Source organism: Micromonospora sp. HM5-17, assembly GCF_003762835.1.
GTDB lineage: Bacteria > Actinomycetota > Actinomycetes > Mycobacteriales > Micromonosporaceae > Plantactinospora.
This window is the reverse complement of the sequence record NZ_RJWA01000013.1, coordinates 57,672-104,180: the sequence shown is the minus strand read 5'-3', so window position 1 is coordinate 104,180 and position 46,509 is coordinate 57,672. Positions and strand designations below refer to the sequence as shown.

The following is a 46,509-nucleotide window of genomic DNA, read 5'->3' as shown; positions in this document are numbered from 1 at the left end:
GCGGTGCTGGACGCGGGCGGTCCGGTCCAGTTCACCGGTTACACCGAGGTCTCCCGGGAGTCGGCGGTCCGGGCGCTGCTCGGCGCCGCCGGTCCGGTTGAGGTGGCCGGCGAGGGGGAGACCGTCGAGCTGGTGCTCGACGCGACCCCGTTCTACGCCGAGGGCGGTGGTCAGCAGCCCGACCTCGGGGTCATCACGGTCGGCGGTGGCCAGCTCGAGGTGCTCGACGTGCAGCAGCCGATCCCCGGGCTGATCGTGCACCGGGCCCGGGTGGTCCGGGGTGAGGTCCGCCGGGGCGAGGCCGGGCTGGCCGAGATCGACGTGACCCGGCGGCGGGCGATCTCCCGGTCGCACACCGCCACCCACCTGGTGCACCAGACGATGCGGAACTTCCTCGGTGAGTCGGCCACCCAGGCGGGCTCGCTGAACGCCCCGGGCCGGCTGCGGTTCGACTTCCACACCCCGACCGGCGTGGCGCCCAGCGTGCTGGCCGACGTCGAGCAGCAGATCAACGAGGTGCTCCTCGCCGACCTGGAGGTCCGGGCCTTCATCACCTCGCAGGAGGAGGCGCGCCGGCTCGGCGCGATGGCGCTGTTCGGCGAGAAGTACGGCGACGAGGTGCGGGTCGTCGAGGTCGGCGACTACGCCCGGGAGCTCTGCGGCGGTACCCACGTCGCCCGTTCGGCGCAGCTCGGTCTGGTGAAGATCCTCTCCGAGTCGTCGGTCGGGTCCGGGGTCCGCCGGGTCGAGGCGCTGGTCGGGCTCGACGCCTTCCGGTTCCTGGCCAAGGAGCACCTGCTGGTCTCCCGGCTGGCCGAGCTCTACCGGGTCCCCGGCGACCAGGTGGCGGACCGGGTGGAGCAGACCGTCGCCCAGCTGCGGGAGGCGGAGCGGGAGCTGGAGAAGCTTCGCGCCCAGTTGGTCCTCAGCGGGGCGGCGACGCTGGCCCAGCAGGCCCGGGACGTCCGGGGAATCGCCTACGTCGGCACGGAGGCGCCGGAGGGTGCGACCGGCAACGACGTCCGCACCCTCGCCCAGGAGATCCGGGGCAAGATCGACCCGGCGCGTCCGGCGGTGGTGGCGGTGGCAGCCCGGTCCGGCGGCAAGGCCTCCCTCGTGATCGCGGTGAACGGCGCCGCCAAGCAACGGGGTGCCTCGGCGGCCACCCTGGTCAAGGAGGCGCTCTCCGGTCGGGGCGGTGGCAACGCCGACCTGGCCCAGGGCGGTGGCCTGCCCGCCAGTGAGGCGCCCGCGCTCCTCGCCGCCGTCGAGAAGGCGCTGGCCGAACTCTGATGTGCGACGCCGAGGGCGAGGACTGGCCGTCGGGGCGCCGGCGCGCCCCGGCCGCGGATGCCCGGGGCCGGGCCGTTGTGGTTGAATCTCCCGCCACGACGGCCCGCCCGCGGCGCGGAGCCGGACTGCTGGCGGACGGGCCATGCGGAGGATCCAGATGACCGAGCGTCGCCGTGGGGTGCGGCTCGGCGTGGACGTCGGCCAGGCACGGGTGGGGATCGCGGTCTCGGACCCGGACGGCATCCTGGCCACCCCGCTGGTCACCCTGGCCCGGGACCTCACGACCGACCCCGAGAAGACACCGGCCGACATCGCGGAGATTGCCCGGCTCGTCGAACGTCATGAGGTGGCCACGGTGGTGGTCGGTCTGCCGGTGACCCTGGCCGGCGGGTACGGTCCCGCCGCGGCGCACGCGCAGGCGTACGCGCGGCGGCTGGCCGACGCGGTCGCCCCGGTTCCGGTCGAACTGGTGGATGAGAGGATGTCCACGGTTGTGGCTTCTCGTAGGCTGACCGAGCGGGGCGTCCGCGGACGACGCAAACGGGCGGTGGTCGATCAGGCGGCCGCGGTGGAGATTCTGCAGAGCTGGCTAGACAGGCAGCGGAGGCGGACAGAATGATCGACGATTTCGCGTTCGACGAGACCATGGAGAAGGGACGGCACCGGCGCAGCGCCCAGCGCAAGCGGAACAGGAAGCGCAAGGGGGGCCGGTCGCGGACGGTGGCCGCGCTCCTGATGACGTTCGTCCTGCTCGGCGTGCTCGGCGGCGTTGGTTGGTACGGCTTCGACCGGGTCCAGGGCTACTTCATCACCCCCGACTACGACGGTAACGGCACGGGCGAGGTGCAGGTCCAGGTCGAGGCCGGGCAGACCCTCGCCGACATCGCGAACACCCTGGTCGAGGCCGGTGTCATCAAGAGCACGAAGGCGTTCATCGAGGCGGCCGAGGAGAACTCCCGCAGTCAGAACATCCAGCCGGGCCTCTACAAGGTCCGCAAGCAGATGAGCGCCGCGGCGGCGCTGGCCCTCCTGCTCGATCCCAAGAGCAAGGTGACGAACCTGTTCACCATCCCGGAGGGGACCACCGCGAAGCGGATCTTCAGGCTTCTCTCCGAACGTACCAAGATCCCGGTCAAGGAGTTCGAGAAGGCGGCGAAGGACCCGGAGGAGCTCGGGGTACCGGACTGGTGGTTCAACCGTAAGGACAATCAGAAGGTCACCAAGTCGATCGAGGGATTCCTCTTCCCTTTCCCTGACAGCTACGAACTGCTGCCGAACGCCACGGCTGAGGAGATCCTCAAGCAGATGGTGCAGCGCTTCCTGGAGGTCACCGAGGAAATCGACTTCGTCAAGACGGTCGAGACCAAGCGCGGCGGCATCAGCCCGTACGAGGCGCTGATCGTGGCCTCGCTGGCCCAGGCGGAGGCGGGCAACAAGGACGACCTCGGCAAGATCGCCCGGGTGGCGTACAACCGGGCGTACGGCAACATGCTGTACTGCGAGAACGGCAACGGGCTGATGAACTGCCTGGAGTTCGACGTTGGGGTCAACTACTACTGGGAGCTGACCGGCAAGAAGACCAAGGCGTCGAAGGACATGACCCACGCCGACCTCTTCGACAAGAACAACCCGTACCGGATGCACGGCAAGGCCGGGCTCACCCCGACCCCGATCAACAACCCGGGCAAGGACGCGCTGAAGGGCGCGATGGACCCGCCGCCGGGGAAGTGGCTCTTCTTTGTGGCGGTCGACAAGGAGGGCCACTCGGAGTTCGCTGAGACGAACGAGGAGCACGAGCGGAACATCCAGAAGGCCCGAGAGAACGGCGTGCTCTGAGGTGGTGCGGGAACGTCGGGCGGCGGTGCTGGGAAAGCCGATCGCGCACTCGCTCTCCCCGGTGATCCACAACGCGGGCTACGCCGCCGCCGGGCTCACGGGATGGTCGTACACGGCGATCGAGTGCGCCGAGGCCGAGCTGGCGGACCGGGTGGCCGGTCTCGGCCCGGAGTGGGCCGGGCTGTCGTTGACCATGCCGTTGAAGGAGGCGGCGCTCGCGGTGGCCGGCGAGGTCTCGCCGGTCGCCGCCGCCGTCGGCGCGGCCAACACGCTGGTCCGGCGTCCCGACGGTTCCTGGGCCGCCGACAATACCGACGTGCCGGGGATGGTGGACGTGCTGACCGGCGCCGGCGTGCCGGAGGGGGCCGAGTTCGTGCTGCTCGGTGCGGGCGGCACCGCCCGGGCCGCGATCGCCGCCGCCGTCCGGCTGCGGGCCGGCCGGGTCACCTGTCGGGTACGCCGACGTGCCGCCGGGGAGGAGCTGGCCCGGTTGGCCGCCACGCTCGGGCTGCGGTGCGAGGTCGAGGACTGGAACGATCCGGCCGACCCCGGTCGGGCGGACGTGTTGATCTCGACGGTGCCGAAGGGCGCGGCCGACGTCTTCGGTCCGGCTGCCCGGTCCTGGCGACCCGAGATGGTGGTCTTCGACGTCGTCTACGACCCGTGGCCGACCCCGCTCGCGGCGGGCGCGGCCGCCGCGGGCTGCCGGGTCGTCTCCGGCCTCGACCTGCTGCTGGCCCAGGCGGTCGGCCAGTTCGAGCAGTTCACCGGCGTCACCGCCCCGGTGTCCGCGATGCGGTCGGCACTGGCTGCGGCACGGGCGGGCCGGTAGGGTCAACGGCCCGCGCCGCGCCACGGGTGAGGGTGAGCACCGCGACCGCCGACAGCGCGGTGGCGCCGAGCATGACGACCGCCATCGGCAGCGCGCTGTGGTCCGGTCCGATCGCGGCCAGCGGGGCGATCGCGGAGGCGATGGCCTGCTGCAGGGCGCCGAGCAGTGCGGCGGCGGTGCCGGCGCGCCGGGGGTGACGGTCCAGGGCCAGGGCGAGCCCGTTGGGCAGCGTCATGCCGATGCTGGAGACGAAGACGAAGAGGGCGATCGTGACGGCGGGCAGGCTGCCGGCGGCCGAGCCGGCGAGCAGGCCGGTGGCGGCGAGCAGGCCGACGAACAGGCCGACGGTGAGCAGCCGGCGGGTGGTGAACCGGTCGAGCAGCCGGGCGTTGAGCTGACCGAGCGCGGTCATCCCGGCCGCGTTGAGGCCGAAGATCAGGCTGAACCAGCCGGCGGAGACGGCGAAGACGTCCTGCAGGACGAAGGACGACCCGGAGATGTACGCGAACAGGGCGGTGAAGGCGAGGCCCTGGGTGACGACGTACCCGAGGTAGATCCGGTCGGTGAGGAGCCCTGCCATCGCCCGGACGGCGGCGCCCGGTCCGTCGGCGACGCGGCGTCCTGCGGGCAGGGTTTCGGGGAGCCCCCACGCCACCGCCGCGAGGAGGAGCACGCCGATGGCGGTCAGGGTGACGAAGACGATCCGCCAGGAGCCGAAGCGCAGCACGAGCGTGCCGAGGGCCGGCGCGGCGATCGGGGCGACCCCGAAGATCAGGATCAACCGGGAGAAGTAGCGGGCCGCGGCTGCTCCCGAATAGAGATCCCGGACGATGGCGCGGGCGACGACGACGCCCATCCCGCTGGCGACACCCTGGGCCAGCCGCAGCGCCGCGAGCGCGCCGGCCGAGGGCGCGAGGGCGCAGAGCAGGCTGCCCGCGGTGTACGCGGCGACGCCGACCAGCACCGGGCGGCGGCGGCCCCACCGATCGCTGAGCGGTCCGGTGACCAGTTGGCCGAGGGCGAGGCCGAACAGGAACGTGGTGAGGGAGAGCTGCACCTCGGCCGGGGTCGCGTCGAGCGCGCCGGTCATCGCGGGGAACGCCGGCAGGTACATGTCCAGGGACAGGGGGCCGACCGCGGTGAGCGTGCCGAGCAGGACCAGGAGTCCGGCGCGAGCGGCGCGCGTGGCCGGCGCCGCGGGGTGTGGGGCGTTCACAACCTCCCCCTAAGCTGAATCGACGACGACTATTGGCTCTGTTTGCAGAGATGTTGCGGTGTGAAGTAGACGATGTTGGGACGAGGAACGCAAGCCGACCGCGTCGCCGGACGGCGGGACGGGCTCGCGGGCACGGCGCCGCCCGCCGGACCCGGTGACGTGGCGTGGCCGGACGGCAAACGGGCACCCGGCGAACGGCCGGGGCGGACCGGCGGAGGAACGGAGATGACCGAGGACGCCACCCTCGCGGCGGTGGCGGCGCTCGGCACCGCCCTCGCCGACCTGTACCGGGTGCTGCGCCGGTCGACGACCCGGCGACTGGGCCGCCCCCCGCTGCCGGACGCCCAGGTGGAGGTGCTGCGCCTGGTCGAGCGCTGCCCCGGTATCAGCGTCAAGGAGGCGGCCGAGCGGCTGGGCAGCGCGGCCAACACGGTCAGCACCCTGGTCGGCGACCTGGCCGACGCCGGCCTGCTCGAGCGGAGCCGGGATCCGCGCAACCGGCGGATGGTCCGACTCCGGCTCACCCCGGCGGCGTACGACCGGATCGCCAAGGTCACCGCGGACCGGCGTGACCTGCTGCTCGCGGCGCTCGACCGGCTCGACGAACCCGCCCGGCAGGACCTCCTGCGGGCCGGTCCGCACCTGCGACGGCTGGTCGATCTCGTCGTCGAGCGCGAACGCGGTGAGGTGGCGCGGTCCGCAGAGCGGGACGGTACCGGCGGTGCCGAGGACCAACTCCCGGTCGTGCCAGACTTGACCGGCGGCCGGCCGGTCCGGCCCCGACGAGGAGAGGGTTAGGTTGGTGTTGCGCTGGTTGACCGCAGGAGAGTCCCATGGTCCAGCCCTCGTCGCGATCCTGGAGGGCGTACCCGCCGGGATCGAGTTGACCAGCGACGAGATCGCCCGGCAGCTGGCCCGGCGCCGGCTCGGCTACGGGCGCGGGGCCCGGATGTCCTTCGAACAGGACGAGGTGGAGGTCATCGGCGGCCTCCGCCACGGGGTCACCCTGGGCAGCCCGGTGGCGATCCGCGTCGGCAACTCCGAGTGGCCCAAGTGGCGGACGGTGATGGCCGCCGACCCGGTCGACCCGGAGGTGCTGGTTGGGCAGGCCCGCAACGCCCCACTGACCCGCCCCCGGCCCGGCCACGCCGACCTCGCCGGCATGCAGAAGTACGGCTACACCGACGCCCGGCCGATCCTGGAGCGGGCCAGCGCGCGGGAGACCGCCGCCCGGGTCGCGGTCGGGACCGTCGCCCGGGCGCTGCTCCGGCAGGCGTTCGGCATCGAGATCGTCTCGCACGTCGTCGAACTCGGCTCGGTGGCCGCCAAGCCCGGCCTGCGACCGCGCCCGGAGGACGCGGAGCGGATCGACGCCGACCCGCTGCGCTGCCTCGACCCGGAGGCGAGCGCCCGGATGGTCGCCGAGGTGGACGCGGCCAAGTCCGACGCCGACACGCTCGGTGGCATCGTCGAGGTCCTGGCGTACGGGGTGCCGCCGGGCCTGGGCAGCCACGTCCAGTGGGACCGCAAGCTCGACGCCCGGCTCGCCGCCGCGCTGATGTCGATCCAGGCGATCAAGGGTGTGGAGATCGGTGACGCCTGGCAGCAGGCCCGGTCCCGGGGCTCGGCCGCGCACGACGAGATCGTCCCGACCGCGACCGGAGTACGCCGGGTGACCGACCGGGCCGGCGGCCTGGAGGGCGGGATCACTACCGGCGAGCCGCTCCGGGTCCGGGCGGCGATGAAGCCGATCTCCTCGCTGAACCGCGCGCTCTCCACGGTGGACGTGGCGACCGGCGAGCCGGCGACCGCGATCAACCAGCGCTCCGACGTCTGCGCGGTACCGGCCGCCGCCGTGGTCGCGGAGACGATGGTGGGGTTGGTGCTGGCCGAGGCGGCGCTGGAGAAGTTCGGCGGCGACTCGGTCGCCGAGATCCGCCGCAACGTCGCCGGCTACCTCGACAACCTGGTGATCCGCTGATGGCCCCGGTCTGCGTTCTGGTGGGTCCCCCCGGAGCGGGCAAGACCAGCACCGGGTTGGCGGTCGCCAAGGAGCTCGGCGTCGACTTCCGGGACACAGACAGCGACATCGAGGCGACGGTCGGGAAGAGTATCCCCGAGATCTTCGTCGACGACGGTGAGGAGCACTTCCGGGCTCTCGAGCGCGCGGCGGTGGCGACGGCGCTGGGATCGTTCGACGGGGTGCTCGCGCTCGGCGGCGGTGCGATCCTGGCCGAGGAGACCCGTGCCGCGTTGGCCGGGCACCGCGTGATCTACCTGTCGGTGGAGCTTCCCGACGCGGTCCGCCGGGTCGGCCTCGGCACCGGCCGGCCGCTGCTGGCGCTCAATCCCCGGGCCACCCTGAAGCACCTGCTCGACCAGCGCCGCCCGCTCTACGCCGAGGTGGCCACCTGGACGGTGGTCACCGACGGCCGGACCCCGGAGCAGGTCGCCGAGGAGATCGTGGCCCGGTTGCGCGGCTCCGGCGCCTCCGCCGAGTGACGGCGAGTTCCGGAGAGTACGGCGACCGAGCAGGCCCCGGTCTCGTTCGTCGACACCGTTCCGGGTGGACAGCGGTGCACGCGGCGAGCCCGGCGTGCCCCGTGCCGGGCCGCCGAATTCGCCTCCGGGCCGGGAGGCCCGGCTCCGCGCACCTGTCTCGGAGCCGGGCCGGTGGGGCTCAGTCCTTGAGCGCCGCGGCGACGGCCTCGGCCAGCGGCGTGGTGGCGCGGCCAAGCAGACGCGGCAGGTCGTCGCTGTCGGTGTAGAGGTCTCCGCGGGACGCCCCGATGCTGGCGTCGGCGTAATACTCGGCCGCCGCCCTCGGCACACCGACGCCGGCGAGGAAGTCGACGTACTCCGCCTGCGACAGGTTGCGGAAGGCGATCGGGCGACCGGACTGGCGACTGGCTTCGGCGGCCAGTTCGGCCAGGGTGATGGCGGGCGCGCCGCCCAGTTCGTACACCCGGTTCTCGTGCCCCTCGGTGGTCAGCACGACGGCGGCCGCGGCGGCGAGGTCGGCGCGGGTGGCGGCGGAGATCCGGCCGTCGCCGGTGGCCTCGACGAGCGCGCCGTGTTCCACGGCCTGAGGCAGCGCCGCGGTGTAGACCTCCAGGTAGAAGGTGTTGCGGAGCAGGACGTACGGCACGCCCGAGTCGCGGATCATCGCCTCGGTCGCCCTGTGCTCGTCGGCCAGCCGGATGCCGGTGGTGTCGGCGTTGAGGATGCTGGTGTAGGCGATCAGCCGTACCCCCGCCGCCGTCGCGGCCTCGACGACGTTGCGGTGCTGGGGCACCCGCTGTCCGACCTCGCTGCCGGAGACGAAGAGCAGTTTCTCGGCTCCGGACAGGGCACTGGCGAGGCTCTCCGGGTCGGTGTAGTCGGCCCGGCGCACCTGGACGCCGCGGGCGGCCAGCGCGGTCGCCTTCTGCGGGTCGCGGGCGGCGGCGACGATCTGCCCGGCGGGAACGCCCCGCGCCAGCAGTTCCTCGATGGCCAACGGCCCGTAGTGGCCGGTCGCTCCGGTGACAACGATCATGACAGCTCCTCCGCGAACCAGCGATTACCAACCAGACTGTACTAACTTTTCCACAGCGCGGCGACAGAGTGAGCGTCATCACCTCGGGCTGTGGGCTGCGACCGCTACCGTTGAGGCCATGGCGAAGGAGGTCCCGGCCGACGGGTGTGACGGCGACGACGCGATGGTCGCGGATGTCTTCGCCCGCGACTGCGCCTCGCGTCGCATCGTGGAGAACATCGCCGGCAAGTGGGGCATACTCGCCCTGGCTGCCCTGCACGAGGGCGCCTACCGGTTCAACGCGCTCCGTCGCCGGGTCGACGGGGTCAGCGAGAAGATGCTCGCCCAGACCCTGCAGGCCCTGGAACGCGACGGGCTGGTACGCCGTGAGGTGTACACGACGATTCCGCCGCATGTGGAATACAGCCTGACGCCGTTCGGGGCGCGGGTGGCCGCGGCGATCGTCGACCTGATCGAGATGGTCGAGGCCGAGGTGAACGCCAACCGTCGGTGACGCGTCGGCAGGCGCAGACACCGCCCGCTACCGGCGGACACAAAGGATCATTATCTTTCGCCGGCCATTCTGGTTTTCGCTGTCGGCGCCCGGTAGTCTTCGATTCCGAATCGAAGGAGGTCTGGGTGTCAGATTTCCAGGTCGATCCCTCCACCCTTAAGGGCGCCGCCGCCACCATGCACGATCTCGCCCACGATCTACGCGTCGGCCAATTTCATCTCTTTCTGCTCGACTGGGCCGATGCGCCAGCCAGTCATCCCGACCTGGCCAAGGCGATGAGCACCTTCGGGCGCTTCGCCCACGACCAGTACCAGGACGTGCTGGCCCTCCTGTCGGCGCTTTCCAGTCGGGTCGACGCGGCGGCCGGCGGATACCAGAAGACCGATGCCGCCGCGGAGCAGAAGATGACGCAGTTCCTTGTCCATTCGACTCTCAAGACGGCGGAACAGCGGAAAGACTGAGTGGTCATGGCCTACCGAGACGCGGTCGAGTACATCGAGGAGATGAATCCTGCTCACGTCCGGGCGGTCGGCGAGGAATGTCTCCGTACGAAAGGGATCATCAAGTCCGCGCTGCCCACGCTCACCGGGCTGTCCGGAAAGGTGGAGTGGCGGTCCGATGCCCGGGACCTGTACGAGAGGCGGCTCAACGAGACAATCGACCTGGCCGAGGGACTCCACGACGGGTTCGACAAGGCCGGGGCGGCGATCATCGACTACGCCGAGGCTCAGGAACGGGCCAAACGGCGGGTGGCGGAGGGGATCGCCGCCGAGAAGTCGCTGGGAGACCTGATCGCACCGATCGTCGCCACCCAGTCGCTCGTGGTCCGCGTCGCCGATCCACTGCGCCAGTGGCACGACCTGCGGTCCACCACCGGGCCCAGCGACTTTCTGATCGAGCTCGGGCAGCGGGACGCGATCGACAAGGTTCGCCCCCAGGCCGACGCCCTGTGGAACGCCGCCACCACCGCGTACGACGACGCGATCCGGCTGGAGACCGAGGCGCGCAGGGACGCGCTGCCCCGGTTGAAGGCGGCCTACGAGATGCTTCCGGACTTTCTCGCCAACTCGAAGCTGAGTGGGGAGATCGTCGACAAGACGCCGGGGCTGGAGGACGTCGGCACGGGCAACAAGTACCACATCGGCCCGCCGACGAAACCGTCCCTGACCTTCGACAGCGACTTCCCGTACGATCCGAACGCGGAGCCGACCGCTGGTGACTACCTGAGCTGGAACAAGTGGCGGCTCATGCTCCGGGCGGCCCAGGCAGGCCGGCCGGATCTCGACGACGCGACCGACGCCTACGCCCACTACATGGACGGCACGGGCACCGATCTGCGTATCGACTACGAGGAGGCGTACACCGAGGACGCGAACGTGCGTAAGGCGGTCGACAACGAGATCGCGTTGGCGCGGAGGGAGGCGGAACGGATCTACCGAGAGACCGGACAGACCGCCTTCCAGATGACGGGGGACCCGACATCGGCGCGCAAGCTCGTCGGCGAGTATCCGGCCAGCACCGAGAACTGGCAGAAGACGTTGGGCGACCACACGGTGTACGGCACCTCGGACGTGGTGGTGAACGGCAACCAGGTGACCATGAAGATCAAGGTTCACGCCGAGGACGTGTACAACTTCAACGCCGATGCCAACGACATCGCCACCGGCGCCCCGGACAACGAGAACGGCCGCTTCTCCACCCTCGGGTGGGCGAAGGAGTTCCGCACGTACGGCGAGGTGGAGCGGACGGTGACGTGGACGATCGGTGACCCGGGCAGTGTCCAGGTGTCCGGCGACGGAGGCACGGACCGCAACGCGCCCGGCGAGGATCGGATGGACGGGCGGAACAGTGGTTGACCAGCGGTCTCTCGGCATCGTCCTCGTCGGCCTGGTGGCGTTCACCGGCCTGGTCGGCTGCACCGACCAGCCGGTCGCGACGCCACCGGTGTCCCGGGGCATGCAGGGGACACCAGCTACGGAAGGAAGCGGTATGTCCGCAGGAGCCGTCCGCACGGATCGGGAGCCGATCGCTCGTCGGTTTCCCCGGCTGGGAGACTTCAGCGAGGTGCACTGGCTGGGCTCGACGATCGGCGGTTCCGGCGTGCCCGGGCCGTCGGACGTGCTGATCCAGGGTCTGGTGGTGCTGCGGCCGGAGGACCTGGCGGCGGCGCGGGCGGGATACCGCTGGGAGGAGGCTCCCGCGGGCTGGGACGCGAAGCTGGCCGACGCGCTGCGCCCGCTCGCGCCGCCGGCCGGCGACTGGCGGTACAACGGGCAGTTCGAGTCGGAGGTCTGCACCGCCCGGTACAGCGGCGACGTCTACCTCGACCTCGCCAGCGGCACCGTCTACCTCAACGTCAACTCCCGGTAGCGTCGGCCGCTCCCGGTAGCGTCGGCCGCGACGCACGCCGGCGGGTTGCCTTCCGTCCGCGGGTCGACGCCGTACCCGGGTTCGTCACCGCGGCGTGGACGCGGGGACACGGGAATCCTCTAGGCTCATCAGGCGATGGACGAGCTGACCCGCATCGCCGTCGGCGGCGACCGGCCGTACGACGTACTCGTGGGGCGTGACCTGCTGGCCGCGCTGCCGCCGCTGCTGCCCGGTGCCGAGCGGGTCGCGGTGCTGCACGCCCCGCCGCTGAAGGCGCACGCCGACGACCTGGTCGAGCGGCTCGGTGCCGCCGGGATCCGCCCGCTGGCCCTCGAGGTGCCGGACGCCGAGGCCGGCAAGAGCATCGAGGTCGCCGCCCGGTGCTGGGAGCGGCTGGGCGCGGCGGGCTTCACCCGCACCGACGCGGTCGTCGGGGTTGGCGGGGGCGCCGCGACCGACCTCGCCGGCTTCGTCGCGGCCTGCTGGCTGCGCGGGGTCCGCTGGGTTCCGGTTCCGACCTCGCTGCTCGGCATGGTCGACGCCGCCGTCGGCGGCAAGACCGGCGTCAACACGGCGGCGGGCAAGAACCTGGTGGGGGCCTTCCACCCGCCGGTCGGGGTCCTCTGCGACCTGGCGATGCTGGGCTCGCTGCCGGCGGTCGACCTGACCGCGGGTCTGGCCGAGGTGGTCAAGTGCGGCTTCATCGCCGACCCGGCGATCCTCGACCTGATCGAGGACGACCCGGTGGCCGCCGTCGACCCGACCGGCCCGGTGGTGCGGGAACTGGTCGAGCGGGCGATCCGGGTGAAGGCCGAGGTGGTCTCCGGCGACCTCCGCGAGGCGGGCCGGCGGGAGATCCTCAACTACGGGCACACGCTCGGGCACGCCATCGAGAAGGCCGAGGGGTACCGCTGGCGGCACGGGCACGCCATCTCGGTTGGCATGGTCTACGCCGCCGCGTTGGCCCGCCGGACGGGACGGCTGGACGCCCCGACCGCGGTCCGGCACCGGAGCCTGCTCACCACGCTCGGGCTGCCCACCTCGTACCGGGCCGACGCCTGGCCGGAGCTGCTGGCCACGATGCGGGTGGACAAGAAGGCCCGGGGCGACCGGCTGCGCTTCGTCGTACTGGACGGGCTGGCCCGGACCGCCATTCTCGAGGGACCGGACGACGGGCTGCTCCGGGAGGCGTACGCGGAGGTGGCCGAGGGCGGTGAGGCGGCGTGAAGGTGTACGTCCTCAACGGGCCGAACCTGGGCCGGCTCGGCACCCGCCAGGTCGACGTGTACGGGGTGACCAGCTACGCCGAGCTGGTGGCCGACTGCGAGGCCACCGGCCGGGAACTCGGGCTCGACGTGGAGGTACGGCAGACCGACGCCGAGCACGAGATGCTCGGTTGGCTGCACGCCGCGGCGGACGAGGGGGCGGCGGTGGTGCTCAACCCCGGTGCCTGGTCGCACTACTCGTACGCGATCCGGGACGCCTGCGCGATGCTGCGCGGACCGCTGGTCGAGGTGCACATCTCCAACATCCACGCCCGTGAGGAGTTCCGGCACCACTCGGTGGTCTCCGCGGTCGCCACCGGGGTGATCTGCGGCCTCGGCGTGGACGGCTACCGGTTGGCCCTGCTGCACCTCGCGCGGCGCCGCGGCTGATCCCGGCACGCGACCCGACCACCCCGGAGGCACGGTTCCGGCGTCGAACGGGGCAAAACGGCACGTCCCGGGCCGGCCCACGCTCCCGTCGTGACCTGGTCAAGACCGGCCCCGCACTCCTAGTAGACTTGCCAGGTCTGTCCGCCGACCTGAAGATCAAGGCAGGAAATGGCCACCACCAACGACCTCAAGAACGGCCTGGTTCTCAACCTCGACGGCGAGCTCTGGACCGTCGTGGAGTTCCAGCACGTCAAGCCCGGCAAGGGCGGTGCGTTCGTCCGCACCACGCTCAAGAACGTGCTCTCCGGCAAGGTCGTCGACAAGACGTTCAACGCGGGCACCAAGGTCGACACGGCCACCGTCGACAAGCGCACGATGCAGTACCTCTACGCCGACGGTGAGGACTACGTCTTCATGGACCTGGAGACGTACGACCAGATCACCGTGCCCGGCGGCACGGTCGGCGAGGCAGCCAAGTACCTCCTGCCCGAGGCCGAGGTGATCGTCGCCACCCACGAGGGTGTGCCGCTCTACGTCGAGCTGCCCGCCAGCGTCGTGCTCGAGGTGACGTACACCGAGCCGGGCCTGCAGGGTGACCGGTCGACCGGCGGCACCAAGCCGGCGACCGTCGAGACCGGCGCGACCGTCCAGGTGCCGCTCTTCATCACCACGGGTGAGAAGATCAAGGTCGACACCCGCGACGGGCGCTACCTCGGCCGGGCCTGATGGCCGAGGGGCCCAAGCAGCAGATGCCGGCGCGCCGCAAGGCGCGCAAGCGGGCGCTGGACGTCCTCTACGAGGCGGACCTGCGGGCCCGCCCGGCGGTCGAGGTGCTGGCCAGCTATCTACAACGGCTCGAACAGCGGCCAGAGCACCTGAGCTACGCGATCGGGCTGGTCGAGGGCGTGGCGGCACACCAGAGCCGGATCGACGAGCTGATCGAGAGCTACGCCGAGGGCTGGACGCTGGATCGGATGCCGGTCGTCGACCGCAACCTCGCCCGGATCGCCATCTACGAGCTGCTCTACGTCGACGAGATCGACGACGCGGTGGCGATCAGCGAGGCCGTCGAGCTCGCTCGGCAGATGTCGACCGACGACTCACCCCGCTTCCTCAACGGCGTCCTGGGCCGGATCGCCGATTACGCCACCCGCTGACCCGGACGGGATCAGCGGGTGACGTGGCCCTTGCCGGGTGGCCGGGCCGGCGCCGACCGTGCTCAGCGGGTTTCCCGGTTGTCGAGGTGACGTGCCCCGAGCCGGCGAGCCGGCCGATGTGCTGCCGGGCAGCGCGCGTCCGGCCAGCCGGCCGGGCGCGGCAGTGGAGTCTGACCGGCCGCGGTGGTCGACATCACCCGTACCGGCCTGTGACATGGTCTGCCTCCCATGGTCGTGTTGGGCGGTGGCCGGCCATGGCGGGCAGTGATGATCGTCGGCGTCCGGAGCCCGGATGTTCCCGTCCGGCGGCCCGGGCACTCGCCAGGGTTCCGGTCCGGTGCTCCCGGACGACCAGCGGGGCCGGTGGACCCGGGCCCCGCTGGTCAGCGCGTTACCTCAGGAGGTGAAGAGCGCCCGAGGGTCGGCGACGAGTACGCCGTGTTCGGTGAGCCGCTCGATCAGACCGGAGGGGGAGGAGTCGTAGACGATCGCGAGCGCCCGCAGGTCGTCCGCGCGAATCGACAGTACCCGCCCGTTGTAGTCACCGCGCTGCTGCTGGATGGCCCGGGCGTAGCGCGCGACGTAGGCGAGTTCCTCGGAGGTGTCGTCGTAGAGCCGCTCCAGATCGAGAACGATCTTGCTGGTCGGCTCGTGACGAACGCCACTGCCGTCCGGCAGCAGCTCCGAGACGGGTACCCGGTAGAAGTCGGCGAGTTCGGCGAGACGCGACACCGTGACGGCTCGGTCGCCCCGCTCGTACGAGCCGACGACGACGGCTTTCCACCGCCCGTTGGACTTTTCCTCCACCCCCTGCAGGGACAGGCCCTGCTGCTGACGGATCGAGCGCAGGCGCGCGCCCAACGACTTGGCGTATTCAGAGGGCATTCGGCACTCCCAGTGCTGGTCGGGGATCTCCCCAGCGATCGCTACGGAGCGTGACGGTACGGGGATAACGACACGCGGTCAAGTGCTAGTTACCTACCTATTGCAAAGATCGGGTTCTGCCTGCCGTTTTGTCTCGGCTGACCGCTCGGTCAGCCACCGGTCGGGGTCGGCCCCGTGGCCAGTGGTAACGTGGCTGAAGCCCCGGTCCGGGCACGCCGCCAGGTGCCGGAGGTCCGACGTCCTTTAACGACCCGTCCCGTGAGGCGGGGAAGGAGGTCCGCCCGTGGCGTACCCGCAGGCTGCCCAGCCGCAGCCGGTACCACCACCGTCCGTGAAGGTGATCCTCACCAGCGCCGAGCTGGCCCGGATGGTGGACCGGATCGCCCACCAGATCCTGGAGAAGACCCAGGGTGCCGCCGACACCGTCCTGCTCGGCATCCCCACCCGGGGCGCCCCGCTGGCCCGCCGGCTGGCCGCCCGGATCAGCGCCTTCGAGGGGATCGAGGCGCCGGTCGGTGTGCTGGACATCACGCTCTACCGCGACGACCTCCGGCGTCACGCCGTTCGCGCGGTCGGGCCGACCGAGGTCCCCCGTGGGGGGATCGACGGCAAGCGGGTGATCCTCGTCGACGACGTGCTCTTCTCGGGCCGCACCGTCCGGGCCGCGCTGGACGCGCTGAACGACCTCGGCCGGCCCAGTTCGGTGCAGCTCGCCGTCCTGGTCGACCGCGGCCACCGCGAGCTGCCGATCCGCGCCGACTACGTGGGCAAGAACATCCCGACCGCGCTGTCCGAGAGCGTCAAGGTGACCCTCGCCGAGACCGACGGCAGCGACGAGGTCCGACTGATCGCAGGGCGGGCGCAGTCGTGAAACACCTCCTGTCCGGGGCCGACCTCGACGCGGCCACCGCCACCCTGATCCTGGACACCGCGGCCGAGATGGCCAACGTCGCCGGGCGCGAGGTGAAGAAGCTTCCCGCGCTGCGTGGCCGGACCGTGGTCAACCTCTTCTACGAGGACTCGACCCGGACCCGCATCTCGTTCGAGGCGGCCGCCAAGCGGCTCTCCGCCGATGTGATCAACTTCTCGGCCAAGGGCTCCAGCGTCTCCAAGGGCGAGAGCCTGAAGGACACCGCGTTGACGCTTCAGGCGATGGGGGCCGACGCGGTGGTGGTGCGCCACCCCGCCTCCGGGGCGCCGCACCGGCTGGCGAACTGGGTGGACGGCTCCGTCATCAACGCCGGGGACGGCATCCACGAACACCCCACCCAGGCGCTGCTCGACGCGTACACGATGCGGTCGCGGCTGGGCCGGATCGCCGGGCTGCACGTCGCGGTCGTCGGTGACGTGCTGCACAGCCGGGTCGCGCGCTCCAACGTGCTGCTGCTCGCCACCCTCGGCGCCAAGGTGACGCTGGTCGGGCCGCCGACGCTGATCCCGGTCGACATCGGCACCGCGCTGGCCCCCGGCACCGAGGTCTCGTACGACCTGGACGCCGTCCTCCCCACCGCCGACGTGGTGATGATGCTGCGGGTGCAGCGGGAGCGGATGGACGACTCCTACTTCCCGTCGGCCCGTGAGTACGCCCGGCGCTACGGCCTGGACGGGCCCCGGATGCGCCGGCTGCCGGACCACGCGATCGTCATGCACCCCGGACCGATGAACCGGGGTATGGAGATCGCCCCCGAGGTCGCCGACTCACCCCGCTCCACCATCGTCGAACAGGTCACCAACGGGGTCTCCGTCCGGATGGCCGTGCTGTATCTGCTGCTGGGGGGACTGACATGACCGAGTCGTACCTGATCCGGGGCGTCCGGGTGGTCGGCGCCGCGCCGACCGACCTGCTGCTGCGCGACGGCGTGGTGGCCGAGGCCGGGCACGGCCTGACCGCCCCGGGTGCGACCGTGGTCGACGCCGACGGGCTGGTCGCGCTCCCCGGCCTGGTCGACCTGCACACCCACCTGCGCGAGCCGGGGCGGGAGGACGCCGAGACGGTCGAGTCCGGCTCCCGCGCCGCCGCGCTCGGCGGCTACACCGCGGTGTGCGCGATGGCCAACACCTCCCCCGTCGCCGACACCGCCGGCGTGGTCGAGCAGGTGTGGCGGCTCGGTCGCGAGGCCGGCCTGGTCGACGTGCAGCCGATCGGCGCGGTCACCGTCGGGCTGGCCGGTGAGCACCTGGCCGAACTGGGTGCGATGGCCTCCTCGGCGGCCCGGGTCCGGATCTTCTCCGACGACGGGCACTGCGTCGCCGACCCCCGGCTCATGCGTCGGGCCCTGGAATACGTCAAGGCGTTCGACGGGATCATCGCCCAGCACGCCGAGGAGCCGCGGCTGACCGTCGGCGCCCAGATGCACGAGGGCGAGGTCGCGACGCGGCTCGGCCTGACCGGCTGGCCGGCGGTCGCCGAGGAGGCGATCATCGCCCGCGACGTCCTCCTCACCGAACACGTCGGCAGCCGGTTGCACGTCTGCCACGTCTCCACGGCCGGCAGCGTCGAGGTGCTCCGACACGCCAAGGCGCGCGGGGTCCGGGTCACCGCCGAGGTCACCCCGCACCACCTGCTCCTCACCGACGAGCTCGTGGCCGGGAGGGCGGTGCTGGGCACCCCCGAACTCGCGGGCACCTGGCGACCGACCACCAGCTACGACCCGGTCTTCAAGGTCAACCCCCCGCTGCGGACCGCCAGCGACGTGGCGGCGCTGCGCCAGGCACTCGTCGACGGGATCATCGACGTCGTCGCCACCGACCACGCACCGCACGCACTGGAGGACAAGGAGTGCGAGTGGGCGTACGCCCGGCCGGGAATGCTCGGCCTCGAGACGGCGCTGTCGGTGCTGCTCGCCGTCGTCGGCGAGCGTTGGGACCTGATCGCCGAGCGGATGTCCCGCACCCCGGCCCGGATCGCCGGGCTGACCGAGCACGGTCGTGACCCCGCGCCCGGGGTGCCGGCCAACCTGACCCTGGTGGACCCGGCCGCCCGGCGGACGGTGGATCCGGGCGAGCTGGCCAGCCGCAGCCGCAACACCCCGTACGCCGGGATGACGCTGCCCGGCCGGGTCGTCGCGACGTTCCTGCGCGGCGAGCCGACGGTGCTGGACGGAAAGGCCGTGAAGTGATCCGAACGAGGAGCGCGCGGTCCGGGGCGACGGGCGGCGGCGCCGAGCGTTCCCGGGCCGCCCGCGTGGGGCGCGGTGGCGCGGGAGTCGCCGGGGGTCGCCGTGGTCCGGCAGTCGTCGTGGGGCGCTGCCGTGCGGCAGACGTCGTGGGGTGCGGCGGAACGCGAGGAGGACGGCCTGCGAGTCCCGCAGTCCGGATCGGAGGGGCGCGGTGAGTAATCGGAGGAGGCCGGCGATCCTGGTCCTCGAGGACGGGCGCACCTTCCGCGGCGAGTCGTACGGCAGCGTGGGGGAGACCTTCGGCGAGGCGGTCTTCACCACGGCGATGACCGGGTACCAGGAGACGCTGACCGACCCGTCGTACCACCGGCAGGTGGTGGTGCAGACCGCGCCGCACATCGGCAACACCGGGGTGAACGACGAGGACGACGAGTCCGGCCGGATCTGGGTCGCCGGCTACGTCGTCCGGGACCCGGCCCGGATCGGCTCGAACTGGCGGGCCACCGGCGGCCTGGAGGACCGGCTCGCCACGGAGGGCGTCGTCGGGATCTGCGGGGTCGACACCCGGGCCCTGACCCGACACCTGCGGGAGCGGGGCGCGATGCGGGTCGGGGTCTCCAGCCTGACCGAGGATCCGGCGGAGCTGCTGGCCCGGGTCCGACAGACGCCGCGGATGGTCGGCGCGGACCTCTCGGCCGAGGTGACCACGGCGAAGCCGTACACGGTCGAGGCCGAGGGGGAGCACCGGTTCACCGTCGCCGCCCTCGACCTCGGGATCAAACGGAACGTGCCGCGCCGGCTTGCCGCCCGGGGCGTCACCACCCACGTCCTGCCGGCCCACTCGACCATCGACGACCTGCTCGCCACCGGGGCCGACGCCGTCTTCTTCTCGCCCGGCCCCGGCGACCCGGCCACCGCCGATCACCCGGTGGGGCTGGCCCGCGAGGTGATGCGGCGGCGGATCCCGCTCTTCGGCATCTGCTTCGGCAGCCAGATCCTCGGCCGGGCGCTCGGATTCGGCACCTACAAGCTGGGGTACGGCCACCACGGCGTCAACCAGCCGGTGCTGGACCGGGCCACCGGAAAGGTGGAGGTGACCAGCCACAACCACGGCTTCGCCGTCGACGCGCCGCTCGACCGGGTCGTCGACACCGACTTCGGCGCGGTCGAGGTGAGCCATGTCTGCCTCAACGACAACGTCGTCGAGGGGCTGCGGGCCAGGGACGTCCCGGCCTTCACCGTGCAGTACCACCCCGAGGCGGCGGCCGGCCCGCACGACGCGGACTACCTGTTCGACCGCTTCGCCGAGCTGATCGAAGGCGGCAAGCATGCCTAAGCGGAGCGATCTGCGGCACGTCCTGGTGATCGGGTCCGGCCCCATCGTCATCGGCCAGGCCTGCGAGTTCGACTACTCGGGCACCCAGGCGTGCCGGGTCCTGCGGAGCGAGGGGCTGCGGGTCAGCCTGGTCAACTCGAACCCGGCGACCATCATGACCGACCCGGAGTTCGCCGACGCGACGTACGTCGAGCCGATCACCCCGGAGTTCGTCGAACTGGTCATCGCCCGGGAACGTCCCGACGCGCTGCTGCCCACCCTCGGCGGGCAGACCGCGCTGAACACCGCCGTCGCGCTACACGACTCCGGCGTGCTCGCCAAGTACGGCGTGGAGCTGATCGGCGCCAACATCGACGCGATCCGCCGGGGCGAGGATCGGCAGCTCTTCAAGGAGATCGTCGCCAAGGCGGGCGGGGAGACCCCGCGCAGTCGGGTCTGCCACTCCATGGAGGAGGTCCGGGCGACCGTCGCCGAGCTCGGACTGCCGGTGGTGATCCGGCCGTCGTTCACCATGGGCGGGCTCGGCTCCGGGATGGCCCACACCGAGGAGGACCTGGAGCGGATCGCCGGGGCCGGCCTCGTCGCCAGCCCGGTGCACGAGGTCCTGATCGAGGAGAGCGTCCTCGGCTGGAAGGAGTACGAGCTCGAGCTGATGCGGGACCGCAACGACAACGTCGTGGTGGTCTGCTCGATCGAGAACCTCGACCCGATGGGCGTGCACACGGGTGACAGCATCACCGTCGCCCCGGCGATGACCCTCACCGACCGGGAGTACCAGCGGATGCGCGACGTCGGCATCGCGGTGCTCCGCGAGGTCGGGGTCGACACCGGGGGCTGCAACATCCAGTTCGCGGTCAACCCGCGTACCGGCCGGCTGGTCGTGATCGAGATGAACCCCCGGGTCTCCCGGTCGTCGGCGTTGGCCTCCAAGGCGACCGGCTTCCCGATCGCCAAGATCGCCGCGAAGCTCGCCATCGGCTACACCCTGGACGAGATCCCCAACGACATCACCCGGAAGACGCCGGCCGCGTTCGAGCCGACCCTCGACTACGTGGTGGTGAAGGTCCCCCGGTTCGCGTTCGAGAAGTTCCCGGCCGCCGACAAGGAGCTCACCACGACGATGAAGTCGGTGGGCGAGGCGATGAGCCTGGGCCGGAACTTCGCCGAGGCGCTGAACAAGGCGCTGCGCTCGACGGAGACGAAGCAGGCCGGATTCTGGACGGTCCCGGACCCGGAGGGGGCCACCCTGGAGTCCACCCTGGCGGCGCTCGCCACCCCGCACGACGGCCGGCTCTACACGATCGAGAGGGCCCTGCGGCTCGGCGCCTCGGTGGCCGAGGTCTCGGCCGCCACCGGCGGCATCGACCCCTGGTTCGTGGACCAGATCGCCAGCCTGGTCGAACTGCGGGCCGAGATCGTCGGTGCCGCGGTCCTCGACGAGGAGCTGCTGCGCCGGGCAAAGCGGGCCGGGATCTCCGACCGGCAGCTCGCCGCGCTGCGTCCGGAGCTGGCCGCCGAGGACGGGGTCCGCACCCTGCGGCACCGGCTCGGGGTACGTCCGGTCTACAAGACGGTCGACACCTGCGCCGCCGAGTTCGCCGCCGGTACGCCGTACCACTACAGCAGCTACGACGAGGAGTCCGAGGTCGTCGGGTCGGATCGGCCGAAGGTGCTGATCCTCGGCTCCGGACCGAACCGGATCGGCCAGGGCATCGAGTTCGACTACTCGTGCGTACACGCGGTCCAGGCGCTCCGCGCGGCCGGCTACGAGACCGTGATGGTCAACTGCAACCCGGAGACCGTCTCCACCGACTACGACACCGCCGACCGGCTCTACTTCGAGCCGCTGACCTTCGAGGACGTCCTGGAGGTATGGCACGCCGAGGACACCTCCGGCAAGGAGGCGGGCGGGCCCGGGGTGGTCGGGGTGATCGTCCAGCTCGGCGGGCAGACCCCGCTCGGACTCGCGCAGCGGCTCAAGGACGCCGGGGTGCCGATCGTCGGCACCTCGCCGGAGTCGATCCACCTGGCGGAGGACCGGGGCGCGTTCGGCGCCCTGCTCGACGCCGCCGGGCTGCGCTCCCCGGCGCACGGCAGCGCCACCTCGTACGACGAGGCGCGGACGATCGCCGAGGAGATCGGCTACCCGGTGCTGGTCCGGCCGTCGTACGTGCTCGGCGGCCGGGGGATGGAGATCGTCTACGACGACGCGACGCTGCGGGACTACATCACCCGGGCCACCGACATCTCCCCGGACCATCCGGTGCTGGTCGACCGGTTCCTCGACGACGCGATCGAGATCGACGTGGACGCCCTCTGCGACGCCGACGGCGAGGTCTACCTCGGCGGGGTGATGGAGCACATCGAGGAGGCCGGGATCCACTCCGGCGACTCCTCCTGCGCGTTGCCGCCGATCACCCTCGCCAGCTCGCACCTGGCGGCGGTCCGCCGGTACACCGAGGCGATCGCCCGGGGCATCGGGGTCCGGGGGCTGCTCAACGTCCAGTACGCGCTGAAGGACGACACCCTCTACGTGCTGGAGGCGAATCCCCGGGCCTCCCGGACCGTGCCGTTCGTCTCCAAGGCGACCGCGGTGCCGCTGGCCAAGGCGGCGGCCCGGATCATGCTCGGGGCCACCATCGCCGACCTGCGGGCCGAACGGCTGCTGCCGCCGAGCGGGGACGGCGGCACCCTGCCGGCGGACGCGCCGGTTGCGGTGAAGGAGGCGGTGCTGCCGTTCAAGCGGTTCCGTACCCCGACCGGCAAGGGTATCGACGCGCTGCTCGGCCCGGAGATGAAGTCGACCGGCGAGGTGATGGGGATCGACACCGCCTTCGGGCATGCCTTCGCCAAGTCGCAGGCCGCGGTCTACGGCTCGCTGCCGACCCGGGGCAAGGTCTTCGTCTCGGTCGCCAACCGCGACAAGCGCGGCATGATCTTTCCGGTCAAGCGCCTCGCCGACCTCGGCTTCGAGATCGTCGCCACGGTCGGCACCGGTGAGGTGCTGCGCCGCTACGGCATCTCCTGCGAACTGATCCGCAAGCACTACGAGGAGGACGGCGCGGGCCCCGACGCGGTGTCGCTGATCGAGGCGGGGGAGGTCGCACTGGTGATCAACACTCCGCAGGGGTCGGGGGCGAGCGCCCGCTCCGACGGGTACGAGATCCGTAGCGCGGCGGTCGGCGCGGACGTGCCGTGCATCACCACCGTGCCGGGTGCGGCGGCGGCGGTGATGGGGATCGAGGCGCTGATCCGGGGCGACATGGCGGTCCGCCCGCTTCAGGAGCTGCACGCCGCCCTCCGGGCGGGCGAGTGACCACCACCGCTCCCGGCCGGCCCGGCGCCGCGCCGACCCTCTTCGACCGGCTCGTCCGGCCGGCGCTGTTCCGGATCGGCGGCGGGGACGCCGAGACGGCGCACGAGTGGACGCTGCGTCGGCTTGCCGGGATCTCCCGGTGGCCGGCGCTGCTGGCCGTGTTGCGGGCCCGGTACGCGGTCTCCGCCCCCCGGACGGTCTTCGGTATCGACTTCCCCAACCCGGTCGGGCTGGCCGCCGGGATGGACAAGGACGGGCGGGCGCTGCCGGCCTGGCCGGCGCTCGGCTTCGGCTTCGTCGAGGTCGGCACGGTGACCGCGCACGCACAGCCCGGCAACCCCCGCCCCCGGCTGTTCCGGCTGCCCGCCAGCGAGGCCGTGATCAACCGGATGGGCTTCAACAACGCCGGCGCGGGGGCGCTGGCCGCCCGACTGGCGGCGCGACGGCGTCCGCTCGGCGTACCGCTCGGGATCTCCCTGGGCAAGTCGAAGGTCACCCCGCTGGACGAGGCGGTCGAGGACTACCTCGCGGCCTACCGGGCGCTGCTGCCGTACGGCGACTACTTCGCGGTCAACGTCTCGTCCCCGAACACTCCCGGGCTGCGGACGCTCCAGGACCGGGAGCACCTGGACGCGCTGCTGACCGCGCTGGTGGGGGAGAAGCCGATCCTCGTCAAGATCGCGCCGGACCTGACCGACGCGGCGATCGCCGAGGTGCTCCAGGTCTGCCTCGACCGGGGCGCGGCGGGGGTGATCGCCACCAACACCACGCTGGGCCGGGACGGTCTCGCCCCCGCGGACCTGCCCCGGGCCGCCGAGGCCGGGGGGCTCTCCGGCCGGCCGCTGGCCGCGCGGGCCCGGCAGGTGGTCGCGTTCGTGCACCGGGAGACCGGCGGGAAGCTGCCGGTGATCGGCGTCGGCGGGATCCTCGACCCGGCCGACGGCACCGCGCTGCTGGATGCCGGAGCCAGCCTGGTGCAGCTCTACACCGGCTTCGTCTACCGCGGGCCGGCCCTGGTCCGCGCGCTGGCCCGGGCGGCCCGGGGCTGACGCCGAGAGGAGGAGGCGATGCGCGCCGAGGCGGCCGTGTCCGGCCGGGAGGCCGGCCTGACGCCCGAGCAGATCGTCGCGGCCGACCGGGCGCACGTGTGGCACCCGTACGCCCCGATGTCGGCCCGGATCGACCCGTACGTGGTCGCCAGCGCCTCGGGGGTGCGGCTGCGCCTGGCCGACGGCCGGGAACTCGTCGACGGCATGTCGTCGTGGTGGGCGGCGATCCACGGGTACCGGCATCCGGTGCTGGACGCCGCGGTCACCGACCAGCTCGGCCGGATGAGCCACGTGATGTTCGGTGGTCTCACCCACGAGCCGGCCGTCCGGCTGGCCCGAACCCTGGTCGAGCTGACCCCGCCCGGTCTGGAGCACGTCTTCCTCTGCGACTCCGGCTCGGTCTCGGTGGAGGTGGCGGTGAAGATGGCCCTCCAGTACCAGCGCGGCCGGGGCCGTCCCGAGCGGCGCCGGCTCGCCACCTGGCGGGGCGGATACCACGGCGACACCTTCCATCCGATGAGCGTCTGCGATCCGGTCGGCGGCATGCACGCACTGTGGAGGGGCGTACTTCCCCGCCAGGTCTTCGCCGACGCGCCACCGTCCGGTTTCGCCGCCCCGCTCGACGAGGCGTACGCGGCGTCCCTGGTGGACGCGGTGCGCCGGCACGCGGACGAGGTCGCCGCGGTGATCGTCGAGCCGGTGGTCCAGGGTGCCGGCGGGATGCGCTTCCACAACCCGGGATACCTGCGGGTGCTCCGGGAGGTGACCCGGGAGCACGACATCGTGCTGATCTTCGACGAGATCGCCACCGGGTTCGGCCGGACCGGGGCGCTCTTCGCGGCCGAGCACGCCGGGGTCGCTCCGGACGTCATGTGCCTCGGCAAGGCGCTCACCGGAGGCTACCTCAGCCTGGCCGCCACCCTCTGTACGCCGGAGGTCGCCGAGGGCATCTCCGGGACGGGTGTGCTCGCCCACGGTCCGACGTTCATGGGAAACCCGCTCGCCTGTGCGGTCGCAAACGCCTCCATCGGGCTGCTGCGGGCCGGAAACTGGGCGGGGGAGGTGTCGAGACTGGAGGCGGGGCTGAAGGCCGGCCTGGCGCCGCTGCGGGGCGCCCCGGGGGTCGCCGACGTTCGGGTGCTGGGTGCGATCGGGGTGGTCCAGCTCGACCACGACGTCGATCTGGCGGCGGCGACCGCGGCCGCCGTCGCGCACGGCGTCTGGCTGCGGCCGTTCCGGGATCTCGTCTACACGATGCCGCCGTACGTCACCGACGACGCGGATCTGGCCCGGATCTGTACGGCGATCGCCGCCGCGGTGGCGGCCGGCTGATTCCCCGACGCGTTCCGGACGACCGCCCCGGCACGTTCTGGACGACTGCCCCGCACGTGTCGGGCGGCCACCCTCCGGCACGTTCCGCGGGGGCGCCACGGCGGGCGCGCCGGGCGTGTACCCGGTCGGCGCGGGATCGGGGTGGGTGCGGGAAACCGGCGGGCGCCGGGTTGGCGACGGGAGGTGTCGGGCCGCCACCGGCGGTCCGGAGAGGAGGAAGCGCATGGAGACCTTCGGCAGCCGGCTCAGCCGGGCCATGGCGGAGCGTGGCCCGCTCTGCGTGGGGATCGACCCCCACCCCGCCCTGCTGGTCCGGTGGGGCCTCTCCGACGACGTCGCCGGGCTGACGCGGTTCAGTCAGACCGTGGTCGAGGCGCTCGGCGACCGGGTCGCGGTGGTGAAGCCGCAGTCCGCCTTCTTCGAACGATTCGGGTCCCGAGGGCTCGCGGTGCTTGAGTCAATTATCCGACAGTTGCGGGCTGCCGGAGCGCTCGTCCTGCTGGACGTCAAGCGCGGCGACATCGGTTCCACCGCGGCGGCGTACGCGGACGCCTACCTTGATCCATCCAGCCCCATGTATGTCGACGCCGTCACCGCGAGCCCCTTCCTGGGGGTCGGCGCGCTCGCGCCGATGTTCGACATGGCGCGCTCGCACGGCGGCGGTGTCTTCGTCCTGGCACTCACCTCGAACCCCGAGGGGGCGAGCGTGCAGCGCGCCCGGTGCGTGGACGGGCGGACCGTCGCGCAGGCGATCATTGACGAGATTTCGCAGCTCAACGAGGGTGCGGAGCCGCTGGGAAGCATCGGGCTGGTGGTCGGGGCGACCGTCGGACCCACCGGGCACGACCTGTCCACACTGAACGGACCGCTCCTCGCTCCGGGGCTCGGCGCCCAGGGTGGACGCCCCGCCGACCTGCGCGCCGTCTTCGGCGACGCGCTCGGTGCGGTGCTTCCGTCGTACTCCCGGGAGGTGCTCGGCGCGGGCCCCGAACCGGCCGCGTTGCGGGCTGCGGCGGACCGTGCGCTCGCCGAGTGCCGGGCCGTGCTGACCACCGCTGGTCCGTGATCTCGCGGTCACCCTGACATGATCATGGCGCGCCCACGTTGCCGAAAGCTCCGTTGACCGCTAGTTTTCCCCGCGCTGGGAACCACATACCCCTTTGGTTCCCAGGCACACCACGTTTCACAGATGCGGCGGTGCGTTCCGCCCGCCGCGATAGGGACCTGAGGAGAACTGGTGCCGCTCCCCCAACTGAGCCCCGAGCAGCGCGCTGCCGCGCTGGAAAAGGCTGCGGAGATCCGCAAAGCCCGTGCCAAGCTCAAGGAAGAGCTGAAGCAGGGCAAGACCACCCTCGCCGCTGTCCTGGAGCGGGCTGAGGCGGACGACGTCGTCGGCAAGCTGAAGGTCTCCGCCGTCCTTCAAGCGATGCCGGGAATCGGCAAGATCCGGGCCACCCAGATCATGGAGAAGCTCAAGATCGCCGACAGCCGTCGCCTCCGTGGCCTCGGGGAGCAGCAGCGCAAGGCCCTGCTTGGGGAGTTCTCGGCGAACTAGTGCCACTCGCCGTGTAGAAACAAGCAGTGGCTACGCATGACGATGTCCGCCAGGCGGCTCGTCTCACGGTCCTTGCCGGCCCCTCCGGGGCCGGCAAGGACAGCGTGACAGCACTCGTCCGGGCCCGGTCGCCCGGGCTGTGGCGTGCGGTCCCGATGACCACCCGTCCCCGTCGGCACCACGAGGTCGACGGCGTGCACTACCGTTTCGTCGACCGGGCGGAATTCGCCCGACTCCTCGAGGCGGGACAGTTGCTGGAGTGGTCGGACATTGGCGCCTATCGTTATGGGACGCCGCGTGAGCCGGTGCGGAACTGGCTGTCGGCCGGTCGGCCGGTCCTGCTGACGATCGACCTCCGGGGGGCCCGCCAGGTGCGGGCGGCGATGCCGGAGGCCCGGCTGGTGTATCTCGCGCCGCCCGGCGACGACGGCCGGGCCGCGGGTCCGGAATTTGACGTCACAATCGTGAACGACGTCGTCGAGCGGGCCGCCGACGAACTGGTAGGCTTGCTCGGTTCGTCCTCCTTGACGCCGACCTGACGCAAGGCGGAACGAATCTCGAACGTCAGATCCGACTCCGACCTGACCGCCCTCGGCGGTCGCGCAGACACAGAGGTTCGCACCCGTGGGATCCATCGCCAGTCCCGAAGGCATCACCAACCCGCCGATCGACGAGCTGCTCGAGAAGACCTCGTCCAAGTACGCCCTGGTGATCTTCGCCGCCAAGCGGGCCCGCCAGGTCAACGCCTACTACAGCCAGCTCGGCGAGGGCCTGCTGGAGTACGTCGGCCCACTCGTGGAGACCACGCCGCAGGAGAAGCCGCTCTCGATCGCGCTGCGGGAGATCAACGCGGGTCTGCTCACCGCCGAGCCGACCGACCAGCCGTAGCGCCGGCCGTACGCCGTCCATGACCGCGGTCGTACTCGGCGTCGGCGGGGGGATCGCCGCCTACAAGGCCTGCGAACTGCTGCGCCTGTTCACCGAGTCGGGGCACCGGGTCCGGGTCGTCCCGACCGCCGCCGCGCTGCGGTTCGTCGGCGCTCCGACCTGGGCGGCCCTGAGTGGGCAGCCGGTCGCTGACGACGTCTGGGCCGACGTGCACGAGGTCCCGCACGTCCGGCTCGGCCAGGGCGCCGACCTGGTCGTCGTCGCGCCGGCCACCGCCGATCTGCTGGCCAAGGCGGCCCACGGCCTCGCCGACGATCTGCTGACCAACACCCTGCTGACCGCGCGGTGCCCGGTGCTGCTCGCGCCGGCGATGCACACGGAGATGTGGGAGCATCCGGCGACCGTGGAGAACGTCGCGACGCTGCGCCGCCGCGGGGTGCTGGTGCTCGATCCTGCGGTCGGCCGGCTGACCGGGCCCGACACCGGCAAGGGCCGGCTCCCCGACCCGGCCGAGATCTTCGCGGTCGCCCGCCGGGTCCTGGCCCGGGGCGTGGACGCTCCCCGCGACCTGGCCGGGCGGCGGGTCGTGGTCACCGCCGGCGGGACCCGGGAACCGCTCGACCCGGTGCGGTTCATCGGCAACCGCTCCTCCGGCAAGCAGGGCTACGCGTTCGCCCGCACCGCGGTGGCCCGGGGCGCCCGGGTCACCCTGATCGCGGCCAACGTGGCGCTGCCCGACCCGGCCGGGGTGGACCTGGTCCGGGTCTCGACCACCGAGGAGCTGCGCAAGGCCACGCTGGAGGCGGCCGAGTCGGCGGACGCGGTGGTGATGGCGGCCGCTCCCGCGGATTTCCGCCCGGCGACGTACGCCTCCGATAAGATCAAGAAGTCGGGACGCGGGGACACGCTCACGGTCGAGCTGGTCGCCAACCCCGACATCGCCGCCGAACTCGGCGAGCGCCGGCGGCCGGGACAGGTCCTGGTCGCCTTCGCCGCCGAGACCAGCGACGCCGAGGCCAACGCCCGGGCCAAGCTGGCCCGGAAGCGGGCCGACCTGATCGTCGTCAACGACGTCGGGCAGGGCCGGGTCTTCGGGGCCGACACAAACCGCGCCGTCGTCCTCGGTGCTGACGGTTCGTCGACAGCATTTTCCGAGCAATCCAAGGAAGATCTCGCCGAGGCCGTCTGGGATCTGGTAACAACGCGCTTAGCCGGATCGTCATCAGCCGGTGCGACCGTGTAGGGAACTGGACCAGGCGGTGGACGAACTAAACTGCCGCGAAACGCGTATTCGACACTTTTAGGAGCACCGTGGTACGCCGCTTGTTCACATCCGAGTCGGTCACGGAAGGCCACCCGGACAAGATCGCTGACCAGATCAGCGACGGGATCCTCGACGCGCTGTTGGACCAGGATCCGCGCAGTCGGGTCGCGGTCGAAACGCTCATCACGACCGGCCAGGTGCACGTCGCCGGTGAGGTGACCACGAAGGCGTACGCCGACATCCCGGCCATCGTCCGCGACACCATCCTCGGCATCGGCTACGACTCGTCGAAGAAGGGCTTCGACGGGGCCTCGTGCGGTGTCAGCGTGTCGATCGGTTCCCAGTCGCCCGACATCGCCCAGGGCGTGGACAGCGCGCTCGAACTGCGCTCCGGCGAGTCGGAGAGCGCGCTGGACGCGCAGGGCGCCGGTGACCAGGGCATGATGTTCGGCTTCGCCTGCTCCGAGACGCCGGAGCTGATGCCGCTGCCGATCGCCCTGGCGCACCGGCTGGCCCGTCGCCTGGCCGCCACCCGCAAGGACGGCACCATCCCGTACCTGCGGCCGGACGGCAAGACACAGGTCACCATCGAGTACGACGGCCTGCGGCCGGTTCGGTTGGACACCGTCGTCGTCTCCAGCCAGCACGCCGCCGACATCTCGCTCGAGTCGCTGCTCACCCCGGACATCCGCGAGCACGTCATCGAGCCGGAGCTGGAGGGGCTCGGCCTGGACGTCGACGGCTACCGGCTGCTGGTGAACCCGACCGGCCGGTTCGAGATCGGCGGGCCGATGGGTGACGCTGGGCTGACCGGCCGCAAGATCATCGTCGACACGTACGGCGGGTACGCCCGGCACGGCGGTGGCGCCTTCTCGGGCAAGGACCCCTCGAAGGTGGACCGCTCGGCCGCGTACGCGATGCGGTGGGTGGCGAAGAACGTGGTCGCGGCCGGGCTCGCCGAGCGCTGCGAGGTCCAGGTGGCGTACGCGATCGGCAAGGCGCACCCGGTCAGCCTCTTCATCGAGACCTTCGGCACCGAGAACGTACCGGTCGACCGCATCGAGCGCGCCGTCCGCGAGGTCTTCGACCTGCGGCCGGCCGCGATCATCCGGGACCTCAACCTGCTCCGCCCGATCTACCAGCAGACCGCGGCGTACGGCCACTTCGGCCGCGAGCTGCCGGACCTGACCTGGGAGAGCACCGACCGCGCCGCCGACCTCAAGTCGGCTGCGGGAGCCTGACCAGCGGTACGCGCAGCGACCGGCAGCCCGCGCCCGGGCTGCCGGTCGCTCGCGTCTGCGTGGATGTACCCCTGGCCCACCTGGACCGCCTCTTCGACTACCTCGTGCCCGCGGAGCTGGCCGAGCAGGCCCGGCCCGGCACCCGGGTGCGGGTGCGGTTCGCCAACCACCTGGTCGACGGGTGGCTCATCGAGCGGGTCGCGCTCTCCGAGCACGGCGGCCGGCTGAGCTACCTGGACCGGCTGGTGTCGCCCGAGCCGGTGCTGACCCCGGAGATCATCCGACTGGCCCGGGCGGTTGCCGACCGGTACGCCGGCAACCTCTCCGACGTGCTGCGGCTGGCCGTTCCGCCTCGACACGCCCGGGTCGAACGCGAGTCCGGGTCGGTCGGCGGACCCGCCAGCGGCACTCCCGGTGGCGGCCCGGCTCCGGCCGGAGGCGCCGGCGCGACGTCGGGCGGGGCCGGTGGCGCGGCGCCGGCTCCGGGCGACCCCGGGGCCTCGGCCGGGAGGGACGGCGGGGCGCCGGCGCTCGCCGGCGCCGCGGCTGCCCACGGGACGGACGGCGAGCCGCCGGTCGGGGGCGACGATCCGGCCGGGACCGGGTGGGCGCGGTATCCGGCCGGCCCGGGGTTCCTGCGTGCCCTCGCCGCCGGCCGGGCCCCCCGGGCGGTCTGGACGGCGTTGCCGGGCGAGGACTGGGCGGCCCGGTTCGCGGAGGCCGCCGCGGCGACCGTCCGCGGCGGACGCGGGGTCGTGGTGGTGGTCGCCGACGCCCGCGACCTCAACCGGCTCGACGCCGCGGTGACCCGCCGCCTGGGGAGTGGCCGGCACGTCGCGCTCTCGGCGGCGCTCGGACCGGCCCGGCGGTACCGGGCCTTCCTGGCCGCCGCCCGGGGGCAGGTGCCGGTGGTGATCGGCACCCGCGCGGCGATGTTCGCTCCGGTGGCGAACCTGGGTCTGGTCGCGATCTGGGACGACGGGGACGACCTGCACGCCGAGCCTCGGGCGCCGTACCCGCACGCCCGGGAGGTGCTGCTCACCCGGGCCCAGCTCGGTGGCGCCGCCGCGCTCGTGGCCGGGTACGCCCGCACGGTCGAGGGACAGCTGCTGGTGGAGACCGGGTGGGCGCGGGAGATCGTGGCCGACCGGGCCACGCTGCGGTCCCGAATGCCGCGGGTGATGCCGACTGGCGACGATCCGCAGCTCGCCCGTGATCCCGCGGCCGCGTCGGCGCGGCTGCCCAGCCTTGCCTGGGAGGCCGCCCGGGCGGCGTTGCGGGCGGAGGCGCCGGTGCTGGTCCAGGTGCCCCGCCGGGGTTACCTGCCGGCGGTGGCCTGTGCCGACTGCCGGGCCCGGGCCCGCTGCCCGCACTGCTCCGGTCCGCTCGGGCTGCGGTCGGCGACCGCCGCCCCCACCTGCCGCTGGTGCGCCCGGGTCGCCGCCGGATACGCCTGCCCGACCTGCGGTGGTCGCCGGCTGCGGGCCGCCGTCGTGGGGGCCCGCCGTACCGCCGAGGAGCTCGGGCGGGCGTTTCCCGGGGTGCCGGTGCGGACCTCGGGGCGGGACGAGGTGTTGGAACGCGTGCCGGGCGGCGCCGCGTTGGTGATCTCCACTCCCGGTGCCGAACCGGTCGCCACGGGCGGCTACGGCGCGGTGCTGCTCCTCGACTCGTGGGCCCTGCTCACCCGGGCCGACCTGCGGGCGGCGGAGGAGGCGCTGCGGCGCTGGCTGGCGGCGGCGGCGCTGGCCCGGCCGGCCTCGGCCGGCGGCCGGGTGGTGGTCGTCGCCGACGGTGGGCTGGCGCCGGTGCAGGCGCTGCTGCGCTGGGACCCGGCCTGGTTCGCCGGTCGGGAACTCGCGGAGCGGCGCGAGCTGGGGTTCCCACCGGCGGCGCGGATGGCGGGCGTGACCGGTACCGCGGCCGCCGTGGCGGAGCTGCTGGCGGCCGCGCGGCTGCCCGACGGCGCGGAGCTACTCGGCCCGGTGCCGGCCGGCGACGGGCAGGAACGGATGCTGGTGCGGGTCCCCCGGTCCCGGGCCGCCGCCCTCGCCGCCGCGCTGCATGCCGCGGCGGGGGTCCGGACCGCCCGCAAGGCGGCCCAGCCGGTCCGCCTCCAGATCGACCCGCTCGACATCCTGTGATCCCGCGTCACCCGTGATCCCGCGCTTCCCTCCGGGGTCCCCTCTCGGCCCGGTCGTACGGTTCCGGCCCGGCCCTCCTGTCCGCGTTTCCGGCCGACCCGTCGCTTTCCCGGTCGGACCCGTCCTTTCCGAGGCGGCGCCGCTGCCTGCTCACCCGTGGCGAGAGGGCTTGTACGTACCGTGGTTTTCCATCGGCCTCACCCGGGGTATCCAATAGGTGACGTACGTGGTGTCCGACCGGGTGGCCATGATCTGGGTGATACCATCGCCCCCTCATGCTTCACGGGTGGCGTAATGGTACGTAATTGCGCCGGTTCGGCGCTCATACTATTGATCTTGACAATTCCGGGATCAGGAGTGGGTAGGTCGTGACCGGTCGTCAGTCGATCGTCGTCAATGGCGATCTTGGTAGCGGCAAGAGCACCGTTTCGATCGAGCTCTCCAAGCGGTTGGGGCTGCGACGGGTCAGCGTCGGAGATCTCTACCGGGAGATGGCGCGGCAGCGGCAGATGACCGCGCTCCAGCTCAACCTGCACGCCGAGCTGGACCAGGCGGTCGACGGCTACGTCGACCAGCTCCAGCAGGACATCGCGGCCTCCGGTGAGCAACTGATCGTCGACAGTCGGCTGGCCTGGCACTTCTTCAAGGACGCCCTCAAGATCCATATGATCGCCGAGCCGACCGAGGCGGCGCGCCGGGTACTCGCCCGTCCCTCCGGTCCGGCCGAGAGCTACTCCTCGATCGAGGAGGCGAAGGCGAAGCTGCGGGAGCGCAGCGACAGCGAGCGGAACCGCTTCCTCGTCCGGTACGGCGTCGACAAGGCGAAACTGCGCAACTACGACTTGATCTGCGACAGCACCAGGGCCTCCGCCGACGAGGTGGTGGAGCACGTCATCGCCGCCTACCAGGGCTCGCTGGGGGCGGAGATCCTCCGCGACTCGCCGCCGCTGCTGCTGCTCGACCCGGCCCGGATCTACCCGACGGTGGAGATCCAGTCCCTGCGCGGCATGTGGGACTCCGACGACGTTGTCGCGCGCGTCGGTCAGGCCGGGCAACGGGGGCTCGAACCGCTCCAGATCGGGTACACCGGCGAGCGGTTCTTCGTGATCGACGGCCATCGGCGGCTCAGCGCCGCGTTGCGTAACGGCTTCCGGCTGGTTCCCGGTCGCCTGGTCGCCGAGGGTGACGAGCCGGTGGTCGGTGGTCTCAGCGCGATCGAGTTCTTCCGAGCCGAGGTCGGGTTGAGCACGATCTACGACTGGGACGCCGCGCACGGCACCCAGCTGCCCCTCCCCGAGCACATCCTGGATCGCACCGACACGGTGCTGGCCGGCGAGTCCGGCCGCCCCTCGGCGTAGTCGCCGTCCGCCCCGCCCGGGATCGTGCCGGCCACGCCCCGTCTGCCCGGCCGTCCGGCCCGGGTGGCGGCGTTCGCGCGACCAGGCGGCGTGGGCCGACCGTCAGCCGTCCCGCCCGACGGTCGCGCCGCCCGTACGCCCGTAGACTGGAACGGCACCGCTGATCCGATTGCCCGTGTGAAGGAGCCACCCCGCGTGACCGTCCAGCCCATCCGTCTGTTCGGCGACCCGGTGCTGCGCACCCCGGCCGAACCGGTCGTCGACTTCGACGCTGAGCTGCGCAAACTGGTCGCCGACCTGACCGACACCATGCGCGAGCAGAACGGCGTCGGCCTCGCCGCGCCGCAGCTCGGGGTCGGCCTGCGGGTCTTCACGTTCGACGTCGACGACGTGGTGGGGCACCTGGTCAACCCGGTGCTCGACTTTCCCGACGAGGAGGAGCAGGACGGCCAGGAGGGCTGCCTCTCGATCCCCGGCATCTACTTCGACACCAAGCGCCGGATGAACGTGGTCGCCAAGGGCTTCACCGCGCACGGCGATCCGATCCAGATCGTCGGTACCGGCCTGATGGCCCGCTGTTTCCAGCACGAGACGGACCACCTCGACGGGGTGCTCTTCATCGACCGGCTGGACCCCGAGGCGCGCAAGGCGGCGATGCGGGAGATCCGACAGGCCGACTGGTACGACGAGTCCGCCCCGCCGGTGATCAAGGTGAGCCCCCACGACTCTCCCGCCGGTCGGCGCCGGTCGGGCGCCAGCCGGCTCACGATCGGCGCCGACCGTTCGGCGGATCCGTTCGGTCTGGGCCGGTGATCTTTCGGTGCGCCTGATCTTCGCCGGCACGCCGGCCGTCGCCCTCCCCGCCCTGGACGCGATCGCCGCCTCGTCGCACGAGCTGCTGGCCGTGGTGACCCGGCCCGACGCGCCCGCGGGCCGGGGGAGAGGGCTGACCCGCTCCCCGGTCGGGGCCTGGGCCGACGAGCGGGGGATCGAGGTGCTGACCCCGGCCCGGCCCCGGGAGCCGGAGTTCCTCGACCGGCTGCGCGACCTCGCCCCGGACTGCGTACCGGTGGTCGCCTACGGCGCGCTGGTACCGCCGGCGGCGCTGGAGATCCCCGCGCACGGCTGGGTCAACCTGCACTTCTCGTTGCTGCCCGCCTGGCGGGGCGCCGCGCCCGTGCAGCACGCGGTCCTGCACGGCGACACCATCACCGGCGCCAGTGTCTTCCAGCTGGAGGAGGGGCTCGACACCGGCCCGGTCTTCGGCACGCTGACCGAGGAGATCCGCCCCACCGACACCTCGGGCGACCTGCTGGAGCGTCTCGCCACCGCCGGCGCGGGCCTCCTGGTTGCCGTCCTGGACGCGATCGAGCAGGGCACGGCCCGGGCCGTACCGCAGCCCAGCGAGGGCGTGTCACTGGCGCCCAAGCTGACGGTCGAGGACGGCCGGGTGCGGTGGTCGGAGCCGGCCTTCGCGGTGGACCGGCGGATCCGCGCGGCCACTCCGGCGCCGGGGGCCTGGACCGAGTTCCACGGTACCCGCGTCAAGCTCGGCCCGGTTCGGCCGGTCGCCGAGGGCCCCGCGCTGAAGCCGGGCGAGCTGCTGGTCGAGCGGGGCCGGGTGCTGGTCGGAACGGCGACCACCCCGGTAGTCCTCGGCGAGGTCCGGGCGGCGGGCAAGAAGGCGATGCCGGCGCCGGACTGGGCCCGGGGGGTCCGGGTAGCGGCCGGGGAGCGGTTCGAGTGACCGACGGCGGGGGCCGGGCCCCCGGCGACCGGGGCGGTCCCCACCGGAGCGACCGAGGCCACCCCGACCGGCCGGGTCGCGACCACGCCGGCGCCGAGGGCGACCGGACGGGTTCCGGCCGGAGCCGCTTGGCGCGGGCCGTCGGCGAGCGGCGTCGTCGTGCCCGGGGTGGGGCGGGTCGTGACCGCCCCGAGCGCACAACGGCGGACGCCGGCCGCACGCCCCGGGCCACCCGAGCCACGGTGGACCCGCCGCGGCTGGCGGCGTACGACGCGGTCGAGGCGGTGCACCGGAACGACGCGTACGCGAACCTGGTTCTTCCCGCCATTCTCCGGAACCGACGGTTGCAGGGCCGGGACGCGGCGTTCGCCACCGAGTTGACCTACGGCACCCTCCGGCTGCGCGGTACCCTCGACGCGATCCTCGCCGCCGCCGCGGGCCGGGACGTCGACCGGATCGACCCGCAGCCCCGGGACGCCCTGCGGTTGGGCGCCTATCAACTCCTCTACACCCGGGTGCCGGCGCACGCCGCGGTCTCCTCGACCGTCGACCTGGTACGCGCGCTGCGTCCGGGAGCGGCCGGGTTCGCCAACGCCGTGCTGCGCGGCGTCGCCGCCAAGGACGCGGACGCCTGGCTGGCGGAGCTCGCGCCGGCGTTCGACACCGACCCGATCGGGCACCTGGCGCTCACCCACAGCCACCCGGAGTGGATCGTGCGGGCCTTCGCGGAGGCGCTCGGCGGGGACCTGGCGGAGACCGCCCGCCTGTTGGTCGAGGACAACCAGCGTCCGCCCGTGCACCTCTGCGCCCGTCCGGGGCTGGCCGACCCCGTCGAGCTGGCCGACGAGGTCGCCGGCACCCCGGGTGCCTTCTCGCCGTACGCGGTCTACCTCTCCGGCGGCGCTCCCGGCGAGCTGGCTCCGGTGACCGAGGGCCGGGCCCACGTCCAGGACGAGGGGTCCCAGCTCGTCGCCGCCGCGCTGACCGCCGCCCGGCTGGACGGCACCGACACCCGCTGGCTCGACCTCTGCGCCGGCCCTGGTGGCAAGGCCGGGCTGCTCGGCGCGCTGGCCGCCCAGCGCGGTGCGACGCTGACCGCGGTGGAGGTGGCCGAGCATCGCGCCCGGTTGGTCGCCCAGGCGGTCCGCGGACTGCCGGTCACCGTGCTGACCACCGACGGGCGCGACGTCGGCCGCAACCCCGACCTGCCCGAGGGGTCCTTCGACCGGGTCCTGGTCGACGCGCCCTGCACCGGGCTGGGGGCGCTGCGGCGCCGGCCGGAGTCCCGGTGGCGCCGGCAGCCCTCCGATCTGCCGGCGCTGGCCCGACTGCAGCGGGAGCTGCTCGGCGCCGCGCTCCGGGCGGTCCGCCCCGGCGGGGTGGTCGGCTACGTCACCTGCTCGCCGCACGTGGTGGAGACCCACGTCTCGGTGACCGAGGCGGCCCGACGCTCCGGCATACCCGTTGACGTCGTCGACGCCCGACCGCTGCTGCCGCCCGGCATGCCGGGCCTGGGTGACGGCCCGACCGTGCAGCTGTGGCCGCACCGGCACGGTACCGACGCGATGTTCCTCGCCCTGCTCCGGCGGGGCTGACACCCGGACCCGGACGCACTCCACCGCCGCCGGGCACGCACCCGTCGCCGGTCCCGGCCGGTGGCCGGGACCTGCCCGTCCGGCCGGCGGTTCGGCCACGGAAACGGCGGGAACCGACCCCTCCCGGCGACAATCCGGATAGTTTGAGATGGAATGACCGGATCGAGGGGGGATGGGATGACTCTGCCGGCGCGGGCGATCGGCACCCCGCTGGACCGGCTCGACGGCCCGGAGAAGGTCACCGGCACCGCCCGGTACGCCTTCGAGCAGCCGGTCACGAATCCCGCGTACCTCTACCCGATCCAGTCCACCATCGCGGCCGGACGGATCGTCGACATCGACGACGGGGCCGCGGTGGCGCTGCCCGGGGTGCTGGCGGTGCTGACGTACCGGAACGCGGCCCGGGTCGCCTCCACCGACGACCCCGAGATCGCGATTCTGCAGACCGACCGGGTGACGTTCCGGGGGCAGTTCGTCGGGGCGGTCATCGCCGAGACCTCGGAGATCGCTCGGCACGCCGCCGCCCTGGTCCGGTTCGAGTACCGGTCGGTGCCGCACGACGTCGCGCTGCGCTTCGACCATCCCGACCGCTACGTGCCGGAGGTTACCAACGGCGGGTTCCCGCCGGAGACCGAGCGCGGCGACCCGGACGGGGCCCTGGCCGGCGCGGCGATCCGCCACGAGGCGGTCTACACCACCCCCCGCTATCACCACAATCCGATCGAGCCGCATTCGACGGTCGCGCTCTGGGAGGACGGCCGGCTGACCCTCCACGTCGGCAGCCAGGGGGTGCACCGGCTGCGTACCGCGATCGCCACCCTGTTCGGCATCGACCCGGAGCGGATCCGGGTCATCTCGCCGCACGTCGGTGGCGCCTTCGGCTCGAAGCTGCACGCGCACGCCGACACCAGTCTCGCGGTGCTGGCCGCGATGGCGGTCCCCGGCCGTCCGGTGAAGCTCGCCCTGACCCGGCAGCAGATGTTCTCCCAGGTCGGCTACCGCACCCCGACGATCCAGCGGATCCAGCTCGGCGCCGGTCCCGACGGCCGGCTCGTCGCGGTGACCCACGTGGCGGTGCAGCAGACCGCCCGGGACAAGGAGTTCACCGAGCAGACCGCGACCCCGACCCGGGTGATGTACGCGGCCCCGCACCGGCGGACCCGGCACTGGACGGTCCGGCTGGACGTCTCGACCCCGACGATCATGCGGGCCCCGGGTGAGACGCCCGGGATGTATGCGTTGGAGTCGGCGATGGACGAGATGGCGACCGCCTGCGGGCAGGATCCCGTCGAGTTCCGGATCGCCAACGAGCCCGAACTCGACCCCGAGCAGGACCGCCCGTTCTCCAGCCGCAACCTGGTCGCCTGCCTCCGCGAGGGCGCCCGGCGGTTCGGCTGGGCCGGACGCGACCCGACGCCCCGGGCCCGCCGCCGCGCCGGCTGGCTCGTCGGCACCGGGGTCGCCGCCTCGGTCTACCCGGTCTACCGGCTGCCGGGGTCGTCCGCCACCATTCGGCTCGGCGCGGATGGCCGGTACGAGGTCCTGATCGGAGCGGCGGACATGGGCACCGGCACCTGGACGGCGCTGGCCCAAATCGCCGCGGACGCGCTGGACGCGCCGATGGATCGGGTCACCCTGCGGATCGGGGACACCGCGCTGCCGGAGGCGGTCGCGGCCGGCGGCTCGACCGGGATGAACGCCTGGGGTTCCGCGGTGGTGGAGGCGGCCCGCCGGCTGAAGACCCGCCTCGCCGAGGAGTACGGCGGCACCGTCCCGGCCGCCGGGATCGAGGCGAGCGCCGAGATGCCGGACAACCCGGAGATGCGGCGCTTCTCGATGTACGCCTTCGGGGCCCAGTTCGCCGAGGTCCGGGTGCACGAGGACACCGGCGAGATCCGGGTGCCCCGGTTGCTCGGGGTCTTCGCCGCCGGACGGATCATCAATCCGAAGACCGGCCGGTCCCAACTGCTCGGTGGGATGACCCAGGGGCTCTCGATGGCGCTGTACGAGCGGGCGGTGGTCGACCCCCGCTTCGGGCACGTGGTCAACCACGACCTCGCGGAGTACCACATCGCCACCAACGCCGACGTCGGCTCGGTCGAGGTGCACCTGCTCCCCGAACACGACCCGTACGTCAACCCGATGGGCGCCAAGGGGATCGGCGAACTCGGCATCGTCGGCACCGCGGCGGCGATCGCCAACGCCGCGTACCACGCGACCGGGGTGCGGGTTCGCGACCTCCCGCTGACGCTGGAGCACTTCCTCGACGGGCCGTCCGGGCCGGTCTCCCCGGCCTGACCCAGCCGTACCCCCGTTCGTCGGTGACGGGACGATACCCCTGGGTGATGGACTCATCCGACGATCGCCGGGGGAGGGCGCGTTCGTACACTGGCGCCGTGAGCGTTCCCGCGCCGATCGTCGCACCCAGCATCCTCGCCGCCGACTTCGCCCGGCTGGCCGACGAGGTCCGCCTGGTCGAGTCCGTCGCGGACTGGCTGCACGTCGACGTCATGGACAACCACTTCGTGCCGAACCTCACCATCGGGTTGCCGGTGGTGCAGAGCCTGCTCGCCGCGACGACGCTGCCGTTCGACGTCCACCTGATGATCGAGGACCCACGACGGTGGGCGCCGAGCTACGCCGACGCCGGGGCGTACAACGTGACCTTCCATGCCGAGGCGTGCGACGACCCGGTCGCGCTGGCGAAGGACCTGCGGTCGGCCGGGGCGAAGGCGGGCTTGGCGATCGACCGGGACACTCCGATCGAACCGTACCTTGACCTGTTGCCCAGCTTCGATACATTGCTGATCATGACCATCAAGGCGGGTTTCGGGGGGCAGCGGTTCATCCCCGAACTGCTCGACAAGGTCCGCACCGCTCGCCGGCACGCCGATGCGGGGCACCTCGAGCTGCGGATCGAGGTCGACGGAGGAATCGCGGCGGAGACCATCGAACAGGCGGCCGAGGCCGGCGCGGACGCGTTCGTCGCCGGCACGGCGGTTTACGGCGCGGCGGATCCCGCCGCGGCGGTGACGCAGCTGCGGCGGCTGGCCGAGCGCGCCGCGCCACGGCCGTGAGCGTCGACGGGGCCGAGGACCGGCCCGACGTCATCCTGGTCGTGGACGACGACGAGGACATCGTCCGGTTCGTCTCGTTCAACCTTGAGCTGCACGGGTTCGAGGTCATGCAGGCCCGGGACGGCCAGGAGGCGCTCGAGGTGATCGACCAGCGCCGCCCCGACCTGGCCGTGATCGACCTGCGGATGCCTCGGATCGACGGGTTGGAGCTGACGCGTCGGCTCCGGGCCAATCCGATGACCTCCGCGCTGCCGGTGATCATGCTGACCGCCAAGGGGCTGACCGTGGACAAGGTCCACGGGCTCACCGCCGGCGCGGACGACTACCTGGTCAAGCCCTTCGACACCGCCGAACTCGTCGCCCGGATCAGCTCGACGCTGCGCCGCAACAAGGAGTTCCGCGAGGTCTCTCCGCTGACCGGCCTGCCGGGCAACACGCGGATCCGTCGCGAGATCACCGACCGGGTCCGCAGTGGCGTCGACTACGCGGTCGGATACATCGATATCGACCGATTCAAGAGTGTCAACGACCGCTACGGTTTCGTCCGGGGAGACGAGTTCATCACCGCCCTGGCCCGGAGCCTGCATCGGGCGGTCGTGTCGGTCGGGCTGCCCCCGGCCTTCCTCGGGCATGTCGGCGGCGACGACTTCGTGATCGTCTGCGCCCCGGAGCAGGTCCGGCCCCTCACCGAGCGGGCGGTGATCGACTTTGAGAAAACCGCCGACGAGCTGTACGACCCGGAGGACGCCAAGCGTGGCTACGTCGAGCTGAAGGACCGCCGGGGCAACATCCAGAAGGCTCACCTGGTCACCCTCTCCATCGGGGTCTCGCTGTCGGTGCCGGAACGCCGGTTCACCGACCCGCTCGAGGTGATCGCGGCGGCGTCGGAGATGAAGACGGTGGCCAAGAGCCAGCCCGGGTCGTTCGTGGCGATGGACCGGCGGCGCACCCGGAGGTGATCGGCCGTCACCCGGCACGGTGCGCCCGACGGGCGGGCGCGAGCCGCCTCTGCCGCCGCCGTGCCGGGCGGCTCCGCGGGGACCGCCGCCCTGGCGCGGCCGGGTCGGCGCCACCGCACCGGTGTGAGGTCGGTCGCCCCCTGGCCACCGCGCCCCGGATCCGTGTAAAACTCAACCCGTACCCACCACGCGCTGGCGGGACTCGGTGTAATTCCGAACCGGCGGTGATCCGGGGCGACAGCTCCCGGTGAGCCCGCGACCCGGTCGGCCGACAGGCCGCCCGGTGGACCCGGTGAGAATCCGGGGCCGACGGTTGAGCGCGGGTAGCGCCCACGCTCAGACAGTCCGGATGGGAGTTCAGCGCACGGGACGGACGGACCCGGGGCGGCCGGCATCGCCAGGCCGTGCCGTCGTGGTCCGCCGGGGCCGGCGGCTGCCGTCCCCGTTCCTCCGCCGCCGCACGCCCGTATCTCCCACTCCCGCCCGCGCCTGGCGACCGAGCGCGCGAGGGAGAGGGAGAACGATCGGCATGGGGAGTGTCTCCACCGACGAGGCGATGCGCCGCGCGATCGCGCTGGCGGCCCGCGGTCTGGGCACGACGAGTCCGAATCCCCTGGTCGGCTGTGTCCTGCTCGACGCACGGGGCGAGATCGTCGGGGAGGGCTTCCACGCGTACGCCGGCGGTCCGCATGCCGAGATCGTCGCGCTGGCCCAGGCCGGTGAACGCGCCCGGGGCGGCACCGCCGTGGTCACCCTGGAACCCTGCAACCACACCGGCCGGACCGGTCCCTGCACCCAGGCGCTGATCCGGGCCGGCGTCCGCCGGGTCGTGGTTGCCGTCACCGATCCCAACCCGGTCGCCGCCGGCGGCGCCGAGACGCTGCGGGACGCCGGTGTCGAGGTCGAGGTCGGGGTCCGGGCCGCCGAGGCGGAGGCTGGCAATCTTGCCTGGCTGACCGCCGTGCGGCGCGGCCGGCCGTACCTGATCTGGAAGTACGCGGCGACCCTGGACGGGCGGATCGCGGCCGCCGACGGCACCAGCATGTGGATCACGTCCGAGGCGTCCCGGATCGACGTCCACGCGCTGCGGGGCACCGTCGACGCGGTGATCGCCGGGGTCGGCACGGTGCTCGCCGACGACCCCCGGCTGACCGTCCGGAACCTGCGCGACGGCACCCTCGCGATCCGGCAGCCGCTGCGGGTCGTGGTGGACAGCGCCGGACGTACCCCGTCCGACGCCCGGGTCCGCGACGCCGCCGCCCCCACCTGGGTGGCGACCGCCGCCGAGGTCGGCGCCGGTCCGGACGGCCGGGTCGACCTCGTCGCGCTGCTGGCCGCGCTCTACCAGCGCGGGGTACGCGCGGCGCTGCTGGAGGGCGGACCCACCCTGGCCGGCGCCTTCCTCGCCGCCGGCCTGATCGACAAGGTCGTCGGCTACCTGGCGCCGAAGCTGCTCGGCGCGGGCCCGGCGGCGCTGGCCGATGCCGGCATCCGGACCATCTCCGAGGTCGTCGACCTGGAGTTCACCGACATCACGCCGGTCGGCCCCGATCTGCGGGTCACCGCGTTTCCCCGGAAGACGGAGGGCTGAGCGAATGTTCACCGGAATCGTGGAGGAGCTGGGCGAGCTGGTGCAGCGGGTCGAGACGGGCGGCGACTCGGCCCTGATCACGGTCCGTGGTCCTCTCGTCGCCTCGGATGCCCGGCACGGTGACTCGATCGCGGTCAACGGGGTCTGTCTGACCGTGGTCGACGTCGACGGCGACGTCTTCACCGCCGACGTGATGGGGGAGACCCTCCGGCGGACCGCGCTCGGCGCGCTCCGTCCCGGCGACCCGGTCAACCTGGAGCGGGCCGCCACCCTGGGCAGTCGGCTCGGTGGGCACCTGGTGCAGGGACACGTCGACGGGGTCGCCGAGATCGTCCGGCGGGAGCCGGCCGAACGGTGGGAGACGGTGACCTTCTCCCTTCCCGCCGGACTCGCCCGGTACGTCGTCGAGAAGGGCTCGGTCACCGTCGACGGGGTCTCGTTGACCGTCGCCGGGCTCGGAGCCCAGACGTTCACGGTCGGGCTGATCCCGACCACGCTGGCGGCGACCACGCTCGGCCGCAAGGGTGTCGGCGCGCCGGTGAACCTGGAGGTCGACGTGCTCGCCAAGTACGTGGAACGACTGCTCGCGACCGGTGGGCGACTGCCGGCCGAGGGACTGGAGGTCGTGGCATGACGACCGACAGCGGCGGTATCGGACAGGCGCTGGTCGACATCGCGGCGGGCCGGCCGGTCATCGTCGTCGACGACGCCGACCGGGAGAACGAGGGCGACCTGATCTTCGCCGCCGAACGGGCCACCCCCGAACTCGTCGCCTTCATGGTCCGGCACACCTCGGGCTACATCTGCGTTCCCCTCACCGAGGAGGAGGCGGACCGGCTCGAACTCCCGCCGATGTACCACACCAACCAGGACCGACGCGGGACGGCGTACACGGTGACGGTGGACGCCCGCGAGGGGGTGAGCACCGGCATCTCGGCCGCGGATCGGACCCGGACGATCCGGCTCCTCGCCGACCCGGCCACGGTGCCGTCCGACCTGGCCCGTCCGGGGCACGTCGTACCGCTGCGGGCGAAGCCGGGTGGGGTGCTGCGTCGGGCCGGGCACACCGAGGCCGCCGTCGACCTCGCCCGGCTCGCGGGGCTCCGCCCGGTCGGGGTGCTCTGCGAGCTGGTCAACGACGACGGCACCATGATGCGCCGGCCGGACCTGGAGAGGTTCGCCGCCGACCACGGGCTGACGCTGATCACCATCGCGGACCTGATCGCGTACCGGCGCCGGACCGAGCAGCAGGTCGAGCGGGTCGCGGAGGCGCGGCTGCCAACCAGGTACGGCGTGTTCCGCGCCATCGGATACCGCGCCGAGTACGACTCGGCCGAGCATGTCGCGCTGGTCTGCGGCGACCTCGGCGACGGACGGGATGTGCTGGTCCGGGTGCACTCCGAGTGCCTCACCGGCGACGTCTTCGGCTCGCTGCGGTGCGACTGCGGTCCCCAGCTCGACGCCGCCCTGGCCCGGATCGCCGCCGAGGGGCGGGGGGCCGTCCTCTACCTGCGCGGGCACGAGGGCCGGGGGATCGGGCTGCTGCACAAGCTGCGGGCGTACCAGTTGCAGGATCTGGGCCGGGACACCGTGGACGCGAACCTCGACCTCGGGCTCCCGGCGGACGCCCGCGACTACGGCAGCGGCGCCCAGATCCTCCACGACCTCGGCGTCCGGTCGATTCGGCTGCTCACCAACAACCCGGCAAAGCAGGCCGGCCTGGAGAGCCACGGGCTGACCGTGGTCGGCCGGGAGCCCATGCCGGTCCGGGCCACGCCGGAGAACGTCCGCTACCTGCGGACCAAGCGGGACCGGATGGGACATCTCCTGGACGGGCTGGACGGTCCGGTCGCCGTGGAGCACCCGGACGGAACGGCCGAGGGACCGGACGGGCCGGCCGGGGCGCTGCCGGCGGCCGAGGAGCTTGCCCGCCAGGTCGCGAGCTGACCCGGCCCGCGGGTGAGGTGGCGGGGCAGGGCGCCGGCTGCGCGGGCCGGCCGGATTCACCGACGTGACGGAGAGGGAGGGCTGACGATGGCGGGTTTCGGAGAGCCGGACGCGTCCCCGGTGGACGCGTCAGGGCTCACGGTTGGGGTGGTGGCGGCGCGCTGGCACGGCGAACTCACCGACCACATGCTCGATCGCGCGGTGACCGCGGCGAAGGCGTGCGGGGTGGACGACGTCCTGGTGGCCCGGGTCGCCGGCTCGGTGGAGCTGCCGGTGGTGGCCCAGGCGTTGGCCCGCCGCTGCGACGCGGTGGTGGCGCTCGGCGTGGTGGTTCGGGGTGCGACCGCGCACTTCGACTACGTCTGCCAGTCGGTGACCGAGGGGCTGACCCGGGTGGCGCTGGACACCTCCACGCCGGTCGGGCACGGCGTCCTCACGGTGAACACCCTGGAGCAGGCCCGGGACCGGGCCGGGCTGCCGGGCTCCGCCGAGGACAAGGGCTGGGCCGCCACCGTCGCGGCGCTGGAGGCCGCGGTGGCGATCCGGGACATCGGCGCCCGGCCGTAGCGGCCGGGCCGCGCCCGGGTCCGCGCCCGGGGCCCCCACCCGGCGCCGGGAAACCGGTCCCGGACGAAGCCTAGAGCCGGCCGGCCTCGACGATGCGGCGCAGGAACTGCCGGGTTCGCGGCTCGGTCGGCTCACCCAGCACCCGCTCCGGCGGCCCCTCCTCCAGGACCCGTCCGCCGTCCAGGAAGCAGACCCGGTCGGCGACCTCGCGGGCGAAGCCCATCTCGTGGGTGGCGAGGACCATGGTCATCCCCTCCGCCTTCAGGTCCCGGATCATCGTCAGGACCTCGCCGACCAGCTCCGGGTCGAGGGCCGAGGTCACCTCGTCGAGCAGGAGCAGCCGGGGCGAGTTGACCAGCGCCCGGACGATCGCCACCCGTTGCTGCTGTCCACCGGAGAGCCGGTCCGGGTAGTCCTCGGCCTTCTCCGCCAGCCCCACCCGCGCCAGCAGGTCCCGGGCCTGCGCCTCGGCCTCGGCACGGGGCCGCCGATGCACGCGTATCGGGGCGAGGGTGATGTTGTCCAGCACCCGCAGGTGCGGGAAGAGGTTGTACGCCTGGAAGACGATGCCCATCCGGCGGCGTACCAGATCGGGATCGACCCGCGGGTCGGTGATGTGGTCACCGTCGAGGTGGATGGTGCCGTCGTCGAGGTCCTCCAGCAGGTTGACGCAGCGCAGCAGTGTCGACTTGCCGGAGCCGGAGGCGCCGATCAGCGCCACCACCTCGTGCTCGGCGACGTCGAGGTCGAGATTGTCGAGGACGACCTGTCCGCCGTATGCCTTGCGCAGCGCGCGGCAGCGCAACACCGGCGGGGTCATCGGGCGGCCTGCCGGCGGGCGGCGCGCAGCGTCACCCAGTCGGTGACCGCGATCAACGGAATGGCGAGCAGCACGAAGAGCACCCCGGCGACGATGTACGGCGTGTAGTTGAAGGTCTCGGCGGTGGCGATCTGGGCCGCGCGTACCGCGTCGATCGGCCCGGCCAGCGAGACCAGCCCGACGTCCTTCTGGAGCGCGACGACGTCGTTGAGCAGCGGCGGGGCGACCCGGCGGATCGCCTGCGGCAGGACGACGTACCGCATGGTCTGCCGGTAGGTCAGCCCCAGCGACCGGGCGGCGGCGAGCTGGCTGGGGTGGACCGACTCGAT

General features: G+C 72.6%; 44 protein-coding genes and 1 pseudogene (1 of these 45 cut by a window edge). 40 read left to right on the top strand and 5 right to left on the bottom strand.

The annotated features are described in order from the left end of the window. From EF879_RS25310 to EF879_RS25295, 4 genes are all read left to right on the top strand, one after another. The coding region (locus tag EF879_RS25310; protein ID WP_233604742.1) for a DHHA1 domain-containing protein at nucleotides 1-1,293 on the top strand (1,293 nt) is incomplete at its 5' end. A 157-nt stretch (nucleotides 1,294-1,450) separates the two neighbouring features. After that, entirely contained in the window at nucleotides 1,451-1,912 is a 462-nt protein-coding gene (ruvX, locus tag EF879_RS25305; RefSeq protein ID WP_123562908.1) for a Holliday junction resolvase RuvX, read from the top strand. Continuing rightward, on the top strand, nucleotides 1,909-3,129 hold the full coding sequence (gene mltG / locus EF879_RS25300; RefSeq protein ID WP_123562884.1) for an endolytic transglycosylase MltG: 1,221 nt from the start codon (nucleotides 1,909-1,911) through the stop codon (nucleotides 3,127-3,129). Before ruvX ends, mltG begins: the two co-directional genes overlap by 4 nt. 1 nt (nucleotide 3,130) lies before the next feature. After that, nucleotides 3,131-3,961, top strand: a complete 831-nt coding sequence (locus EF879_RS25295) for a shikimate dehydrogenase (RefSeq protein ID WP_123562882.1) — start codon at nucleotides 3,131-3,133, stop codon at nucleotides 3,959-3,961. A gap of 22 nt (nucleotides 3,962-3,983) precedes the next feature. Here the strand turns inward: EF879_RS25295 and EF879_RS25290 are convergent. Then, nucleotides 3,984-5,177: pseudogene (locus EF879_RS25290) on the bottom strand (multidrug effflux MFS transporter); the annotation flags it as partial. 225 nt (nucleotides 5,178-5,402) lie between these two features. Between EF879_RS25290 and EF879_RS25285 the strand changes: the two are divergent. The 3 genes from EF879_RS25285 to EF879_RS25275 are packed head-to-tail and all read left to right on the top strand — an operon-like array spanning nucleotide 5,403 to nucleotide 7,679. Next, nucleotides 5,403-5,975: a MarR family winged helix-turn-helix transcriptional regulator gene (locus EF879_RS25285; RefSeq protein WP_123562878.1), complete on the top strand. Its 573-nt coding sequence runs from the start codon at nucleotides 5,403-5,405 to the stop codon at nucleotides 5,973-5,975. 4 nt (nucleotides 5,976-5,979) lie between these two features. Further along, on the top strand, nucleotides 5,980-7,158 hold the full coding sequence (aroC, locus tag EF879_RS25280) for a chorismate synthase (protein ID WP_123562906.1): 1,179 nt from the start codon (nucleotides 5,980-5,982) through the stop codon (nucleotides 7,156-7,158). Continuing rightward, nucleotides 7,158-7,679 carry a shikimate kinase gene (locus tag EF879_RS25275; protein ID WP_123562876.1) on the top strand — a complete coding sequence of 174 codons (522 nt, stop codon included), beginning with the start codon at nucleotides 7,158-7,160 and terminating at the stop codon, nucleotides 7,677-7,679. Before aroC ends, EF879_RS25275 begins: the two co-directional genes overlap by 1 nt. Nucleotides 7,680-7,857: 178 nt before the next feature. Here the strand turns inward: EF879_RS25275 and EF879_RS25270 are convergent, their stop codons facing one another. Continuing rightward, nucleotides 7,858-8,715 carry an SDR family oxidoreductase gene (locus EF879_RS25270; protein ID WP_123562874.1) on the bottom strand — a complete coding sequence of 286 codons (858 nt, stop codon included), beginning with the start codon at nucleotides 8,713-8,715 and terminating at the stop codon, nucleotides 7,858-7,860. 118 nt (nucleotides 8,716-8,833) lie between these two features. Between EF879_RS25270 and EF879_RS25265 the strand changes: the two genes are divergently transcribed. The 8 genes from EF879_RS25265 to nusB all read left to right on the top strand — a co-directional run bounded on the left by EF879_RS25265 (nucleotide 8,834) and on the right by nusB (nucleotide 14,390). Next, a complete protein-coding gene (locus tag EF879_RS25265; RefSeq protein WP_123562872.1) occupies nucleotides 8,834-9,208 on the top strand; it encodes a helix-turn-helix domain-containing protein in 375 nt (124 codons plus the stop codon). A 125-nt stretch (nucleotides 9,209-9,333) separates the two neighbouring features. After that, nucleotides 9,334-9,669, top strand: coding sequence for a hypothetical protein (locus EF879_RS25260; protein ID WP_123562870.1), 336 nt, complete (start codon nucleotides 9,334-9,336; stop codon nucleotides 9,667-9,669). 6 nt (nucleotides 9,670-9,675) lie between these two features. Further along, nucleotides 9,676-11,064: a hypothetical protein gene (locus EF879_RS25255; RefSeq protein WP_148086551.1), complete on the top strand. Its 1,389-nt coding sequence runs from the start codon at nucleotides 9,676-9,678 to the stop codon at nucleotides 11,062-11,064. Continuing rightward, on the top strand, nucleotides 11,057-11,578 hold the full coding sequence (locus EF879_RS25250; RefSeq protein ID WP_233604741.1) for a hypothetical protein: 522 nt from the start codon (nucleotides 11,057-11,059) through the stop codon (nucleotides 11,576-11,578). The genes EF879_RS25255 and EF879_RS25250 overlap by 8 nt, the downstream gene beginning before the upstream one ends. A 135-nt stretch (nucleotides 11,579-11,713) precedes the next feature. Next, nucleotides 11,714-12,805, top strand: coding sequence for a 3-dehydroquinate synthase (gene aroB, locus EF879_RS25245; protein WP_123562866.1), 1,092 nt, complete (start codon nucleotides 11,714-11,716; stop codon nucleotides 12,803-12,805). Further along, the gene (aroQ, locus tag EF879_RS25240; RefSeq protein ID WP_123562864.1) at nucleotides 12,802-13,233 is read left to right on the top strand and encodes a type II 3-dehydroquinate dehydratase; all 432 of its coding nucleotides are present in this window, start codon (nucleotides 12,802-12,804) and stop codon (nucleotides 13,231-13,233) included. Before aroB ends, aroQ begins: the two co-directional genes overlap by 4 nt. Before the next feature lie 168 nt (nucleotides 13,234-13,401). Next, complete coding sequence (efp, locus tag EF879_RS25235; protein WP_123562862.1) at nucleotides 13,402-13,959, top strand: elongation factor P; 558 nt, start codon at nucleotides 13,402-13,404, stop codon at nucleotides 13,957-13,959. Nucleotides 13,960-13,982: 23 nt separating this feature from the next. After that, entirely contained in the window at nucleotides 13,983-14,390 is a 408-nt protein-coding gene (nusB, locus tag EF879_RS25230) for a transcription antitermination factor NusB (protein WP_199736605.1), read from the top strand. A gap of 396 nt (nucleotides 14,391-14,786) precedes the next feature. On the opposite strand, the gene EF879_RS25225 is transcribed toward nusB, so the two are convergent. After that, on the bottom strand, nucleotides 14,787-15,275 hold the full coding sequence (locus EF879_RS25225) for a transcriptional regulator (protein ID WP_123562858.1): 489 nt from the start codon (nucleotides 15,273-15,275) through the stop codon (nucleotides 14,787-14,789). Between the two features lie 283 nt (nucleotides 15,276-15,558). On the opposite strand from EF879_RS25225, the gene pyrR reads away from it, so the two are divergent. The 25 genes from pyrR (at nucleotide 15,559) to ribH (ending at nucleotide 45,360) form a co-directional block, all read left to right on the top strand. Further along, nucleotides 15,559-16,146 carry a bifunctional pyr operon transcriptional regulator/uracil phosphoribosyltransferase PyrR gene (gene pyrR / locus EF879_RS25220; RefSeq protein ID WP_370375559.1) on the top strand — a complete coding sequence of 196 codons (588 nt, stop codon included), beginning with the start codon at nucleotides 15,559-15,561 and terminating at the stop codon, nucleotides 16,144-16,146. Continuing rightward, on the top strand, nucleotides 16,143-17,063 hold the full coding sequence (locus EF879_RS25215) for an aspartate carbamoyltransferase catalytic subunit (protein WP_123562856.1): 921 nt from the start codon (nucleotides 16,143-16,145) through the stop codon (nucleotides 17,061-17,063). The genes pyrR and EF879_RS25215 overlap by 4 nt, the downstream gene beginning before the upstream one ends. Continuing rightward, nucleotides 17,060-18,394: a dihydroorotase gene (locus EF879_RS25210; protein WP_123562854.1), complete on the top strand. Its 1,335-nt coding sequence runs from the start codon at nucleotides 17,060-17,062 to the stop codon at nucleotides 18,392-18,394. The genes EF879_RS25215 and EF879_RS25210 overlap by 4 nt, the downstream gene beginning before the upstream one ends. A 211-nt stretch (nucleotides 18,395-18,605) precedes the next feature. Further along, nucleotides 18,606-19,730 carry a glutamine-hydrolyzing carbamoyl-phosphate synthase small subunit gene (gene carA / locus EF879_RS25205; RefSeq protein WP_123562852.1) on the top strand — a complete coding sequence of 375 codons (1,125 nt, stop codon included), beginning with the start codon at nucleotides 18,606-18,608 and terminating at the stop codon, nucleotides 19,728-19,730. Continuing rightward, a complete protein-coding gene (carB, locus tag EF879_RS25200) occupies nucleotides 19,723-23,046 on the top strand; it encodes a carbamoyl-phosphate synthase large subunit (RefSeq protein ID WP_123562850.1) in 3,324 nt (1,107 codons plus the stop codon). The genes carA and carB overlap by 8 nt, the downstream gene beginning before the upstream one ends. Next, complete coding sequence (locus tag EF879_RS25195; protein ID WP_123562848.1) at nucleotides 23,043-24,095, top strand: quinone-dependent dihydroorotate dehydrogenase; 1,053 nt, start codon at nucleotides 23,043-23,045, stop codon at nucleotides 24,093-24,095. The genes carB and EF879_RS25195 overlap by 4 nt, the downstream gene beginning before the upstream one ends. A 57-nt stretch (nucleotides 24,096-24,152) precedes the next feature. Then, nucleotides 24,153-25,427 carry an adenosylmethionine--8-amino-7-oxononanoate transaminase gene (locus EF879_RS25190; RefSeq protein WP_123562900.1) on the top strand — a complete coding sequence of 425 codons (1,275 nt, stop codon included), beginning with the start codon at nucleotides 24,153-24,155 and terminating at the stop codon, nucleotides 25,425-25,427. Between the two features lie 223 nt (nucleotides 25,428-25,650). After that, nucleotides 25,651-26,493 (top strand): orotidine-5'-phosphate decarboxylase, encoded by an 843-nt coding sequence (gene pyrF / locus EF879_RS25185; protein WP_123562846.1) that lies wholly within the window; start codon nucleotides 25,651-25,653, stop codon nucleotides 26,491-26,493. Nucleotides 26,494-26,664: 171 nt separating this feature from the next. Next, the gene (mihF, locus tag EF879_RS25180) at nucleotides 26,665-26,982 is read left to right on the top strand and encodes an integration host factor, actinobacterial type (RefSeq protein ID WP_123562845.1); all 318 of its coding nucleotides are present in this window, start codon (nucleotides 26,665-26,667) and stop codon (nucleotides 26,980-26,982) included. A 26-nt stretch (nucleotides 26,983-27,008) separates the two neighbouring features. Then, on the top strand, nucleotides 27,009-27,521 hold the full coding sequence (locus tag EF879_RS25175) for a guanylate kinase (protein ID WP_123562843.1): 513 nt from the start codon (nucleotides 27,009-27,011) through the stop codon (nucleotides 27,519-27,521). A gap of 85 nt (nucleotides 27,522-27,606) precedes the next feature. Further along, entirely contained in the window at nucleotides 27,607-27,870 is a 264-nt protein-coding gene (gene rpoZ / locus EF879_RS25170) for a DNA-directed RNA polymerase subunit omega (protein ID WP_123562841.1), read from the top strand. Nucleotides 27,871-27,889: 19 nt separating this feature from the next. Next, nucleotides 27,890-29,113, top strand: a complete 1,224-nt coding sequence (gene coaBC, locus EF879_RS25165) for a bifunctional phosphopantothenoylcysteine decarboxylase/phosphopantothenate--cysteine ligase CoaBC (protein ID WP_123562839.1) — start codon at nucleotides 27,890-27,892, stop codon at nucleotides 29,111-29,113. 68 nt (nucleotides 29,114-29,181) lie between these two features. Next, the gene (gene metK, locus EF879_RS25160; RefSeq protein WP_123562837.1) at nucleotides 29,182-30,375 is read left to right on the top strand and encodes a methionine adenosyltransferase; all 1,194 of its coding nucleotides are present in this window, start codon (nucleotides 29,182-29,184) and stop codon (nucleotides 30,373-30,375) included. Nucleotides 30,376-30,434: 59 nt separating this feature from the next. Next, on the top strand, nucleotides 30,435-32,519 hold the full coding sequence (locus EF879_RS25155; RefSeq protein ID WP_123562835.1) for a primosomal protein N': 2,085 nt from the start codon (nucleotides 30,435-30,437) through the stop codon (nucleotides 32,517-32,519). 368 nt (nucleotides 32,520-32,887) lie between these two features. Continuing rightward, nucleotides 32,888-33,877 (top strand): AAA family ATPase, encoded by a 990-nt coding sequence (locus EF879_RS25150; RefSeq protein WP_123562833.1) that lies wholly within the window; start codon nucleotides 32,888-32,890, stop codon nucleotides 33,875-33,877. A gap of 195 nt (nucleotides 33,878-34,072) precedes the next feature. Continuing rightward, nucleotides 34,073-34,690 carry a peptide deformylase gene (def, locus tag EF879_RS25145; RefSeq protein WP_123562831.1) on the top strand — a complete coding sequence of 206 codons (618 nt, stop codon included), beginning with the start codon at nucleotides 34,073-34,075 and terminating at the stop codon, nucleotides 34,688-34,690. A gap of 7 nt (nucleotides 34,691-34,697) precedes the next feature. After that, nucleotides 34,698-35,624, top strand: coding sequence for a methionyl-tRNA formyltransferase (gene fmt, locus EF879_RS25140; RefSeq protein ID WP_123562830.1), 927 nt, complete (start codon nucleotides 34,698-34,700; stop codon nucleotides 35,622-35,624). Continuing rightward, nucleotides 35,621-37,219, top strand: a complete 1,599-nt coding sequence (locus EF879_RS25135) for an RsmB/NOP family class I SAM-dependent RNA methyltransferase (protein ID WP_370375558.1) — start codon at nucleotides 35,621-35,623, stop codon at nucleotides 37,217-37,219. Before fmt ends, EF879_RS25135 begins: the two co-directional genes overlap by 4 nt. A gap of 177 nt (nucleotides 37,220-37,396) precedes the next feature. Beyond that, nucleotides 37,397-39,517 carry a xanthine dehydrogenase family protein molybdopterin-binding subunit gene (locus EF879_RS25130; RefSeq protein WP_123562828.1) on the top strand — a complete coding sequence of 707 codons (2,121 nt, stop codon included), beginning with the start codon at nucleotides 37,397-37,399 and terminating at the stop codon, nucleotides 39,515-39,517. Between the two features lie 98 nt (nucleotides 39,518-39,615). Next, nucleotides 39,616-40,296, top strand: coding sequence for a ribulose-phosphate 3-epimerase (rpe, locus tag EF879_RS25125; RefSeq protein WP_123562826.1), 681 nt, complete (start codon nucleotides 39,616-39,618; stop codon nucleotides 40,294-40,296). Next, nucleotides 40,293-41,255 carry a response regulator gene (locus EF879_RS25120; RefSeq protein WP_123562824.1) on the top strand — a complete coding sequence of 321 codons (963 nt, stop codon included), beginning with the start codon at nucleotides 40,293-40,295 and terminating at the stop codon, nucleotides 41,253-41,255. Before rpe ends, EF879_RS25120 begins: the two co-directional genes overlap by 4 nt. A 529-nt stretch (nucleotides 41,256-41,784) precedes the next feature. Next, nucleotides 41,785-42,846: a bifunctional diaminohydroxyphosphoribosylaminopyrimidine deaminase/5-amino-6-(5-phosphoribosylamino)uracil reductase RibD gene (gene ribD, locus EF879_RS25115; protein WP_123562823.1), complete on the top strand. Its 1,062-nt coding sequence runs from the start codon at nucleotides 41,785-41,787 to the stop codon at nucleotides 42,844-42,846. Between the two features lie 4 nt (nucleotides 42,847-42,850). Continuing rightward, a complete protein-coding gene (locus EF879_RS25110; protein ID WP_123562821.1) occupies nucleotides 42,851-43,480 on the top strand; it encodes a riboflavin synthase in 630 nt (209 codons plus the stop codon). After that, nucleotides 43,477-44,793 (top strand): bifunctional 3,4-dihydroxy-2-butanone-4-phosphate synthase/GTP cyclohydrolase II, encoded by a 1,317-nt coding sequence (locus EF879_RS25105; protein WP_123562818.1) that lies wholly within the window; start codon nucleotides 43,477-43,479, stop codon nucleotides 44,791-44,793. The genes EF879_RS25110 and EF879_RS25105 overlap by 4 nt, the downstream gene beginning before the upstream one ends. Nucleotides 44,794-44,880: 87 nt before the next feature. Continuing rightward, nucleotides 44,881-45,360: a 6,7-dimethyl-8-ribityllumazine synthase gene (gene ribH, locus EF879_RS25100; RefSeq protein ID WP_123562816.1), complete on the top strand. Its 480-nt coding sequence runs from the start codon at nucleotides 44,881-44,883 to the stop codon at nucleotides 45,358-45,360. A gap of 70 nt (nucleotides 45,361-45,430) precedes the next feature. Here the strand turns inward: ribH and EF879_RS25095 are convergent, their stop codons facing one another. Both EF879_RS25095 and EF879_RS25090 read right to left on the bottom strand, forming a co-directional pair. Further along, nucleotides 45,431-46,180: an amino acid ABC transporter ATP-binding protein gene (locus EF879_RS25095; protein ID WP_123562815.1), complete on the bottom strand. Its 750-nt coding sequence runs from the start codon at nucleotides 46,178-46,180 to the stop codon at nucleotides 45,431-45,433. Beyond that, nucleotides 46,177-46,509 carry the final stretch of an amino acid ABC transporter permease gene (locus EF879_RS25090; protein WP_123562813.1) on the bottom strand. 513 nt of this gene lie beyond the right edge of the window, so only the last 333 of its 846 coding nucleotides appear in the window; its start codon lies beyond the right edge, outside the window — the gene reads right to left on this strand; the stop codon is at nucleotides 46,177-46,179. Before EF879_RS25090 ends, EF879_RS25095 begins: the two co-directional genes overlap by 4 nt.

Excerpts from the sequence above, each read along its gene's own strand:
- ruvX (WP_123562908.1), top strand. The coding sequence starts at position 1,451 with ATGACCGAGCGTCGCCGTGGGGTGCGGCTCGGCGTGGACGTCGGCCAG.
- mltG (WP_123562884.1), top strand. The coding sequence starts at position 1,909 with ATGATCGACGATTTCGCGTTCGACGAGACCATGGAGAAGGGACGGCAC.
- EF879_RS25285 (WP_123562878.1), top strand. The coding sequence starts at position 5,403 with ATGACCGAGGACGCCACCCTCGCGGCGGTGGCGGCGCTCGGCACCGCC.
- EF879_RS25275 (WP_123562876.1), top strand. The coding sequence starts at position 7,158 with ATGGCCCCGGTCTGCGTTCTGGTGGGTCCCCCCGGAGCGGGCAAGACC.
- EF879_RS25270 (WP_123562874.1), bottom strand. The coding sequence starts at position 8,715 with ATGATCGTTGTCACCGGAGCGACCGGCCACTACGGGCCGTTGGCCATC.
- EF879_RS25265 (WP_123562872.1), top strand. The coding sequence starts at position 8,834 with ATGGCGAAGGAGGTCCCGGCCGACGGGTGTGACGGCGACGACGCGATG.
- EF879_RS25255 (WP_148086551.1), top strand. The coding sequence starts at position 9,676 with ATGGCCTACCGAGACGCGGTCGAGTACATCGAGGAGATGAATCCTGCT.
- aroB (WP_123562866.1), top strand. The coding sequence starts at position 11,714 with ATGGACGAGCTGACCCGCATCGCCGTCGGCGGCGACCGGCCGTACGAC.
- efp (WP_123562862.1), top strand. The coding sequence starts at position 13,402 with ATGGCCACCACCAACGACCTCAAGAACGGCCTGGTTCTCAACCTCGAC.
- nusB (WP_199736605.1), top strand. The coding sequence starts at position 13,983 with ATGCCGGCGCGCCGCAAGGCGCGCAAGCGGGCGCTGGACGTCCTCTAC.
- EF879_RS25225 (WP_123562858.1), bottom strand. The coding sequence starts at position 15,275 with ATGCCCTCTGAATACGCCAAGTCGTTGGGCGCGCGCCTGCGCTCGATC.
- EF879_RS25210 (WP_123562854.1), top strand. The coding sequence starts at position 17,060 with ATGACCGAGTCGTACCTGATCCGGGGCGTCCGGGTGGTCGGCGCCGCG.
- carB (WP_123562850.1), top strand. The coding sequence starts at position 19,723 with ATGCCTAAGCGGAGCGATCTGCGGCACGTCCTGGTGATCGGGTCCGGC.
- pyrF (WP_123562846.1), top strand. The coding sequence starts at position 25,651 with ATGGAGACCTTCGGCAGCCGGCTCAGCCGGGCCATGGCGGAGCGTGGC.
- coaBC (WP_123562839.1), top strand. The coding sequence starts at position 27,890 with ATGACCGCGGTCGTACTCGGCGTCGGCGGGGGGATCGCCGCCTACAAG.
- EF879_RS25130 (WP_123562828.1), top strand. The coding sequence starts at position 37,397 with ATGACTCTGCCGGCGCGGGCGATCGGCACCCCGCTGGACCGGCTCGAC.
- ribD (WP_123562823.1), top strand. The coding sequence starts at position 41,785 with ATGGGGAGTGTCTCCACCGACGAGGCGATGCGCCGCGCGATCGCGCTG.
- EF879_RS25110 (WP_123562821.1), top strand. The coding sequence starts at position 42,851 with ATGTTCACCGGAATCGTGGAGGAGCTGGGCGAGCTGGTGCAGCGGGTC.
- EF879_RS25105 (WP_123562818.1), top strand. The coding sequence starts at position 43,477 with ATGACGACCGACAGCGGCGGTATCGGACAGGCGCTGGTCGACATCGCG.
- ribH (WP_123562816.1), top strand. The coding sequence starts at position 44,881 with ATGGCGGGTTTCGGAGAGCCGGACGCGTCCCCGGTGGACGCGTCAGGG.
- EF879_RS25095 (WP_123562815.1), bottom strand. The coding sequence starts at position 46,180 with ATGACCCCGCCGGTGTTGCGCTGCCGCGCGCTGCGCAAGGCATACGGC.